This window comes from Phycisphaeraceae bacterium (assembly GCA_019636655.1).
Taxonomy (GTDB): Bacteria; Planctomycetota; Phycisphaerae; order Phycisphaerales; family UBA1924; genus JAHBXB01.
Genome location: JAHBXB010000003.1, coordinates 1 through 57671, shown reverse-complemented (window position 1 = coordinate 57671; position 57671 = coordinate 1). Strand labels below are relative to the sequence as shown.

Below are 57671 nucleotides of genomic sequence, written 5' to 3'. Positions count from 1 at the left end.
GCGGCGAGGCCTTCCCACCCGGCCGCGGGGTCTCGCGGGAATCGCCCTCGAAGTTCAAAGACGATGGACGCCGCGGCGGTATCGTCCCCTGACAGGTGCATCTCCTCCGCGGCAAGGGCGAGCGCTACGGCGGCAAGACGCGGCTGGATATCGCCGAACCGGGCCGGAACGTGCAGCAGTTCGATCACGCCGCGCCGGCGGTCATCGATGTCCGGCTCCTTGAGCAGCGACCGGCCGATCCCGGCTCGGCACCACGCCTCGATCCATGCCGCGCGCGCCGGCCTGACATCGGCCCCCAGCCAGACTCCGTTCATTCGCTCGGTGAGGAGCACTCGGGCCTCGCGGCGCTCGCCCGCATCCGCGGACACCGCCTTGACAATTTCGGCGACGAATCGCACCCCAGCGTGTTCGCCGGCGGCGCGAATCGCCGGGGCCACCGACACGGGCGATCCCTTCATCGCCTCAGTCGCGGCGGCCTGGTACAGCATCGCGAGAGCCGTCACAACGCGGTCCCCGGATTCAAACCGGGACCACCGCGGATCGTCGCGAAGAGCGGCCGTGCGTTCGTCGGGCAGGAAGATCGGCGCCAGCGCGGGAACCAGGTCCGTGCCGTCGTCGGCGAGGGCCGCTCGATCAAGAGTGCCGCCGATCCAATCCGCGCGGAGTTCGTCTGCGGCAGGCTTTCGGGCGTCGATCCATGACAGCCAGGGCCACACGGCCTCGGCCGTTTCACCCTTGGAGAGCCTGCACCGGAGTGTTCCCTCGGCAACCACCGCCGCGGTCGGCCCCTTCCCCGCTTGATAGGCGAGGTATAACTGCTCGAACAAGGGCGCCGCGGCGGGGATATCGCCCCGCTCAAGCCTGGTACGGGCCCGAAATGCGGCATCCGCGATCGGCAGGAACGGCACGGCCGCGGTGGACATCGCTCCAGAGACGCTGCGGACGCGATCCCAACCCGCCAGCACCGGAACGCCGGCGGCCGACATTCCCTCGGGGCGGATCAGCACGCCCTCGACGCCGACCTGCTCAACGACAGCCCGACGCGCCGCAGGTTCGCCGCGGATCTCAACCTGGGCGCCGACAGCGGGGCACAGCGCCAGCATGAGCGAGAGGGCCGATGCTCGGCTGAGGCGTCTCATTTCCGTCGCGGACCCTCGATGAACGTGTACGTCCCGCCGGACCGCTCGGCGATGTCCTTCATCGTAAGCTCGGAATCCCTGCTGACGAAGGCGATGCAGTGGATCGGGATCCGCCTGCTCCCCCGGTTAAGCCACGCCAGTTGCTGGGCGACCGAGGCGTCAAAGAGCCCATCGGTCATGAAGTAGATCGCTTCCGGCCGCGGTTTCATTTCAAAGATCATCTCGAACGCGGGCCCGGGGTTGGTCCCCCCCTGGGCGGAGAGGTCTCCGATCTTGGCCAGCGCCCACCGCTTGCCCTCGTCCGAAGCAACGGTCCATTTCGCGCGCCCACCCAGCATGAACGCCTCGGAGGAAAACGGGCAGACCGCGAAACTCATGTGCTCCATCATGGAACTGATGGACTCTGCAAGCTCCTCTTTCAGGAACGCCAGTTTCCCGGCGTCCGACATCGAACCGGAAACATCGCAGACGTACGCGAACCGCGAGCCCTTCGCCTCAACACCGAAGAACTTGGCCGAGCCACCGCCCGCCCCGCCGCCGCCAAGCCCGTCGCCGTCACCGATGGCATCGCCCCCGCCGCGGAGCCCGGCGATGTCGCCAAGGTTGCCGCCAAGGCCGGCGCCCGGCTCGGCCGAATCCGAAAGGCCCCCAAGGGCCGGCCCTGCCGGGAGGTCGTCGCCGGACTTGATCTCGCCGATACTGGGCGTCCCGACCTCGATCGTGCTCCCGGGGAGTTGGCCCAGTTCTGCGCCGGTCTCCATCGTGATCGTGACATCCCCGCCGGTGCGCCCCCCCAGGCTGCCACCCCGGGCGACCTCGAAGAGCAGAATGGCGGAAATAAGGACAAAGCAAAGGTGCACCAGCACGGACGCCACGGTCCCGACCACCGAGCCACGGAACAGGAATCGAGTCAGCGAGAAGTTCTTTGTTGGCTGCGGAACACCCGGCTCCTCGGCCGCTGTGCCGATCGCGTGAGGGGGACCAGCCTGCCTGGGGGCGGCTGGTCTGGCGCCGAGGGATGCTGGCTGCGAACTGGGCATGGCGTCCTTGTAGATCGGTCGGACCGGCCGCCGGTCTCAACGGCATTGGCATTCCGAAAGGCCGCACGGCAACCCGCCACGGGAGGCGTGCGCGCGATCCTCTCAACTCCCCAGCCACCTCACCACTGTTCGCACCGGCCACTGACCGGGTTCGATATCACGGCTATCAAGTTCGGACCGCGTATGGAACACTCTACTCTATCGGTTGCCTCCGGTTGCATGCGGGGGCTAGGCTGGGCAAACAAGCGATCATGCAACCGGAGCGCCAATGGCCCAATCCCACACCCCCACCTTCCGCCGCGTCCTCCTCAAGCTGAGCGGAGAGGCCTTCTGCCCTCCCGGGGGACAGGGGATCGATCCCGCTGAACTGGAGTTGATCGCTTCCGAAGTCAAGGCGGCCTGGGAGACAGGCACCCAGCTTGCCGTCGTGGTCGGGGGCGGCAACTTTGTCCGCGGGGCGAAGTTCGCAAAGGCCGCCCACATCCACCAGGCGACCGCGGACTACATGGGGATGCTCGCGACAGTCATGAACGGGCTGGCCCTGAAGGAGGCCCTGCTGCACATCGGGGTTGCATCGAGGGTCATGTCCGCTATCGACATTCGCGCGGTGGCCGAGCCGTTCATCCGCGGCCGGGCCCTGCGGCACCTCGAAAAGAACCGCGTCGTGATCCTGGTCGCCGGTACCGGCAATCCCTTCTGCACCACGGATACCTGCGCCGCCCTCCGGGCCACCGAGCTCGAATGCCAGTTGCTGATGAAGGCGACCAAGGTGGACGGCGTCTACACCGCCGATCCCAAGACGACTCCATCGGCCCGTCGGTACGACCGTCTGACGTTCGACGAGGCGATTGAGCGCCGGCTCGGAGTGATGGACATGCAGGCGATCGCGATGTGCCGCGAGAACCACATCCCGGTCCTGGTGTTCGACTTCAAGGCGTGCGGGAACATCCGCCGCGCGATCACCGAGGGGACGCCCGACGCCCCGGCCGTCGGGACGCTCGTCACCAACTGATCGGGGAGGTATACGGGGCGGGAGTTCGCCCATATCCTTTGCTGCGTCGCGACCGTCAGGCTTTGACCCTCCAGAGAAGCACACCATGTCCGATCCCGACACTATTCTGCTGGAAACCGAAGAATCGATGACCAAGGCGGTCGACTACCTCAAGAAAGAGCTCAAAGGGATGCGGACCGGGCGGGCGTCCGCGGCGCTGGTCGAGTACATCAAAGTCGACTACTACGGGACGATGACCGACATGAAGGCGATCGCGGCGATCTCGGTGCCTGAGCCGACCCAGCTCCTGCTCCGGCCCTTTGATGCCGGGGCGATCAACGAGATGAAGCGGGCGATCGAGGCCTCGGGGCTGGGGCTCACGCCGATGGTCGACGGCAAGCAGATCCGCCTGAACGTGCCGCCGCTCTCCGGTGATCGCCGCAAGCAGCTCATCGCCCACTGCAAGAAACTCGGCGAAGAGACGAAGATCTCTATCCGCAACGCCAGGCGCGATGCCAACAAGCACGCGGAAGCCCTCGGGAAGAACCCGGCCAAGCACGTCCCCGAAGACGAGATTGAGACCCTGAAGAAGGAAATCCAGGACCTTCTGAAGAAGTACGAGACGGCGACCGACGACGCGATCAACTCCAAGACGAAGGAAATCGAGACGGTCTAGCGGCCGCTGCGGTCACGCGTAACCCAGGTCGTCCAAGTCCGATTCATCCAGCCCGAAGTGGTGACCGATCTCGTGGAGCAGCGTGATCCTCGCCTCCTCGTAGACGTCGTCGTCCAGGTCACCGCTCTGCCCCGCCAGCACCGCCCGCTCCCAGACGCGCCAGTCCCCGTCTTGGTCGTCAGTGCTCAGGGCAAGGGCAGTGATCCCCTCTCGGAAGATGTGGATCTGGTCCGGCAGCCGCCCTCCCTCGATGTCGATTGACCGCTCCGTCCGTGCGGTGCCGGTGTGCAATCCGCACAGGTCGTCGCCACGATCGTCCGGCCCAATCGTCCCCTCCCGTCTCAGCACATCGATCATCTCGGGCGTGGGGTGATCGAGAGCGACAATCGAGACCTCCTGCAGCATCCCCTGAAACTGCGGGGGAAGGGAGTCGATGGCGTCCTCCAGGATGCGGTCGAAATGTTCGCGGGCGTGTTCGTGCATGGCAATGGACTGGTCAGATCGTGGCCGCCCCGCCCGGCGGCTCGGGCGCCCGCGGCTTGCCGCTGGCCAGCACGTCATGAATCGATGGTCCCGGCCGGATGATGGCCCTTCCCATGCGGACACAATCGACCAGAGCCCCGGCGAGACCGAGCGTCAGCAGCGAAGACCCCAGAACGATGAGAATGATGGCGAAGAGCCGCATCGTCTCGGCCACCGCGCCGGACCACGAGAGCGACAGGTATGCAACGACGTCGCCGCCCCCAGCCAGGAGCGCCGCGGCCGCGAGGGCGAACAGGGTCTGACGATCCACGCGGCCCGACCTCAACACCAGCGAACGGGCGACAAGGGCCCTCGCGTTCGGACGCAGACCCAGCGAGATCGCCGCGATCAGAACAGCCATCACGATGCGCCACACCAAACGGGACGGATCCGGCTGCCAGTTCGTCAGGTAACGGCCCGTCCTCGCGGAATCGACCTCGCACAGGGTAATGACAACCCACGCCAACGGGATGTACAGCGCCACGGCGAACGCGGCGGCCGCGATGTGCCGCCTCGCCAGCCCTCGGTGCGGACGAACGAAAGCGATCGCACCGATCCCGGAAAGGACCACGCACAACCCCATGAGCCCGGTGAGTTCGCTTGACTGGATCTCCAGGGCAGGCCGATCGATCGCACCGGCCAACAGCTGGCTCGCATGCGGGATCCAGCCGAGCAACGCAGCCAGCAGGGCCGATGCCGACCACATCACAAGGCCGATCGTCATCGCACGCGGCCAGGCGATCGGTTGCAGCTCAGTCGCGTGCGGGTCCACAACGGCCAGAATCGTCGCCCGTACCCCCGTCCCGCATTCGGGGCAGACCGAGCGGATCGATACCCCGCGCAGGTTGTACCCGCAGACGACACACGGCAAATCACCCCCAAGCTGGCTGCCCAGACTGGCTGCCAGGGGGCTGCCCGATCGCGGCTCAGATTCCCGGTCCGGGACCTCCATGCCCCTTAGAGTAACGGGACAGGGAACACGAAGTGGCCAGGAGCGAACAATCCAGCGTGCATACCTCCCCCCCAAACGTGAATGGAACCGGTTCGCGGGCCGGACTTGATGCCGCGGCCGGTCTTGTGGAGCGTCTGCGGGCCAACATCGCCCGGGTTTTTCTTGGGAACCCGCGTGCGGTTGACCGGCTGTTGTGCTGCCTGCTCGCACGCGGGCACGTGCTGATCGAGGATGTGCCCGGGGTCGGCAAGACACTTCTGGCCCATGCCCTGGCCCGGAGCATCAACTGCGGGTTCTCGCGGATCCAGTTGACCCCCGACATGCTGCCCGCCGACATCGTTGGCACGACCGTTCTCAGCCGGCAGACGCAGGCGTTCGAGTTCGTCCGCGGCCCCCTGTTCGCCAATATCGTGCTTGCGGACGAGATCAACCGGACTCCGCCGCGGACCCAGACCGCGCTTCTTGAGGCCATGAACGAAGGCTCGGTCACGGTCGACGGACGCACCCACCGGCTCGAGCCCCCGTTCATGGTGGTCGCCACTCAGAACCCCTCAGGATTCGACGGCACCTACCCGCTGCCTGAGAACCAGCTCGACCGGTTCCTCATGAGGCTCAGCCTCGGGTATCCCACCGCCGACGAGGAGGCGCGAGTGCTGGATCTGCGCCCCGCTGACCATGCGCTCGCCGGCCTCCTGCCCATCATGGACAGCCAGTCGGTCCTGGCGCTCCAAGTCGAAGTCGACCACGCGCGGCTGGATCGATCGCTGGCGGACTACATCGTGTCGCTCGCGGCCGAGACGCGGCGAAGCCCCGAACTCTCGCTTGGCATGTCCCCCAGGGGGTCGCTGGCCTTGGCGCAAGCAGCCCGTGCGACTGCGGTCCTCCACGGGCGCGATTATGTCATTCCGGACGACATCGTCGACAACATCATCCCCGTCTGCTCCCACCGCGTCATCGCGAGGGACACCATCTCCGGCTCGACCGATGATGGTCAGGTCTCGGCCGTGCTGCGCGAGATCACCGACGCCCTGCCCGTGCCGGGGTAGGCCGGCGGGGGCGGCAAGCCTTGACGGCGGCGACGACCGCAGCGGCGCGTCCGGGATCGATCGGGTTGGACCAGAGCCCGCCGCGCTTGATCGAAGATCCAACGATCAGCGCATCGGCATAGTCGAGCAGCGGCGCAACGGTCTCGGGCGTCACGCCGGAGCCGACGATGACAGGAATCGACGAGCCCTGACGGGCCTCCGCAACGTCTTCCAATGCGGTCGGCTCACCGGTGGAGGCGCCCGTCACGATCACGCCGTCGGCCCCGAAGAACTCGGCGGCCTTCGCGGTCTCGCCGATCGACACATCGCCGGTGATCGCGTGGGACGCGTGCTTCTTCTTGATATCGCAGAAGATCCGCACGTCGTCGGCGCCGATCGTGCGACGGTATCGAAGGAGCGGCCCCGCGACCGCTCGTTCATGTAGCCCTTCATCGGCGACGTGGGCGAACACGAAGTTCTCCGCACGGATGAACGAACCGCCGATCGCCAGGGCGATCGCCAGGGCCTCGCGATGCCCACCGCTGAGGACCTGGACGCCGATTGGCAGCCCCCGTCGACCGCTCGGTGCGCGGCGGGATGTCCCCCGGGCCCAGGCCTCTCGCACCCGCAGCCCGACGGCCGTCATCGCCGCGACGATCTCGGGCCCGTGGTCGGCGTGGACATACGGCCGATCGTGCATGTTCTCGATGATCAGTCCGTCGAATCCGGCCGCGGCCAAGAGCGAGGCCTCGTCGGCGGCGTTGGCCGCGAGGCGATCGATGGACAAGCCCGAACCGGGAGAGCCCGGCAGAGCCTGAACATGGACCATCCCAATCACCGGCTTGGCCGCGTTGAAGATGTCGTGCATGCGATCAGACTTCAAGCAGCAGCCGCTCGGGTTGTTCGATCGCGTTCTTGACCGTGACAAGGAACTGCACGGCCTCGGAACCGTCGATCAGCCGGTGGTCGTAGGAGAGCGCGAGGTACATCATCGGGCGGATCGCCACCTCGCCCGGCTTGGAGGGGTGCTCCACGGCGCGGCTCTTGATCGCGTGCATCCCGAGAATGCCGGACTGTGGCGGATTGAGGATCGGCGTCGACATCAGCGAACCGTAGATCCCGCCATTGGTGATGGTGAACGTCCCCCCCTGCAGGTCATCGAGCGAGAGCTTGCCGTCGCGGGCGCGGGTCGCAAGGTCCTTCACCCCCGACTCGATAGCCGCAAACGAGAGCGACTCGCACCCCCGCAGCACCGGCACGACGAGTCCCTTGGGAGTCCCGACCGCCACGGCGATGTCGCAGTAATCGTGGTACTCAACCTCCGCACCGCCGTCACCCTGAACGATGGACGCGTTGACCGCGGGGAACGCACGCAGCGCCTGCACCACCGCCTTGACAAAGAAGGGCATGAACCCCAGCCCGATGCCGTGCTTCTTCTCGAAGGCCTCTTTGTACTTCTTCCGGAGGTCCATCACGGCCGTCATGTCCACCTCGTTGAAGGTGGTGAGCATCGCCGCGGTGTGCTGGGCCTCGACAAGCCGCGCGGCGATCCGCTGCCGGAGCGGACTCATCCGCTCGCGGCGGGCCGACTTGGTGCCGGCGCCAGCCGTGGATGCCGGCGAGGGGGTGCCCGACGCCGCGCGGGCGTCGATGGGCGGTGCAGCAGCCGGGCTCGATTCCTTTGAGTCAATTGCCGCCATGACGTCCTGCTCGCGAATCCGACCGCCGGCGCCGGTGCCCTTGACCTTCGCCAGGTCCACGGCGTGCTGCTCGGCCACCTTACGGGCCAAGGGCGTCGCCCGAACCTCGGAGGCTGTCGCGACGGCCGGCTGTTGGGCGGGGGGAGCCGCGGGGGCCGGGGCGGGTTTCGCCGACGCCTCGACGGGGGCCGCGGCTGACTTCCCGTTCGCGGCCGGGGGCCGATCACTCTCGTCGATGCGCCCAACCACTGCGCCGACCGGAACCGTTTCGCCGACGCTTGCCAGCGGGGTCAGAGCTCCCGCGACCGGGGCTCGCACCTCCATGGTGATCTTGTCGGTCTCCAGCTCCATGACCGGATCGTCGCGGTTCACGTACTCACCGGGCTTCTTCAGCCAACTGGCGACAACGCCGGTGCGGACGGACTCGCCCATCTCGGGGATGATGATGTTGGTCGGCATGTGGTCTTGGGGGTCAGTGACCGACTGGAACGTGGTGCTCGTCGTCGGCGGAGTAATGGTCAGACTGTGAACGACCGAATGGCCCGCTGAGGATCACGCGCGGGAAGCCGTCTTCTTGGGTGCGGGTCCTACGGCGGCGGCCATGCCGTTGGCAGGATTCGGCTTGGTCCCCGGGGCCGGGAGAGGACCGATCGCTTCGGAGATCAGGTCCTCCTGCTGCTCCTTGTGCTTGTGCTTGGAGCCCACGGCGGGAGAGGCGCTCTCCTCTCGCCCGATGTACCCGAGATCGATCCCAAGGCGGGTGCGGAACACATCAAACATGGCGTGGAACGCCCCGATATTGCGTGGCTCCTCCTGGACCCAGGCGTGCTCCACAGCGTTGGGGTAGGAGGCGAGGATGGTCTTCGCAAGATCGGTGTGGAACGGGTACAACTGGTCAACGCGGACAACCGCGGTATCTGTCCGGCCCAGCGCCGCACGCCGCGCGGTGAGTTCGTGGCCGACCTTGCCGGAGCAGAGCAGCACCCGCTTGACCCCTCGCCGATCGGCCTTGCCGTCGAACGCGGGGTCGTCCACCAGCTCATGGAACGAGCCGTTGAGCAGTTCGCTCAGCGGGCTCGCGTACGCCTGGTCGCGGAGCATGCTCTTGGGCGTCATGACGACAAGCGGCTTGCGGAAGGCTTGTTTGAGGTGGCGGCGGAACATGTGGAAGAGCTGCGCCGCGCTGGCCGGGTAGACCACTTCCATGTTGTCGTTCGAGCAGAGCAGCAGGAAGCGCTCGAGCCGGGCCGACGAGTGCTCGGGGCCCGCGCCCTCGTAGCCGTGGGGAAGCAGCAGCACCAGGCCGGACCACCGCTCCCACTTCAGCTCGGCGGCAGCGAGGTACTGGTCGATGATGATCTGGGCGCCGTTGCAGAAGTCGCCGAACTGCGCCTCCCAGCACACCAGCATCCTCGGATCCGCCAGCGAGTACCCGTAGTCGAATGCCATGACCGCGAACTCGGAGAGCGGGCTGTCATAGACGCAGAGCTTGCCCTGGGTCAGCAGGCCGTCCTCGCCGGGCTTCCCGGCGTCATCCGGCCTGCCGGCCATCGGCCGCATGCTGTTGAGCGGCGTGAACGTCGCTCCGGACTTGCAGTCCCGCAGCACGGCGTGCCGGTGGCTGAAGGTGCCACGCCGGCTGTCCTGCCCGCTCACCCGTACCCCGTGCCCGTCGAGCAGCAGTGTCCCGAACGCGAGCGACTCCGCATCCGCGTACGAGACCATCCCGGCCGTGGGGATCGCGGCCCGCTCGTCGAGGAGCTTCTTGAGTTTCGGGTTCAGGTTGAAGCCATCGGGGACCCGCCCGAGCGCGGCGCAGACCTCCTTGATCGCGTCCATGCCGACGGCCGTCTTGACCGGAGCAAACGAGTACAGGCGGCTCACGCCGGCCCACCTCTTGGAACCAGGATCGATCACGGGCGCGGTCGGCTTGAGCTTGGTCGCGGCCTGGGCTTGCTCGAGAACCATGTCGATCCGCTTGGTGTTGGTCTCGATGTCGACCTGGGTGATCACGCCATCCGCGAGCAGACGCTCGGTGTACTCCGTGAGCACGCCCCGCTTCTGCTTGATCAGATCGGCCAGTATGGGCTGGGTAAACGAGGGCTCGTCGGTCTCGTTGTGGCCGTAGCGCCGGAAGCACCACATGTCGATGAAGACATCCTTGCGGAACCGCTGGCGGTACTCCGCGGCGATCTGGGCGCACGCTACGACCGCCTCCGGGTCCTCGCCGTTCACGTGGAAGACGGGCGCCTCGATGCTCAGCGCCAGGTCGGTGCAGTACCGGCTGGACCTGGCATCCTCGGGCCCGGTTGTGAACCCGATCAGGTTGTTCAAGACCGCGTGAATCGTTCCGCCCGTCGTGTAGCCCTCGAGCTGGGAGAAGTTCAGCACCTCCGCCACCACACCCTGGGCGATGACCGCGGCGTCGCCGTGGATGAGCAGCGGGATGACCCGCCGTCGCTCGGTATCGACCCGCAGGCGCTGCTTGGCCCGGCACCGCCCCTCGACCACGCCGTTGACGCTCTCGAGGTGGCTCGGGTTGCTCGCCATCGCGAGGTGGACGACCTTGCCGGTGCGCAGATGCCGCTCGCCGGAATAGCCACGGTGGTACTTCACATCGCCGCCGCCGTCGATGTCGCCCGAGTCGAAGTTGTCCTCAAACTCGGTAAAGATCTGCTCGTAGGTCTTGCCGAGCGTGTTGTTCAGCACGTTCAGACGGCCGCGGTGGGGCATCCCCATCACGACCTCCTCGACGCCCAGTTCGCCGCCCGCCTCGATCGCCCGGTCGAGCAGGACGATGAGCGACTCGCCGCCCTCCAGGCTGAACCGCTTCTCCGTGGGGTACCGCTTGCCGAGGAACTTCTCGAACATCTCGGCGCGGGTGAGTTGTTCGAGGATGTGCACCCGCTCGCCACGGGTCAGCGGGATCGTGCCGCCATCGCGCTCGAACCGCTCGATAAGCCACTGCCGCTCGGCCTGATCCGAGACGTGCATGAACTCGGCGCCGATGCTCCGGCAGTAGGTCTTCTCCAGGAAGGCGACCACGCCGCGGAGGGTCGACCCGGCCGGCAGCGGAAGCCCCGAGGCATCAACGGGCCGGTCAAGATCCTGCTCCCGCAGGTTGTGCTGGGCAAGTGAGATCCCGATGGGCCGCTCTCTGGTCCGCCCAAAGGGATCGAGCCTGGCACAGATGTGCGCACGCCGGCGGTAGGCGTCGATCAGGTTGGTGACCGCGTTCTGAAAGTGGAGCGTCGCCTCGGGGCGAGTCCCCGCTAACTCCGGCCCGGCCGCGCCGCCGGACGACCGGGCCATCGCCAGGTCAAACCCCTGGAAAAACGACCGAAGGTCCGCAGGAACGGACTCCGGATCGGCCTTGTACTGTTCGTATTGGGCTTCGAGAAATGCGCCGTTCCAACCGTTGATCGCGGGCGAAACTGGTCGCGGAGAGGTCGATGGGGCCGCACTCATCCGAATCCCTCGTCAGGGTCGAGTCTGCCTGGAGGCATGGTCACGGGTGCCTGGCGGCACCGTATCGCGATGATAGACCCATCGATCGGCATGTTCCGGACGCGGCGAGAGCGGTGTTCGTCTGCTCCGATCCAAACCACCCTCCGCCCGGCAATTGACGGCTCAGCCGAACCGGCCCGTGATGTACTGTTCAGTTTCTGGAAGGGATGGAGTCTGGAAGACGTGATCGGTCGGTCCAAACTCGACCAGCCGGCCGAGATACATGAACGCCGTGTAGTCGCTCACCCGCGCCGCCTGCTGCATGTTGTGCGTCACGATCAGGACGGTGTAGCGGGTGCTGATCTCGTCGATCAGTTCTTCGATCCGGAGGGTCGCGATCGGATCGAGCGCGGAACACGGCTCGTCCATCAGCAGCACCTCTGGTTCAGCGGCGATAGCCCTCGCGATGCACAGCCGCTGCTGCTGACCGCCCGACATCCCGAGCGCCGACTGGTGCAGCCGATCCTTCGCTTCATCCCAGAGCGCCGCGGCCCGGAGGCTCCGCTCGCACGCCTCCTCCAATACCCGCTTCCGCCGTTCACCGTGGATCCGCAGCCCGTACACGACGTTCTCGAAGATGGACATCGGGAACGGATTCGACTTCTGAAACACCATCCCCATCCGCCGCCGGAGATCGATGACATCAACCCCCGGGCCGTAGATGCCGCGGCCGCGAACGATGATGTCCCCCTCGGTTCGAACACCGTCGACGAGGTCGTTCAGCCGATTGACCGACCGGAGCAAGGTGGACTTGCCGCAGCCCGATGGTCCGATGAGCGCGGTGACGCGGCCGCGCGGCACGACGAGCCGAACCGAGTGCAGCGCCTTGTGCTGCCCGTAGTAGAGCGAAAAATCGCGAACCTCGAGTACCGGATCAACCGCCAGCACCTCCGGGTGTATAGCGGGCGAATGCGGCTGATCCGCTCGGATCGCCTCGAGGACTGAATAGGTCCGCCGCGAGGTGGCGGCTGCCGCATTCGAAAGATCGATCGTTGGACGCTCAGGGCGAGCCGGACGCCCGGGCTGAGCCGGCGTCCCTTCCCGGGCCGGGGGCGTCGCCGTGGACTCCCGCGGCGGCCGAATCGAGGGTTCGCCGATCCTGCTCACATCATTCTCCTTCGAACTGACCGGGCGGTGACGTAGCGGATCGACACGTTGAGCACGAACAGCATGGCAACAAGGACCAAAATACCGGCCCACGCGAGCTTCTTCTGTTCAGGGTATGGCCCTGTCGCGTAGGTATAGATCTGCACCGTCAACGAGGGGAACGGCCTGCTCGGATCCAGGGTATCCAGCCGGGTCCCGAGTGCGGTAAACAGCAGCGGTGCGGTCTCGCCGGCCACCCGCGCGAGAGCAAGCATGATCCCTGTCACGAGACTGCCGGTTCCCGCCGGCAGCACCACCTTCGCGATGGTCTGCGCCTTGTTGGCGCCCAGGGCATACGACGCGGCGCGGTAGCTGTCGGGCACGAGCCGCAGCATCTCTTCCGTAGTGCGGGCGACGATCGGGACCATGATAAAGGCGAGCGCCGCCGCTCCCGCCCATCCGCTGTAGCTCCCCATCGGGACAACGACCAACTCGTACCCCAGGATGCCGACGACGATGCTGGGCACCCCCGTCAGCACATCCGAGATGAACCGCACCGGCGGGACCAGCCACCGGTCGCTCGCGTACTCCGACAGGTAGATCCCCGCGCCCATCCCCATCGGCACCCCGACGACGGCGGCCATGCCGACCAGCACAAGCGTCCCGAGAACCGCGCTCTTCATGCCGCCCGGGTCCGCGACATCGCCCGACGGCACCTTCGTGAAGAAATCGAGTGTCAGCGCGCCGCCCCCGATCGAGACAAGGTACCCGACGACCAGCCCGAGCGTCACCACGATCGCCAGCGCGCACGCCGCGCACGCCGCGAACATCGCGTTGCTCGCGTTCCGACGGACGAGTTCCTTGACGGTATGGGCCATGGGGAGTCAGTGCGCGGCGGCGGTCCGCGCGGAGCCGCCGACCACAAACCAGCGGGCAACGATGTTCAGGATCAGCGACATGATCAAGAGGATGATCGCGATTTCGAGCAGCGCCGAGCGGTGCAGATCGCTCGCCTCGGCGAACTCGTTGGCGATCAGGCTGGACATGGTCTGAGCCGGGGCAAACAAGGACGCCGAAATCCGGTTGCTGTTGCCGATCACCATCGTCACGGCCATCGTCTCACCGGCAGCGCGGGCCAGGCCGAGCATGACGGCGCCGAACAACCCGCTCCGGCTGTACCGGAGCATGCCGGCGCTCGACTGCCACCACGTGGCCCCCATGGCGACCGTTCCCTCGATCTGGGCCTTGGGAACGGCCCGAAGCACATCCCGGGAGACCGCCGTGATGATGGGAAGGATCATGATCCCGAGGATCAGGCCGCCGCAGAGCATGTCGCGCCCCGTCAGCGGGATCTCGCGCTCAACCACCGTATTTCCGATGGTCACTGACTCGAAGAACAGCCAGTGAAACCCGGGCACGCCGCCGAGCACGCGGCGGATCGCCGGCTCCAAGTGCTGCTGCAGGAATGGAGCGAGGACAAACAGGCCCCAGATGCCGTACGCGATGCTCGGTATCGCCGCGAGGAACTCGACGAGGAACGAGAGAATCCCCGCGATTCTCAGGCGCGGCGCCACCCTCACCAGGAACAAGGCGGCCCCCAGGCTCAGTGGCACCGCAACAGCGATCGCCAGCAGCGAGCTGACGGCCGTGCCGACGATCACCGGGAGGGCGCCGAACGAAGGACGGACCACCTCTGTCACGACCTCGCCGTCCTCGATGACGGGCCGGCCGGCTTCATCCCGCAAGGGCCGCTCGATCTCGTTCGGCCGCCACTCGCTGGACACGATGAACGACCACCCGAACCTTCGGATGCTGGGGACTGAGTTCACTGTCAGCACGGCGATCAGGGCCACGAGCATGACGATGATCGCGACGCCGCATCCGCGTGCGAACGCGGTGAGCGCCGCATCCGCGGCGCGTAGGCGTCGGCGGCGTGCCGCGTCGGCCGGCGCCCCCGCCGCAACGCCATGGCTTGCACGCGGGGTCACGTCCTGGTCCTTCGCGGATTCGGCGGGGCGGTCAGCACGCCGAGTTGTGCTGGCTCAGCGATCCGCGGCATGCAGCGGCTGGCCCTGAAAGGTAATCGCCTTGATCGCCTTGCCGACCCGGTCCTGCACCGGCTTGGCCAATGGCGCGTAGTCCAGGTCCACTGCAAGAGCCTGCCCGTCGTGGGTCGCCCACCACAAGAACGAGACCAGCGCCTCCGCCTCGGAGGCTGTCTTCACCGTGCGGAGGTCCTTGTAGACGATGATGTACGTAAACGCCGCGGCGGGGTACGCCGCCTCGATCGGCTGGTTCCAAAGATCGGCGGCCAGGACCGTCCCAGTCAACCCCTCGGCCACACCGGCCCCCGCGGCGGAGACGCTCTCGGGAGTGGCCCGAACAAACCGGCCAGCCGTGTTCTTGATGGAGCCAAATGCGATCTTGTTTGCCGTCGCATAGTTCAGCTCGATGTACCCGAGCGAACCCGGCGTCTGCTGCACGATCGCCGAGACCCCCTCGTTCCCCTTCCCGCCCTGGCCGATCGGCCAAGCGACCTGCTTGCCGGTTCCCACGCCGCCCTTGAATGTCTCACTCTGGGTCGCCAGGTAGTTCGTCCAGACAAAGGTGGTGCCGCTGCCGTCAGATCGCCACGCCGGCGTGATGGCCAAGTCCGGAAGCGTGATTCCCTTGTTGATCTCAGCGAGCCTGGGGTCGTTCCAGTTGGAGATCTTCCCCATGAAGACGTCCGCGAGAATCTCGCCCGTGAACTTCACCTCGCCGGTCACCCCGGGGAGGTTGTACGCGGGAACAACCGCGCCGGCGCACGTGGGGATCTGTACAACATCGTCAGCGCCGCCAAGAGCGGCGAGTTCCTTCTTGTTCAGCGGGGCATCCGAACCGGCGAACTGAACCGTCTTTTCCGTGATCGCCTTGACGCCACCACCCGATCCGATCGATTGGTAGTCGATCCGGACATCCGGGTGCGACTTCTGGAACTCGCTGACCCATCGTTGGTACAGCGGATTCGGAAATGTCGCGCCCGCGCCCTGGAGCCGCACATCGAGCCCCACGATCGCCGAGGCCGATGCGAGAATGGCGGCTGCGCCCGAGAGCAGTGAGATCATCGAAGTGCTCCTCATCCACGGCCGCCGAAGCGACCCATCCATTATACTAACACCTGCCCCGAGTCGGTACCGAGGGCCACGACAGCAGGGTCCCGGGGCGGAGGAAGATCCACCACCGACAGAATGTCAAGTTTGCGCTAAGAGCCGTGGACGACTCTACCGCGCCCGCCCCACGACAACGCTGGTGCCGGCCCTGGGAGCCACGGGCTTCTGCCCATCTTGGGTAAAGGTGACCTGCAGCACGGCCTCATCCACGGGCAGATGGTCAGACCCGACGTCGAGCAGGTTCAGTTCAAACGCGTACCCGGGTCCGACCATGAACCGGCGCTGCGCCCCAGCGGTCTTCTGCTCGTCGAATCGCCACGTCGCGAGGACACGGTCCTTCTGGTCCAGCATCCGAAACTCGAACTGCCCCGTCACCGCGATGGGTGGGATGTACCGGCGATCAAACAGGTAGACCGTCACCGGCGTGAGGTCGTAGTACCCGTTTCGATCCGAGTCTTCCGGGATCGTTGGGACTGTCATGACGATGCGGTCAACGATCAGCCCGGAGGGCTGCGGCGGGAGATCCCTTGGCGGGCGCGGCGGCTCGGGGCCGTCCGCCACGCATCCCGACAGGACGCCAGCGGCCACGATGCCGACGCTTCCCCATGCGCTCACGCGGCGTCTGGCTCGCATCAGCGTTCCCCCGATCCCGAAGCACTGTTGGGATCTGGTGGGGCGTAGGGGCTGTGGCGAGGCGCCGTCCGGATGGGCGGCGCACTCCCACCACCTGATGGCCTGGCCTCGATCGGCGGGAGCCACAACTCCTGGGCGCCGCTCTCGTCGCTTGGCCACGGCGTCGGCTCGCCGCGAGGATCCTGCACCTGAGGCGGGAGCGACTCGAGCACCCGCTCGGCCCCGGTGGTCTTCTTGATTTCGTCGAGCGTCATCTGGCGAAGGATCTCGCCGGCCCTTGGCGTGCCGGAGCGGATAACCCGCGGCGTCAGGATCACCAGCAGCTCGTTCTTCTCGTGGATGAAATTCGTCGACTTGAACACATCGCCGACGATCGGAATGTCCCCGAGCACGGGGATCTTCGTGCGACGCTCATCGTCCCGCGACTGGATCAGGCCTCCGATGACGATCGTCTCCCCGTCCCGAACGGACACGTTGGTCTCGACCTTACGTGTATCGATGACCGGCGCCTGGAACTCCTCGCTGATCTGCGTCGTCCGCGAACTCAAACGCGAGATCTCCGGCTGGACCTCCATGCTCACAAACCCGTCGGCGCTGATCGATGGCGTGACATTAAGGATGATGCCGATGTCGCGACGCTCCACATCCGCCCGGGTATTCCCGGTCTGGCTGAGCACCTCGACGCCATTGGCCAGCGCGACGTTCTCGCCCACCTGGATCCGGGCCCGCTCGTTGTTCTTGACCAGGATCTGCGGCCGGCTGAGCACCTCGAGCCGCCCCTGCACCTCCAAGGCACGGATCAACAGTTCAAAGTCAACCGACGACACCGCGAGATTGGGAACTCCCAGCGCAGACGCCACACCGGTCCCGGCCGCGAGCGACGCGATCTTGTAGCCCTCGCCGCCAAAGGGGCCGACCGAGAAGTCCACTCCCCACTGGCTCGCCGTATCGAGCGACACCTCCGCGAGCAGCACCTGGATCATCACCTGCGGCGGCGTCGAATCCAGCTCTCGCACGATCGCGTCGATCGCCTCGCGGTACCGGGGTGAGACCCCGACAATCAGGCGGTTGCTCTTCTCGTCACCCTGGACGGTGACCTCCCGCTCCAGAAGGCGGATCAGCGAGCCGGCCCGGTCGGAACCGAGCGTCTGCCGCAGCGTGTCGGCCTCACCCTTGAAGTAGTCCCGCAGGGTACGGGCGATGTCGACCGCGCGGGTGTTCCTCAGCGGGTAGACGAGTTGCTCGCGCTCGCTGGCTTCCACCGAATCGAGCTCGTTGACCACCTGCCTGACCTTTTCCAGGTACTCGACCGTGGCCGAAACGAGCAGGCTGTTGGTTCGGGCATCGATGGTGATGGCCAGTTGCTGGCGCTCATCCGACGACGGATAGAGGTTCGAGGCCACGACACCCGAGGGAGGGCCGAACGACGGCCCCTCCTGCTCGGGCTCCTGCTCCCGGCTCGGCACGAGCACAAGCGTGTTGCCCTGCTGCCGTAGGTTGAAAAGATCGCGGAGCACCTCCGCCATCGCCCTCGAATCCGCATTCTTGAGCCGGAAGATCTCGATCGTCCGCTCGCCCGCCGACGTGGTATCAAGGTCGGCGATCAGTTGCTCGATCAGCAGCATCAACCTCGTCGGCGCAACGATCACGACCGAGTTGGTCCGCGGTTCCGGCGTGAGCGTGATCTGTTCCTGGATCGCGCCCGATATCTCTGCCTCGGTCGGCGGCCTGCCGGTCTTGTCCTTGATGTTCGTCGCCTCGGCCTGCTGCATGAACCGCAGCAACTGAGCCTGCCGGGACCCGACAGCCCGTCCTCCGGCGATCGGGCGCCCGGCCAGGATGTTCTGGAGCAGGCGAGCGGCGTCGGCCGCATCAGCCCGTCTCAGCTCGATCCGCTTAATCTCCGTGACCGCGGCGACGGGTGTTGCCTCAAGCCTCGCCACGAGGTCCCGGACCGCGGCGACGTCCTCCGGAGTACCCCGGATTACGAGGGCGTTCAGCCTCGCATCGGCGGAGATCTTGACCGCATCAGCGCCCCGCTTGGCGTTCTGCTTGTCGACGTACAACTCACGCACGGCCGCGGCGAGATCGTCCGCACGGGCCGAGTGGGCCGAGACAACGTCAACGGTCTCCGACGCGGCGAGCGCCCGGGCATCGCTCACAAGGACCTTCACCAGATCCTTGACCATCTGCAGGTTCTCGTCCGTCGCCACCACGATCAGCGAGTGTGTCGACGCCTCCGCCGTAACGGAGAACGTATCGCTCGGTGACCGGACCTGCCCGCCGCGGGTTGCCGAATCGATCCGGTCGCGCATGAGCCGCTCGATCTTCGGCGCCAGTTCCACGACGTTGCCATCGGGCACCGGAACCACGCTTAGACCGACCGTCGGGGACATCGGCTGTCCGTCGAGTTGCTGCATCAACTTCTCGACGATGATGAAACTCCGCGGGCTCGTGCTGACAACCAGCGAGTTGGTCCGCGGATCGGGCGAGATCACAAGGTCGTCCTCTTTGCGGATCGTCCCGGCCGCCGCCTGCTGACGAAACACATCCCTGAGCACGCCGGACACGCGGTCGGCCGCCGCGAAGCGGAGCGGATAGATCCGGACCGAGTTCTCCGCCGCCGCCGCGGGCACGTCGAGCATCTTGGCGAGTTCGGCAACCGCCCTCACATTCGCCGTGCTTCCCAGGACGATCAGCGCGTTCAGCTGCTCTTCGGGCTGGATGACAAGGCTCGACATCGGGGCGAAGATGTCCGTTTCCAGACGGCCATCGGCGCCCGCCGGCGCCGCATCCGGTCCCTGCGGCCGACCGCCCTGGATAGCCACCCGGATCCTCGCCACCTGCCGCTGCAGCGCGGTCGCTTCCGGGGAGTCCTTCACGCCATCAACCAGCACCGAGCGGAGGTCCCTGGCGAGCTTGGTCGCGTCCGCGTGCCGGAGCGGGATCACCACAGGCTCGATCCACGATGCGGCCCGGTCGCTGTCGAGCTGCTTCACCATGATCTCAACGAGCGCCACGGCCTCCTCGCGGCCCGCCACCACCAGCGCGTTGGTCCTGTCATCGACGGACACCGCGACCTGACCCGCCAGTGCCCGCCCGACCTCGGTGGTGGGCTCGCCGCGGATGTTCGTCGCCGGCGTCTGCCTGAGCCGATCCCCCTGGGCAAAGAGCTCCCGAATGACACCCTGCAGCCGGGTCGCCGACGCATTCTGGAGAGGGAAGAAGCGAACAACCACCGCCTCGCCGACCGGGAGCCGATCAAGGAGCTTGACGAGGTCCGTGAGCGCGCCCACATTGCCCTGGGCCGATACGATGACGATCGAGTTGGTCTGCGTCTCGCCGATGATGCGGATCGGTTTGCTCAGGTCCAGGGCGAGATTCGGCTCCGCCACGCCGTCCCGGTGGATGCTCAGCCGACGCACCTGCTCAACAAGCGCCGCGGCGGGCGAACTCGCCGAATCCGGCGTCCCTCTGGCCTTGATCAGATTCTCCATGGCCGCTGCAATCGCGGGCGCCTGGCCCGTCTTTAACCGAACGATCGCCACATGCTGCTCGGCGAATGCGGGGGCGGCGTCGAGCGTCCGAACCAGCATGGCCACCGCCTGCCCATCCTGCGGGGAGGCGACAACCGCCAGGGCCCTCCGGCTGGCCAGAGGAACGATGGTGACCGGTTCGCCAACGACCCCGGGACGATCCTGGGGCTGCGGCCGCGTGAGCCCGAGATCCTCCAACTGCTTACGGATCTGCTCCGGCGAGTTGTTCTCGACGTCGATAATGAAGATGGTCTGCCCGAGCCCCGGCACCGCGTTCGCATTTCCCTTGTCGTCCTTGAATGCCGGCGCGGCGTCGAGTTCCTCGACAACGGCGCGGATCTGTTCGTAGACCTTCTCGCTGCTGGCGACAACAAGGGCGTTGGCCGTGCGGTCGACATCCAGCGCCAGCGCCTCGCCCCCCTCCTTCGCCACGGCCGCGAACGTGTTCCGGACGGTCAGCATAACCCGACCGGCGGGGATGTTGGCGAGCCTGAGCACCCGCACCGACGTCCGGCTCCGATCCCCCTCCTGCTGCAGCGAATCCGTGAGCACCTTGATGCGCGCAAACTGCGACTCGTCCGCCCGCACGATGAGCGTGTTGCTCCGGTCCTCACCCGTAATGACCACCGACCGCAACCCCCGCTGCGAAGCAGGTCCGGAGGGAAGGCTGTCGGTGTACATCTGCCTCAGCGCGTTGGCGATCTGCGTTGCCGGTCCGATGCGCAGGGGAATCACCCTCGCCTCGGGAAGGCTCGAGAACTCGGGCACATCGAGCTGGGTCGCTACCGCACGGATGCGCTCGACCAGCGGCGGTACCGCGGAGATGATGAGCGAGTTGGTCAGCCGCTCGGCGACGACGCTCACCGACTCCTCCGGCTGGATCAGCACGCTCGGCGCCTCCCGGCCCCCATTGAGCCGCGGGATCGCGCCAAGCACGCCGCCCTGGAATCTCTGCAGCGCGAGCCGCTGCCGCTCCACCTCGGCCCGCAGCGGGGCCGAAAACGCCTCGCTGAGCGTCTGCGCCAGGCTGACCGCGTCGGCATGCCGAAGCGAGATGATCTCAAGCCGCCGCGACTGGTCGTACGCCTCGTTGTCAAGCTTCTCGAGCAGAGCACGGACCGCGGGCCACTCGCCCTGGTCCGCCGCAATGACCAGGCTCTTGCTGAGCGGATTCGCGATGATCGTGACGTTCCTCGCCGCGGGCGAGGCGGCCTCCGGGGCGCTCTTCCCGAAGAACACGTCCAGGGCGGTCGCGGTGGCTCTGGCATCCGCGAACTTCAGGGGCACGAACTCCATCGTCCTGGTGTTCGCGCTCGGGACATCGAGCTGGTCGAGGATCTTGCGGATCTCCTCCTGCTGGTCCACCGTAGCGGAGATCAGGAGCGTGTTGTCCTTGCTCGACGACGAGATCACCGGCGCCGGGTCCGTCGGCCCGGCGGGGCGGGAGACGAGCGAACGGACAACCTGCGCCAGTTCGTACGCATCCGCGTTCTCGAGCTTGATGCGCCGAAACTCGACGGCGCTGCGTGCGGGCTGCGCATCGAGCTTCTCGATCTGCTCCATGACGATCTTGATCGCCTCCTGCGACCCGGTGAGGAGCAGCGAGTTCGTCCGACGGACCGGCGTCACCGCCACCTTCACCTGCGGCGGCAGCGCCCTCCTGATCGCTTCGGCCACGTCCTCGGCCTTTGCCGACCCCAGCGTCACGGTCACAAACTGTGAGTTATCCGGCGTCGGCGGCGCATCGAGCTGGGCAATGAGCGCCGACACCTTCTCGAACAGCTCGGACGGCGACGACACCACGACCGAGTTCGTGCTCGCCTGCGGCGTGACGATGACCAGCCCCTCGCGCGACGACATGGACCGCGGGAACTGCTGCTGCAACGCGGTCGCCAACTCCCTCGCATCAGCGTTCTTGAGCTGGAACAGCTCCCGCCGGGTGTTCTCCCCCTCGTCGGGCTGGTCCATCTGCGCCAGCACCTGCTTGACGATGCCCATCTCCTCGCCCGGCGCCGACACGACCAGGACATTGCCGTCGCGCGAACCGATCAGCGACACCCTCGCATCATTCTGTCCCTGGCTGCGCGATCGCTCCCTGAAGAATCGCTCGAGGCTTGCCGCGATCTGGTCCGCCCTGGCAAACTTCAGCGAGATGGTCTCGATGGCCTGGTCCGGCGCGGTCGCCGCGGAATCCAGTTGCTTCGCGTACTGCTCCGCCTGATCAAGCCGGTCCGCCCGCCCGATCAGCACGACGGCACGAGAACGGGGATCCACCTCGGCACGGACCGCATCGGGGTCCGGCCCCCGCCACCGCGGCCAACTCGGCGTCGTCGTCACGCTCTGGATCGCCTGCGCCACCGTGCGCGGATCGGCGTTCGCGACACGGATCGCGCGGATCGCCAGCGCCGCCTCCGCGGCCCGCGGCTGGTCGAGCGCCCGCACCACCCGCTCCACCGTCTCCAGCGCCTCTCCGCTCCCCATCGCCACCACGCTGTTGGACCGCTCATCCACCTCGACCATGAGCGAGTCCCGCTGCTGGCCCGCGGCCCCGTCGAGAAGCCGCATCGCGGCCTGCCAGACCATGCTGTCGATCGTCTGCCGAAGCTCCGAAGCGCGGGCGTTCGCCAGCGGGATCACCTTGATCTGCAGCTCCCGCGACGTCGCCGCGTCGAACTGCTTGACCAGCCCGTCAACCTGGGCAAAGTCCTCGTCCGACGCCGACACCACGAGCGTGCCGCTCCGCCGATCTCCCACGACCGCGACCTGGCGCTGCCTCGCCCGCTGCCCGGGCCGGCTCATCGCGCGGGCGCGTTCGTCGAAAAACTGCTGCAGCGACTGGGCCACCAGCGCCGCATCCGCACGATTCAGCGTGATGGACCGGATCGGAAGCCCCGCCGTCTCCGCCTTATCCATCTCCGCGATAACGCCCTTGGCCTGCTCGATCTGATCCGGCTCCGCCCGGATCACGAGCATGTTCGAGTCGTCCGCGGCTGTGATCTGGACACGCTCCTTCTTCGCGGGATCTCTCCCGATCAGGACGCTCTCGATCACCTGCCGCACGGCCGTCGGCCTCGCCACCTGGAGCGGCAGGATCGCCACCCGCGTCCCATCGTCGGCCATCGGTGTATCAAGGGAGACCAGCAGACGCTCGGCCTCCGCGAACTGTGCATCGGTGCCGGCGACCAGCAACGAGTTCGTCCTCGTGTCTGCCAGGAACACCGCCCTTGGCGTTTCCGCGGCGGAGCCCCCCTGCCTCGCTCCGTCGAACGCACGCTGCAGCGTTGTCGCGGTCACTTCCGCCGTCGCGTTCTTCAGTTCGAACCGCCGGATCGCTGCGCGCGAAGCAACCGGTGATTGATCGATGATCGAGATGAACCGATCCAGCAGGACCATCGCCTCCTGCGGCGCGGCGACGATCAGCGCACTCCCGCCCGGATCGGCGGTCATCCGCACCGACGCCGGATCGATGATCCCCGACACCGGCTTCCCGTCCGGCGTCTCCATCTTCAGGTCGAGCGATCGAAGCCGCCGCGCCTGCGACCCCCGCGGCTCTGCGCTCAGGAGGTCGCTCGCAGCGCGAAGAGCCCGCTGCGCGGTGACATTCGACAGCGAGTACACCTTGACGGTCAGGCTCGCCGACGGACCGGGCCTCGACACCGCCGCGATCAACTCCCGCAGCACCGCGAAGTCGGTTTCGTTCGAAGTGACGATCAACGCCCCGCCGGCGGGATCCGCCTCGGCGGACACCCTGCCCGAAAACCCGCCGGGATTCGCTGCACTTGAGCTCCCGATCTGCGACACCACCGAACCCACGAGCCGCGCCACGCTGGTCGCATCCACCCCCTCCGGCAGCGTGATGACCCGCACCTTCCCGGGCTCGCCCGGCATCTGCCGCTCGAGCTGCTGAGCCAGCGCAAGCACGCGGTTCGCCGTCCTCGACGCCCCAACCACGATGAGGGAGTTGGTCGCCGCATCAACCGCGATCGTCACGGTCCCTTCCGCCGGTTCGTCGTCCAGCTCGGAACCCTCGGCCAACGCCCATGGCATCACCGCAGGACCGGGCCCCGGGTGCCCGAGCGCCGCCGCGGCGAGCATCTGGGAGATTCCCGCGGCCGGATTCGCTGGCCACAGCAGGCTTCGTCCCTTGCCCGAGCCGCCCTCGACCGGCCTCTCAGAGCCGCCTCGTTTCAGGAGTTCTTCAGCGGAAATGACCTCGACCTTCATCCCCCCCCGCTGCTCCAGCAGCCGCTGCAAGGTCTCGGCGATGAGCCTGGCGTCGGCCTTGGACTTGTCGATCGGGATGAGCCGCAACTCGCGGCTCGAGTTGGCCGTCGCCTGCTCGATCTTCTCGATGACGGGCGTGATCGTCGCCATCTGGGCCTGGCTCGCCCGCACGATCAGCAGGTTGCTCTCGGCATCAACGCGGATGCTCGGCTTCGGCTCGTTCCCGGTCTCCTCCGCGAAGATGGCCTGCAGGTTCGCGGCGACGGCCGCCGCATCCGCGCTCTCGATCGAGATCACACGAACCGGTCTCGCGAGATCCGCACTCTCCGGCTCCACATCGAGATCCGCCACCACCTGCCCCGCCAGTTCGATGACCCCGGCCGGGCCGGTGATCACCACGGTGTTCAGACGCCGATCGGCAACCACTCGCACCGGAGCCAGCTCTCCTTTGGTCGTGCGCAGGTAGTCCAGTTTCTGCCACTGCGGCAACTGGTCGACAAGGCTCGGCCTGGCGAGCAACTGCTCCACCATCGGCGCCACCGACTCGGCCCGCGCGTGCTTGAGCGGGATTGTGCGGACGTCGATCGCGTCCTGCGTCGCTGGCTTGACATCGAGCGAACTGATCAGCGATTCGATCTGCTTCAGGTCCCCCTCAACACCGGACAGAACCAGCGACCGAGACTCATCACCGCTGCCCACCGGGGTCACCGACACGCGTCCGCCCGATGGCAGATCCATGGACGGCAACGCGGCATTGATCGCCGCGGCGGCCTGCTGCGCATTCGCGTGGCTGAGCGGGATCACCCGGACCACCGAGCGGCCTGTCGCAGCCGCCGGTGTGTCCAGTGACTTAATTAACTCACCCGCAACCTGCTGGATCGACTCCGGGGCCGAAATGATCATCGCGTTCGTCGTGGCGTCCGATGCCACATCGAGGAGCGCCGCGGGATCCGCGACCACTCCATCCTTCGCCTGCCATTCGCGAAGCCTCGCCGCGAGCAGCCGCGACAGCAGCGGCTGCAGCCGCTCGGCCCGCGCGTGCTGCAGCGAATACATCTTGAGCCCCGTCGGCGGCTGGGCCGGCGGGGCGTCCAGCTCCTTGAGGACCCGCTCGACCTCGGCGAATATCGGCGACGGCCCGCTGACAATCAGCGCCCGGCTGATCGGTTCGGTCGTGATGGTGATCGCCGCGCCAACCCCGGATGCGGCGCCGGTCGCCCCCTTCAACAGGCTGTTGCTCGCCGCGAGACTCCGCAGCGTCGACGCCACCGCATCCAACTGCGCCCGCTGGACCCGGTACGTGCGCAGCTCCACGTTCTCCGGCAGCTTCTGCTGGTCAAGCTGCTTCACCAGCTGCTCGAAGCCCGCCAGACGCGCCGACGGCGCATCGACGATCAGTGAGTTGGTCAGACGATCCGCCCGCACAACCACCTCCCGCGGCGGCTGCAGATCGGGCCGGGGCTGACGGGTCCGCGGATCCAGCGGCATCGGCGGCTGCGGGTACATCTGATCGAGCGTCCGCGCCAACTCTTCGGCCGGTGCCACTTTGAGCGGGAAGATCCGGATCTCGCGGCCAGAAGAGTCCAGCTTGGCGTCGTTGAGCTGGCCGACGATCCCTTCGATCTCCGGAAACAGGCCGGCGTGCGCCGAAACCAGCAGCGTGTTGGTCGCCGCGTCCGCCTGGATGTCCACCGGGAACTTCACCCGCTGCTCGGGCGGACGCTGCTGGTAGGTCTGGTTGAGGACCTGCGCCATCGCGGCGGCATCCGTGCTCGTCAGCCGCAGCACACGGAGCGGAGGCCGCTCCCCCGCCTGCTGGGCGTCGAGCGTACGAACGAGCTGCTCAACGATCGTCATCTGCTCCGGGCGTGCCGAGACCACCAGCGAGTTGGTCTGCTCGACAGATTCCAGCTCGGGCACGACGCCGCCATCGCCGGTGAACAGGCTGCTCGACTTGACGAGGTCGCGGAGCGTCGCCGCCAGTTCCTCGGCCTTGGCGTATCGAAGCTCCATCAGCCGTGTCTCGCGGTCAATCCGAGCCCCCGACTCCACGGTCTGGAGCACCTCGGCGAATGCCGCGATCGCCTCCCTCGATCCGACCACCGTCACCGTGCGGCTCGCCGCATCGAGCGACGCCGCGACCGGCTCCCGCTTCGCCACCGTCGTCTGGCCGAACAACTCGACGGCCCGGCTCAGCACCTCCGCCGGCCGCTGTGCGCTAAGCCGGAGCAGCCGCACCTCCCGGTCCAGGCTCGGCGCGGTATCAAGCCCCGAGACGATTGCCTCCAGTTGCCGCACATCCTCCGTCGGACCGCTGACAATTAACCCCTTTCCATCGGGGCTGGCCGCATACCGCAGCATGACCCGCTGCCGTCCGACCAGCAGCCGCTCGAGCACCCCCATCGCCGCCTGCGGCGTCACGTGGCTCAGGTGCACCACCGCGGCCCGCGTCTCGGGTGTCGCCGCCGGCTTCCCAACGCCGAGCGTCGGCTGGGCGCCAGGGTCCAACTCGCCGATGACCGCCGCGGCCTGCGCCAGCTGGGCCGACGTCCCGACCACTGCGAGCTTCCCCTGCTGGTCCATCGGCAGCAGCGTCGGACGCTCCGCAGCGTCCACCTTCGCAAACAGCGCCCCGAGGCTCTTCGCGGCCTCATCGGGCGACGTCCCCGCCAGCACAAACGTCATCACCTCGCGCGAGTCTCCCGCCCCCTCCGGCCGGTCGAGCATCGCGATCAACTGCTTGACGGTATCGAGCCTCGCCTTGGGTCCGACCGCAACGATCGAGTTGGTCCGATCGTCAGGCTGCAGGTTGAGGCCCGGCGTGGAATCGTCGTTGACCTTGCGCTGCTGCCCGTCCTTGTCGATGATGATCGTCGACCGCTTCTCCGACACCAGTCCCTTGAGCGCGTTGAACACCGCCGCCGCCTTCGCGTGCTCCAGAGTGAACAACTGCACCTGCATGTCCGACGGCGCCTCGGCATCGAGATCGTTGATGACCGATCGCAGCCGCCGGCACTGCGCCGCCGTGTCGACCAGGATCACCGCGTTCTGCTGCGGCAGGGGCGTGATCGCACCGATCGGGCTCACCAGCGACTTGAGCTGCTCGGCAAGCGGCGCGGCCTGCGCGTTGTGGAGCGGCACCACCACCGTCACGATCTGCGCCGCGGCGACATCACCGGGGACCTGGTCCAGGAACTTCGGACCAAGCGCCCGCATGTTCTCCAGCTTGGTCAGCAGCAGGAAGTTCTCCTCTCGCCGGAGCTGCACCCCGTGCATGAACAGCATCCGGTTGAGCACGTCGATCGCTTCCTCGAGCGAAAAGTCCGAGGCGCTGATGAACGTCACCGGAGTCTTCGGCAGCTCCGTCTCCCGGATCACCGGCAGCCCCGTCTGCCGGGCCACGAAGTCCATGATCTGCTCGTACGGCGTGTCCTTGAAGTTGAACCGCAGCGTCACGTCCTTCACGGCCGGCGCTTTGGGCGGTTCCGCCGTCTCGCCGGACTCGACCGCCGCTGTGGCGGGCTCCGCACGCGGCGGCTGCCCGTGAGACTCCACCCCCCGGTCCACCGGAGCCACCGGCGGCAACTCCGCCCGATCATGCCATCCCCATGCCGAGATAGGCAGGCCGACCGCCACCAGCAGGGCCGCCGGACCAGAGAAACGCGTTCGCTTGGGCTGTCGTTGCCGATCCACTGCTGCACCTCCGTGACGGGGAACACAGCGTCGCTCCGGACGCACCCCAACTGCAACCGCACACACCGGACAGTCTACCGAACCGCTGGCCTTCTGTCTGCGAGCGTCCGCCCCAGCTCCACCACGTACCTCGTTCCCTCGATCTCGATGGTCGCATCCTCGCCCGCCGCGTCGACAAACGTCGCATCCAGCACGCGCGAGCCCGGAGTGAGCGATGTCTGCTGCCCCGACTTGCCGTTGGCAAGCCACAACTCCCAGCCGTGCCGACCACGGACCACCGCCGTTACTTTCCAGTCCTCGTAGGCCGGCGACGCGGGCGCCACGGAGGCGACCGCCGGAGCCTCAGGCCCCCGCACCGCAGGCGGCTCGCGGAAGTTCGCATTGGCCAGGATCGGCCGATACCTCGCGAACTGCTCATCGGCGAGCGGCTCCCACACACGCCCGTCCCCGAACGCGATCTCGGTCGCCGGCGCGACATCGGGCATCATGAGCGTCGTCAACTGAACGCTGAGCTCAAACCGCTCCCTCGCCTTGTCCACCGGCCGAATCCCCCACCGATCGATCCGGTGCACCCATTTCTGATGGTCGAGCGTCGCAACGGCACGGATCACCGCATCCATGCTGCCGACCGCCTGCACCGTCGCCTCGACCGCATAGAAGTCCGCCTGGGCCCGCGCCGACTTGCTGCTCAACTCCCCCGCCTTCGATGCCGGGCTCTTGATCGCCACCGGCTCTCGCGTTGTCACCGTCGGCTGATCCAGCCGGCACTCGGCCGCGATCTCATTGAGCGCCGTTCGCATCGCCGCGGCCACGCCCTCCTCGCTCCGTGCCAGCGTCGTCGACGCGATCTCACCGAGCCGCTTGCGAAGGCCAGGCAGCCGGTCCGACTCCGCCTCCCGCTCCTCGATCTCCTTCCGGACCTGCCCGATCCGCGCCGAGAGCTCGTCGGTCGGAATCCGGTACAGCCTCTGGTACCCCTGCCAGCCCAGCAGCACCGCCGCCGCGGCGGCTCCACCCCATACAACTCTCCTGGTTGCCGGCTTCATGCCTCACCCCCCCGCCGCGGCCACGCCTTCCCCCGCGTTCGGGCCCCCTTGTCGGTCGCCCGAGGCTCGGCGCTCCGCGGCCGCGGGTTCGACGTCGTCAGCGACCAGTCAAACCGCTGCGGCGTATCCGGTCCCCTGGTCTGCAGTTCGTACTCGCTGTTCTTCACCAGCAGGTCCCGCAGCGCATCGGCAACCTCGCGCCGCTTCACCGTCCCCGCCACGTCGAACACCGCCTGCACCTCGTTGGCCCACGCCCCGGCCGCGTATCGCTTCTGCCGGCTCGGCAGCGTGAACGTCACCCGCACGTCGCCGTGGCAGTCCAGCCGGTCCAGCACGCCCGATCGAGGCTCGGGGAGCATGCTCGTGAGTTCTCCCACATGCGCCAGCCAATCGACCCGCGACCCGACCCATCGGTCCAGGTGCTCCACCCTCGCACGCGTCCGGATGCTCTCCCCGTACTCCGCTGCGAGCGACTGGAACTCGGATTCAAGCTCCGCAAGCCGCGCCCGCTGCCTCGACACGGCCAGGTTCGCGGTCGTCAGCAGGCCCCCGCCGACCACCACCGCCAGCAGCGCCGCCAGCAGCATCCGCTGCCGCCTGATCGCCGTCGTGTCGGGTGACTTCTTCGGGCTGGCAAAGTTCAGTGTGTCCCGCCCGATCGCCTCCTCCGCCAGCAGCCCCGCGAGGGGCGCCATGACGCTCCGCTCCGCGGGCGACATCCCCGATGGCGCACGGACAAACTCCGGGTAATCCGTCGCCTCGCTCGGCAGCGCCAGCGACTCCCGGCACTGCGCCGCGACCCTCTTGGCCGCATCATCCGCACCCAGCACCGCCACAGCCTCGATCTCGCTGGATTCCGGAGCCCCGCGGTAGCTCATCCACGTCCGCTTGGCCTCCACAGCGACCCGCTGTGAGAAGGCTTCGACATCATCGTCCGAATCGGGCCGGTACAGGTCCGTCGCACGGGCAAAGACCAGTTGCCCATCCTCCACCACGATGAACTCGGTCGACCCGCTCCCAAGCGCGATCCCCAGCGTGGCGCCCCCGCGCCGCTGCGACGATTCCGCCAGCAACGCCGCCCCTCCCGCCGATCGCAGCGCCACCCTGCCAAGCCTCACCCCCGCCGACCTCGCAATCGCCCGCCTCCAGTCAAGCCGGTCCCCCTGCAGCGCCCCCGCCAGCACCACGCACCCGCCCGGGCCCGCCGGAACCGCGGAGATCCTCGCAAAGTCAATCGCCGCGTTCTCCGGCGACATCGTCAACTGCCGCACCATCTGCAGCCTGACCATGCCCGGTAAATCCGCTTCGCTCGTCCCCGGTGGGAACGCAACCCGCTTGAGCACCACCTCCCCGCGCGGCACCGCGAACACCACGCCCCCTGCGCGGGCCGCGCGGTACATCCCCGCGCTCCGAAGCGTCTCGCCCACCCACTTCCCGATCGCCACCGCATCCGTCGAGTCGATGCCCGCCGGAACATCCACCGCGAGCCACGCCCGGATCTCGACCTGCGGCCCGACGACATCGGCGAGCACGGCCGTCAAACGGTCGTTCTCGAGGTTAATCGAAACCTGCGGGCGATCCCTCCTGAGCATCAGCGCGATCCTCCTCGCGGCCCGGCAGACCAACGACCGACCCGCCCGTCCCTGGGCAAGCCCAACACCGCCGGCGCGGCCGGAGTGACCCCCGGCTGATCACCAGAATAGCCGATCTCTGGCGGCCGAGGCCCCATTGAACCCCGAACCGGCGCCGGCTCCTCGGTTGCATCGGCTGGTTCAGGCCCTGGGGATCGAACATCCCCAGGACTCTCCCGGGCCGCCAACACCCGGGCCACTCCCTCCAGGCTCACATCCCGCAGATAGGCAACCCGCGGCCGAGGCCCCGATACGTCAATAACCGCCTCCAGGACCACCCGATCCCGCAGCACCGCATCCGGGCCTGCTCCCTCCGCACCACTCCCGCTCTCCGGCTCGGCGATTCCACCCTCCACAACCACCCGCCACTGCAACGACCGCGTGGTCACATAGCCAGCCGCCGAAACGAACTGCTCCGGCGTCAGAACCCCCGCCGCCAGAGGCCACGCGATGTTCCCCCGTTCGGTCGCCCCCAGGCTGCTCCGCCTCTCGACGATCGCAGCCGCGGCCGCCGAATCAATCCCCGGAATGCTCGCCAGCACGGCCGCCGACGCCCGGTTGAGATCCACCCGACCGATCAGGTACGGATCGTCCGACGTGGTCAACGCATCAAGTGCACGGCCCACCACATCGGGCGCGAGCCCCGATTGAACGAGCAGCCGTGCCAGATCTTCCGGCGATTGGATCGACCTCCCCCCCTGCATCGCGGCCACAATCGGTGCCGCGGCCTCCGCCCCGGCTTGCTCCGCTACCCGCCGGCCGATCTCCTCGGTCCAATCCCGGTTCACGTTCACGCGAGCAGCGCCGATCGACTCACCCCGCCCGTTCGGCGATCGAGTTCCCTGCACGTTGGGGTCAAAGCTGAACACCGTGACATGCCCGACCCCCGCCGCGCCGCCGGCCCGACTCTCAGCAGCCTCTCCCCCTCGCGCCCTCGTTTCGCCTGCATCTCGCGGGAGAGACACCCCGGCACGCGCCGGGTCATGCAGGCTGTAGAACCCGCCCGGCTGGGAACCGCGCAACTCGATCACCCTCGGCGCCAGTGTGCTCCCGACGCCATCGACTGCCCCCAGCATCGCCTCAGTCGCCGAGTTCAGATCGATCCGCGCAGGCTCGGACTCCAGCGGCAGCGCCGACTCGTCCGTGGCCACCAGGCGGTACATCCCTCGGGGCATCTCCCGTCCAAGCGTCGCCGCGGATTCTGGCCCACCGAAGACCACCCACTCCCGCGTCACCCGCGGATCCTCCCCCGCCAGCAGATCCAGCCGCTGGGCGTCCAACTCGGCCATCACCGCCTGAACACCCGACCACGCGAGCGATCTCGATTCATCGATCCGCGTCTGCTGCGCCGCGCCCACCCCTTCCGCCTCTGCAAGATAGATCATCGTGGTGCCGATCATCGCCCCGATCGCCACCACGATCATCACGGCCAGCAGCGCGAACGCCGAGCGGCGCCGTTCCACGGATTCGCACGCTCGCACGCTCATGACCCCTCCTCGCTCGCCCCATCTGGTACGACCATGACGCGGAGACGATCCGGCGGCGTCACCGGCTCGGCCTCGGTCGTCGCACCGCCGAAGCCGGTTCCCCTCGCAAACCACACGCCCACCTCAACCGCCGCCGGCAGACGCCCCGCTAGGGCGCTGTCAAACTCGCTCACCCACTCCCGGCCGTCGTAGTACCGAAACCGCAGGCGTTCGAGCTGATCCGTAACCACCTCCACCGGCGGCGCGGTCACACCCTCCTCCGCCGACCACCGCCGCGCCGTGACCGCCCCGCTCCGGCTCTCCACCGCGTACTCCGACACCTGCAGGTCCGCATGCACGCGCCCCTGATCGGGCCACACACCGCGAGAGAGAACCCGAAGCGCCGACGACGACCCCTTGATCCCCGCGCCCTCCGCCGGATCCCACGCCATCGACCCGAAGAGATCCGACTCGATCTGCCCGAGCACCACACCCCCCGCCTGCATCTGCTCCACCATCCGGCGCATCTGCGAACGCCGGTTTGAGAGGTTCCACAGGAACGCCATGATCGAGCCCAGCAGCATCGCCGACAACACCACGGCGGCGAGCACCTCCACCAGCGTGAACGCCCTGGACGATCTCGCTCTCATCTCGTACCCCCTGCTGGCCACTCCGTCGCACGCCCATCGCCGGACCTGCCAAGCCGCACCAGCCGGTGACACGACGCGAGCCGACGCGCCGTGCCGCCGGTGTTCTTGATGGCCACCACGGAGACCCTCACGAGCCCCGCGAACGGGCTCGGCTCGGACTCGATCTGCAGCTCCCACTCCTGATCGGGCGGCGGCGCATCCGCGAACCCCGCCGCCCCTTCGCCCTCCCATGGCTTGACCGGACCATCCAGCGTCTCGATCGTTTCAACCCCCGCCTCGATCTTCGCCATCGCCGAGTTCGCCAGGTCCGCCGCGATCATCCGCTCCCGCGCCGCGATCAGCGTGTCACCCGATTGCCCGACAAGTGCCAGGATCGCCAGCCCCGCCGGGACCATGATCGCCAGTGCCAGCAGCACCTCCAGCAGCAGCGCACCGGTTCGCCCTCGCCCGCTCATGGCCGCCCCGCCTCTGCATCCGTCGGCGCTGGCGCGGTCCCGGCATCGTCCGAGCTCCCCGGTCCCGCCGCGACCGCGTCCACGCGGCTGACCCCGGTCCACGCATTGATTCCGATGCGTCCCCGCCGCCCCCCAGCCCCCGCAAGCACCACCGATTCCACCGATGGAATCAGCCGCCCGTCAGGCAGACAGATCGTCAGCACGATCTCTTCCGCTTCCAGCCCGGCCGGATCACGCTCCCGGCCCACCGTCACGCCCGAGGGCAGTTCTACCGGCTCGCCGATCACGCGCCCAACATTCGGCCCCTCCGCCTCTTCGGACCCAGCGGCCTCGCCCGCGACCTCGCTCAGCGAGATCAGCCCCGAGCCGTCACCCGAAACCCCTGCCCTGACCTCGATGATCACGCCTCGCCGCTGCGCCTCGGCCCGCCCCAGCATGACCGCCGTGCCCACCCGTTCCACGCCCTCCCGATACGCCGCTTCGCGCATCCGCGAAACCGTCATCGGCACCACCACCGCGCCCAGCCCCACCGCCAGCGCAATGGCGATGACCAGTTCGATGACCGTGAACGCGCGCCCGCCACCCCGCTGCCTGAACAACCGGGCTGGCTTCCGCACGCGATGCATCGGACCCCACGCGTTTACTGGCCGGTAGACCTCGGCGTTGGTCGGACAGGTCCAGACGACCCCGATCCGGAGTCGCTTCCCTCGGTCGCCTTCCACACGCTGATGTCGTCCTCGGTGCCATCCTGCTTGTCAGGTCCGTAGGACCACAGATCGAACATCCCCTCCGGCCCCTTCTCGCCGACAGCCTTGTACCCCCACTCCGACCCCCACGGATCCTTCGGCGTCGCCTCGTCGAGGTACGGCCGCCACGACCCCTGGTCCTCCTCGGACAGCGCCGACTTGTCCCAGAGCACCACCAGCCCCTCCTCGTCCGTCGGGAACCTGTTGAACGTCAGGTTGAACTGCTTGAGCGCATCCTTGAAACTCTTGAGCTGGATCTGCACGGTCCCCTTGGTCGCCTCCTGCTTCGTGCCCATGAGGTTCACCGTCACCAGCCCGGCGATCGCCAGGATGATCACGATGACGATCATGACCTCGAGCAGCGTGAAGCCCCGAGGAGCCCGCCGTATGACCCGCCGAACAACCAGGCGCGTTGATCCTTCCATGTCTCCAGGTTCCCTTTGTGGTCTGCGATCCGGCACGGGAATCTCCGCGATCCCGCGGCGAGGCGTGCAAGTCTAGTCCGGTGATGAATCGACCGATCCGCGGCCATCGCTCCATTCTCCCGCCGCTCAGCCGGACAAGTGCCGGCCCATCTGCGTCATCGGCAGAATCAGGGCCATCGCTACCAGCCCGATGATGACCGCCATGATCATCAGCATCGCCGGTTCGATGAGCTTGACCGCCACCGACAGCATCCGGTCCAGCCGGGCCTCCAGCGTGTCCGCCACGGTCACCAGCACCGTGTCGAGTGTGTTCGCCGATTCCCCCACCGAGATCATCTCCAGCACATCCTCGGGAAACAGCCCGCACTTCTGCAGCGGAGGCGCCAGCGGCTGCCCCTGCCGAACCGCCTCGGTCGCCTCATCGATCGCCTCCTCCAGCGCCGCCAGCCCCGCCGCGTCGCGGGCGATCTGCATCGCCGAAAGGACCGGAATCGAGTTCGCCAGCATCGTCCCAAGGATCCGGCAGAACCGGGCCACCGCGATCATCCGCGTCAGCGGCCCCAGCACCGGAAGCCTGAGCCTCGCCCGCTCCACCGCCGCCCGCACATCCTCGCGCCGCCACACCCTCCACGCCACCACCCCCACCGCGGCCAGCACCAGCAGCAGCACCAGCCCGTACGAATGAACCCCGTCGCTGATCGCCAGCACCGCGCGAGTCAGGAACCCCAGCGGCATCCGGTCGAACACCTGTCGGAACATCGGGATGAACACGCCGAAGATCAGCCCCATCGCCAGGATCCCCGCCGCCACCAGCACGCACGGGTAGATCAGGCTCCCGAGAATCCGGGCCCGCAGGTCCGCCTGGCTGTTGAGGAACTGGCCCAGTCGCGCCAGCACCGCCTCAAGGAACCCCCCCTTCTCACCCGCCCGGACCATCGCGACATGAATCGTCGCGAACGCCTCGGGGTGCTGCGACATCGCCTCCGCGAGGTCCGATCCGGAGGCGACCGCATCGGAGACTTCCGCGAACACCGCCGACAGCCGCGGAGCCGACTTCTGGTTCGCGAGAAGCCTCAGCGCCCTCAGCAGTGGCACACCCGCCCGCAAGAGGTCCGCAAGCTGGGCATACGCCACCGCCACCTGCCGCGTCGACGCCACCCGCCTCGTCCCCGGCGAATCAGTCTCCGCCTGCCTGGTCAGCAATACCGGCGTGAGGCTGCGCCCCTCCAGCTCCTGCAGCAGCGACTGCTCGCTCGCCGCGGCGAGCGAGCCCGCTACCCGCTCCCCCCCCGCGGTCATCGCAACGTACTTGAAGGTCGGCATCCGCCCGGAGTGTACAGGGACTTATCCAATCCGCGAACCCGGCTCGCCAGTTCGCTCAGCCGGGCGAAGCGCCCACACCGGCCGGCGCCGCCGCGGCCGCCTCGAGCAACTCATCGATCCGTTTCATCACCTCCGGGCTGTTGACCCGCGTTTTGGCGGCGATCCGGGCGACGACGTTCCCGTTCCGATCAACCAGGAACTTCGTGAAGTTCCACTCCGGGTCCCCACCGATCGGCGGCGCCTGGCCCGACAGGTGCCGGTACAACTCGTGCTGATCGTCCCCCTTCACCGAGATCTTCGAGAACATTGGGAACGTCACCGAATACTCCGCCTCGCAGAACGCCGCGATCTCTGCGTCCGTCCCCGGCTCCTGCTCCATGAAGTTGTTGGCCGGAAACCCCAGGACCACGAGCCCCTTCTCCTTCTTCGCCTCGTACAGCGCCTGCAGATCCTTGTACTGCGGCGTCAGGCCGCACTTGCTCGCGACGTTCACGATCAGGACCACCTTCCCCTTGTACTCCGCAAGATCCTGGGGCGTCCCGTCAAGTCGCTTCATCGTGTAGCCAAGCACATACGGGCTCTTCGCCGCCGCATCACCCGGCGGCGCACCGCCCGCGGGCGGTTCGCGGTTCACGAGCCCGCCGGAGGCCAGCATCGCCGAGATCATGGCCGGCACCCCCAGGACCACCGACCACCACTTCGTTGCCATGAGGAGCCTCCCGTCCGACCCGTCACCCGCACCCGGCACCAGTCTATCGCCGGCTCCTCCGATACGATCCGCCTGCATGGTCAACCTCACCCGCACCGTCCGTTTTTCCATTAACCCGGCCCCGGCGCCGGGCGGCTCGGCCGATTGGGGCGACGCCGCGAACACCTTCGCGGCCTTCCCGACGATGCGAGGCCTCGGTCGGCACTACGAACTCGATGTCTGCTGCCAGGGCGAGATAGACCCCTCCACCGGCTATTTTGTCAATATCAAAGTGGTGGATGCGGCCGTCAGGACCGCCGCGATCCCCTTGATCGAGCAGGCCTGCCGCGAGCGCCCGACCTCGCCCCCGGAAACCATCCTTCCAGATCTTCTCGCCCGCCTCAACGCCGCGATGCGAGGCAGCGTGCACTCCGTGCGATGGCGGCTCTCCCCCTACTATTGCGTCGAGATGCAGCAACACGACACCAATCGCGCGCTGATCCGCCAGCGGTTCGAGTTCGCTGCGTCCCATCGCCTGCACTGCGCGGGGCTCACCGACGAGCAGAACCGCGAACTCTTCGGCAAGTGCAACAACCCCGCCGGCCACGGCCACAACTACCTCGTCGAGCCATGTGTCGAGGTCTCTCTCGATGCCCCCGAACCCGCCTTCGGCCTCGCCGACATCGAGCGGCTCACCCAGGAGACGATCGTCCGTCGGTTCGACCACACGCACCTCAACGTCGACACCCCCGAGTTCCGCGAGGGCAGCGGGGTCAATCCCTCGGTCGAGAACATCGCCGCGGTCTGCTTCCGCCTCCTCGAACCCGCAATCTCCCGGGCCTCCTCCGGCAACGCGACCCTCCGGTCGATCACCGTGTGGGAAACCGAAAAGACCAGCTGCACCTTCCCGGCATGACCCAGGCCGCACTCCGCCGGCCGTAGAATGGAGCCCATGGGGATCGCTTCGTTACTCCTGGATCGTGGCCTGATCAGCCGCCCGCAACTCGACGAGGCGGTCGCGACCCAGCGGGCCAGCGGCGAGCGGATCGATCGCGTCCTGGTCCGCATGGGAATCGTCACCGCCGACCAGGTCCTCCAGGCCATCGGCGACCAGTTCCACATGCCCGTCGTCGACCTGCGACAACTCGCGATCGACGAAACGGTGCTGAGCGCCCTCCCCGCCAAGCTGGTCTACAAGCAGAACTGCGTCCCCATCGCCCGCACCGCCGACTCGCTCACCGTCGCGACCAGCGATCCCTTCGAACTCTCGATGTTCGATGAGCTCAAGCTCCTCACCGGGTGCTCCATCGAGGTCGTCCTCGCCGATGAAGAGGAGCTCCGCACCTTCATCCGCGATCACTACGGCGTCGCCGGCGACACCCTCGACGAGATGGCGGCCGGCCTGACCGAGCTCAACGGCTCCGCCGCCGATTCCATCGACGCCGACGAACTCGAGCGGGCCCAGGAGGCATCCGTCGTCCGCCTCGTCAACGACATCCTCATGGAAGCCGTCAGCGAGCGGGCCACCGACGTCCACATCGAGCCCTACGAGCGAGAACTCGCCGTCCGCTACCGCATCGACGGCGTCCTGCAGAAGGCCAACCTCCCCTCCACCATCCACCGCTTCGGCACCGCGATCGTCAGCCGCCTGAAGATCATGGCCAGCCTCAACATCGCCGAGAAGCGCCGCCCGCAGGACGGCCGGATCACCCTCCGCCACAAGGGCCAGGACTTCGACCTCCGCGTCAGCGTCATCCCCATGCTCTTCGGCGAGGGGGTCGTCCTGCGCGTCCTCAACAAGTCCGCGGTCGCCATGACACTCGACCAGCTCGGGATGCCCCGCGAGGTCCTCGAATCCTGGGACACCCTCATCGGCCGCCCCCACGGCATCCTGCTCGTCACCGGCCCCACCGGCTCGGGCAAGAGCACCACCCTCTACGCCTCCCTGAACCGCATCGTCACCGACGAGATCAAGGCCATCACCGTCGAGGACCCCGTCGAGTACCACATCGCCGGCGTCAACCAGATCCAGGTCAACCACAAGGTCGGCCTAGATTTCGCTTCGGGCCTTCGCTCCATCCTCCGCCACGACCCGGACGTCGTGATGATCGGCGAGATCCGCGACAAGGAAACCGCCGAGACCGCCATCCAGGCCTCCCTCACCGGCCACCTCGTCTTCTCCACGCTCCACACCAACGACGCCTGCAGCGCCACCACCCGCCTGCTCGACATGGGCGTCGAGCCCTTCCTCGTCTCCTCCTCGCTCGAGGGCGTGCTGGCCCAGCGCCTCGTTCGCCGTGTCTGCCCAGACTGCTCCGAGACCTACCGCCCCGACGAGGCCGCCATCCCACGCGACCTCGAGATCCGCCCGACCGATACCTTCGTCCGCGGCACCGGCAACGGCTGCCGCGCCTGCCGCGGAACCGGCTACCGCGGCCGCGTCGGCGTCTACGAACTGCTCGGCATGATCGACCCCCTCCGCGAGATGGTCATGCAGCGCGTCAACGCCCCGCGGATCGCCGCCGCGGCCACCGACGCCAAATGCCTCTTCACCCTCCGGCACGACGGCCTCAACAAGGCCCGCGCCGGCGTCACCACGCTCGAAGAGGTCGTCCGCTCCCTCACCACCTGACCACCCGCCCGCGCTAGTAGTTCGGCGTCGGCGCCCGGTACTGGTTCAGGTCGATCGACCGGAACCAGTCCACGGTCTTCTTCAGCCCCTCGCGCAGCTGGACCTTCGGCTCCCAGCCCAGTTTCGACCTGGCCAGCGTGATGTCCGGCTGCCGCTGCGTCGGGTCGTCCGCCGGCAGCGGCTTGTGCACCAACTTGCTCTTCGCGCCGGTCATCTCGATCACCTGCTCCGCGAGTTCCTTGATGGTGAACTCCCCGGGGTTCCCGATGTTCACCGGCCCGACAAACGCATCCGGGCCGTTCATCATCCGCATGATGACCTCCACCAGGTCGTCCACGTAGCAGAACGACCGCGTCTGCGACCCGTCGCCGAAGATCGTGATGTCCTCGCCCGCCAGCGCCTGCCGGATGAAGTTGGAGACCACCCTCCCGTCGTACGGGTGCATCCGCGGCCCGTAGGTGTTGAAGATCCGCACCACGCGGATGTTCACCTTGTTCGCACGGTGGTAGTCGAAGAACAGCGTCTCCGCGGCCCGCTTCCCCTCGTCGTAGCACGCCCGCGGCCCGATCGGGTTCACCGCCCCGCGGTACGACTCCGGCTGCGGGTGCACCTCCGGGTCGCCGTAGATCTCGCTGGTTGAGGCCTGCAGCACCTTCGCCCGGCACCGCTTCGCCAGGCCCAGCATGTTGATCGCCCCCAGCACCGACGTCTTCATCGTCTTGATCGGGTTGTACTGGTAATGCCCCGGCGCCGCCGGGCACGCCAGGTTGTAGATCTCGTCCACCTCCAGAACGATCGGCTGCGTCACGTCGTGCCGGATGAACTCGAAGTTCGGCTTCCCCAGCAGGTGCGTGATGTTGATCTTCTGCGACGTGAAGAAGTTGTCGAGGCAGATGACGTCGTGGCCCTGCGCCACCAGCCGGTCGCACAGGTGTGAACCGAGAAACCCGGCGCCGCCGGTCACGAGGATTCGCCTGAGGCTTGGCACGCTGCATCTCCGAGAATCGCGGCCGGCCGCCGCGTCACCACCCCTTCCGCCCACAAGACGGAGTCAAGCCTACTCGCCCTGCGCGCCCGCCGCCGCCGCCGGCTTGGGCGGGATCCGGATCACCACGCCAAGCGGGAGCCGGTTCGGGCTGGACAGCCGATCCCGGTTCGCCTCGTAGATCACCTCCCACAGCGACGACTGCCCGTACACCGATTTGGCGATCCCCGAAAGCGTGTCCTTCGCGGCGATCGTGTACTGCCGCTCCCCTTCCGGCGCCGGCTCGGGCTTCTTCGGCGTCGCCGCGACCGGCACGTTCGCGGGCGGTTTCGCCGGCGCACCCGACGCGGCCACCGCCGGCTCGGCCGGAACCCGCAGCACGGTCCGGCCGGGAATGAGTTTGTCGGGGCTCACCAGGGGGTTCTGCCTTGCGATCTCCTCGGCGCGCCGGCGATCGCCGAGCACCCGCGCCGCGATCCGCTCCCACGACACATCCCCTGACTGCACCACGTAGGCCCGGGTCGCCACATACGGCTGCGGGTTCACCTCGGTCCGCACCGGCAAGGACGACACCGCGACCGGCCGCGCCGGCTCCGGCTTGGCCGCCAGCGGCCCCGGATCACGCCGCGTGTCTCCCCCCGCCGTCGCCGCCTCCGTCACTTCGCTCTCGATCCCCGCGGGCCGGTCGCCGAACGACACGGGCGGCGGCGGCGGCTCGTAGAGCCAGAACACCATGATCCAGATCAGCACCAGCGCCGCGATGGCGAGGAACAGTCTCCAGGGTGTCGCCGACATGGTGTTCTCCGTCCGTGGCTATCTTCGCTCCTGCAATGCCCGGGGCGCCTGTGCATCCTTGCTCCCGTTCATCGAGGCCGACTCCGTCACCGACCCGGGCGCCCCGTGCGGAGAGCCCGGCCCCAGGTGATCATACTTCTTCACCCACACAATCGGCGCCGCGATGCCGAAGGATGAATACGTCCCCGCCACCACGCCCACCAGCATGGCGAACGCGAACGACCGGACCCCCTCCCCGCCGAACACATAAATGATCGTGGCCGACAGCGCCACCGTGCCCGAGGTGATCACCGTACGGCTCAGCGTCCGGTTGATCGCGTCGTTGACCATCTCGCGGCCGGCGTGGGGCAGCTTGCCCTTCACCTCGCGGATCCGGTCCATGATGATGATCGTGTCGTTCAGCGAATACCCGAGGATCGTCAGCACCGCGGCCACCAGCGTCAGGTCGAACTTGAACGGCATCAGCCCGAGCGATTTCGCCACGTCGGGCATCTTCTCGTACAGGATACTCGCCGCGGCCACCGCCCCCACCGCGATGACGCAGTCGTGGATTGTCGCGATGATCGCCGCGAGCGAGTACCGCAGCGAGTTGAACCGCACCCACACATAGATGACGATCAGCAGCGTGCTCAGGCCGATCGAGAAGATCGCCTGCGCCCGGAACGTCCGCGCGATCGCCGCGCTGAAGTTCTGCACGCTCGCGAGCGTCGTCTCCTCCGTCAGGGCCACGTTGACGATCGACCATTCCCCCGACGCCAGGTCACGGCGCCACTGCGGCAGTTCGCGGAACGGAACGTTCGGGTCGTGCACCACGACCACCGCCGAGCCGACCGCCTCCGGCCCGCCCGACAGGATGATCACCCGCGTCTGCCGCAGCAGCGTGTCCTTGAACTCCGGCCGCTGCCGCGCGAGCGCAAACCGCCGCTGGATCGACTCGATCGGCGCCGGCGGCTCGATCCCGTCGAGCAGGATCGCCACGCCGCCGTAGAACCCCGAGACGTCGTTGGTCACCTCGGGCCGGTCGATCACCCGCCCGAGCACCGGGTCGAGCACCGGGTACACCGGCGCCTTGCTCACGTCCTCGCCCGCCCCGGCGAACATCAGCCGCTTCTGCGACTCGATCTGGTCCTCGAACGCCTTGACCACGGCCGACTGCACCGCGCCCGAGTCCGTCAGCACCGTCTTGATCGTGAAATCGCTCGACGTCACCCCGTCCGAACGCGGGTTCACCACGATGATCGACGCGTTGCCCAGCTCCTTGAGCGGGGACCCGGCCGGCGCCTCCGCAGCGATCTTGCTCAGCCGCTCCTCCACCTGCGCCCGCTTCATCGTCACCTGCTCGCCGGTCTGCGGGTCGCGCTTGAGCGTGATGGTCACCGCCGTCCCGCCGCGGAACTCGGTGTCGAGCAGGTGCGTCCCCTCGGTCGCCACCAGGCCGATGCTCAGCAGCGTCGTGATCACCGAGAACGCGATGAAATAGAACCGCAGCCCCAGCCAGTCGATGTTCGGCGTCAGCACCCGGTGGATCGCCGGCACGACCATCGGCAGCATCCGCAGCCGGCGGAGCCCGAAGTAGTCCACGAACAGCGTGAACAGCATCCGCGTCGCGAACAGCTGCATGAACAGCGTCGTCACCACGCCGATGCCCAGCGTGATCGCGAACCCCTTGATCTCCGGCGTCCCGACGAAGCCCAGTACGATGCACGGGATCAGGTTGGTGAGGTTGCCGTCGACGATCGACGACAGCGCCCGGTGGTACCCCAGCCGCACCGCCGTCCGCGCGTCCGCCCCGTGCATCAGCTCCTCGCGCATGCGCTCGTAGATCAGCACGTTCGCGTCGACCGCGATGCCGAACGTCAGCGCCACGCCCGCGATCCCCGGCAGCGTGAACGGCGCGTGCTGCAGCGCCATCGCCCCCACCAGCAGCAGGCCGTTCAGGAACAGCGCGACCACCGACAGGGCCCCGCACATGAAGTAGTAGAACACCATGAACGCCGACACCGCGACGAACGAGATCGCCAGCGCGACCGAGCCCCTCCGCAGGTTGTCCGCGCCCAGCGACGGCCCCAGCTTCGACTCGCTGATCGGGTCCGGGATCAGCTTCGCCTGGAGCGAGCCCGCCGACAGCACCTGCACGATGTAGTCGATCTCCCGCGGCGAGAACGACCCGGAGATCTGCCCCCGCACCGAGATCCGGTCCCGCAGCACCGGCGCCGTGTACACCTCGTCGTCCAGCAGCACGGCCATGTTGTTGCCGACGTTGTTCTCCGTCAGCCGGCCCAGCTTGCTCCCCCCCACCGCGTCCATCTCGAAGTCGATCGCCGGGCGACCGATCTGGTCCTGCCCCGGGTACGCGTTCGCCACGCGCCACTGCCCGGAGGCCTCCGTCAACTGGCTGCCCTCCGTGCGGTAGCACAGGATGTAGTAGTCGCCCTCGTACGGCTCAACGATGAAGTTTCGGCTGGCGAAGAACCCCCGGGGGTTGTCCCGCACCGCCCGCAGCTCGTTCGCATCCGAGTACCACCCCTCCAGCTTGTTGAGCTTGTACCACCCGACCTGCTCGTTCCCCGCGTTCCGCGGCCCGGCGGCCGACACGCTCTCCCGCAGCGAGCTCTCGTCCGGCACCTGCCCCGGCTTCACGGTGATGCGGAAGTTGAGCACGCCCGCCCCGCGGAGCAGCCGCTTCAGATCCTCCGGATCATCCAGCGTCGACCGCTCCGCCTCGTACGTCTCCCACGCCGCGATGCACTCGTCGATCCGCCCCGCCGCCGCGTGGTGCTGCTCCTTGAGCCGCTCGATCGCCTGCTCCCGCGGGCTCGGCAGCACGATGTACTTCGTCCCCACGTCGTGCAGCCGCACCGCCGCCTTCGACCGCCGCAGCGCGCTGAGCATCTCCCGGTCCGAGACCGCCGCCGTCAGCAGCTCCTGCTTCGACCGGTCGAACTCCAGCTCGGCCGGCGCGGCGGCCGCCGCCAGCGCGTTGAGCTGCTTCTCCGCCGTCACCAGCGACGCCTCCGCGGTGTCGATCAACGCCTGCTGCCGGTTCTCCGGCGCGGCGGACTTGAGCTCGGCGATCTGCGCCTGCAGGTCGCGCACCCGCTGCCTCGGCTCCTCGTAGGCCCGCCGGGCCGTGAGCATCGCGTCGTACTTCCTGGCCGTCTCGGCCAGCAGCCTCGCGACGTCCTCGTTCCCCTGCGCCAGCCCCTTGATCCGCTTCTCCCGTCCCTCGGGCGTGTCGGAGAGCACCAGTTGCAGGTCATCGTCCGTCACGTACCCCGCGGTCGCCCTGGCGAGCGCCTCATCAAACTTCGCCCGCAGCTCCTTGCTCCGCGCGCTGGGCAGCGGCATCGTGATCTCGATGCGGTCCGACCCCTGCGCCGACATCGAGATCTCGAGGTTGCCCGCCGGGTCCACCCGCTTCTTGAGCACCTCCATGACCCGCGCCAGCGTGTCCGGAGGATCCCCCGGCTTGATGTCCACCTGGTACACCAGGCTCACGCCACCGGCAAGGTCCTTGCCGAACGACACCTTGCCGATCCGGAACCCCTTCGGTGGCGCATCGCCGGCGATGGCCCAGATGGCAATGAGCACCGAGACAAGTACCCAGAACGCGCCTTGAACGGGTTTCCGCATTGGACTCAGGATCCCTAAGAAGACCAGTGACCCCCGACCTCACCCGCCGCACCGGCGCCCAGCGGACGCCCCGGGCACCGCGGATCGCCCGACCGGGCGACCCAACCAATCCTTACACGCCGGCCCCCTGCTGCTGCCCGACCTTGACCTCCAGCGCCGGCTGCTCGGGCGTACCGCTGTTCGCCGACTTGAGCACCTGCTGGATCGCCGCCCTCGAGAAGCGGATCCGCGTGTTGCTGTTCTCATCAACCTTCAGGATCACTTCGTCGGACTTCAGCTCAACGATCGTCCCGATGATCCCGCCGATCGTCTGCACCCGGTCGTGACGCGACAGCGACGACATCATCGCCTCGCGCTTGCGCTTCTCCTTCCGCTGGCCCATCACCGACGAGATGATGATGAACCCGAGGAACGCGAGCATCAGCACCGGCAGCAGACCAAAACCCCCGAACCCACCCGGCGTCTGCCCCTGCCCGCCGCCCGCCGCCCCGGTCGTGCCCGCACCCGGAGTGGTTACGCCCGGGCCTGTTGCCGCGCCCGGCGACGCCGGATTCCCGGGAGCGACCAACTCGCCACCACCCGCCTGCGCCAGAGTCCACACCGTCTGAGATCCGAGTTCCGCCGCCTCGAACATGTTCAACCTTTCTTACTGCTCTTACTGCCAGAGCCAACGGCCTTCCGGCGGCCATCACGCCTGTTCGCCGACGCCGCCCACCGGCGCGGACAGCGCCGACGGAAGCCCCTCGCGTGCCACGGGCCACCGCTTCACAAACCGACTCCAGTCATCCTCGCGGATTGTTCGCCTCAGGTCAGCCATGAAGCGCTGGAAGTGCCTCAGGTTATGCAGCGTGACAAGAATCGGTCCGAGCATCTCCTCCGCGAGGAACAGATGCCGAATATAGGCGCGGGAAAAGTGACTTTCGCTCCCCCCGTCGCCCCCCGCCCCCGCGCACGCCGGGCAATCACACCCCGCCTCGATCGGCCCCCCGTCCTCCGCGTGCACCGAGTTCCGCAGCCGGATCGCCCCCGTCGAGGTAAACGCGCTCGCGTTCCGGCCGTTCCGCGTCGGCAGCACGCAGTCGAACATGTCCACCCCCGCGCACACCGCCGCGAGCAGGTCCCGCTCGTACCCCACGCCCATCAGATACCGCGGCTTGCTCTCCGGCAGCAGCGGCGCGGTGTGCCGCACCACCCCAGCGATCTGCTCGAACTCCTCACCGACCGCGACCCCGCCGATCGCGTACCCCGGCAGTTCGATGCCGCACACCCGAGACACCGACCACGCACGCTGCTCCAGATCCGTCCCGCCCTGAACGATCCCGAAGAGCGCCTGGTCCGCCGCTCGCGGCCCTCCCATGTGCGCGTCCCGGCACCGCTCCAGCCATCGCACCGTCCGCTCGTTGGCCTCCCTCAGCCGCTTCGCATGGTCGTACGACGCTCCTCTTGAATCGCGCCGAGCCGCCTCCCGCAGCCGCGTCTGGTTCACCGGCGCGGCCCCGGGATCCACGCTCGGCGGGCAGTCGTCGAACGCCATGATGATGTCCGCCCCGAGCAGGTTCTGCACCTCGATCGCCCGCTCGGGCGACAGGTGAACCCGCGATCCATCCACCACCGAGCGGAACGTCACCCCGTCGTCGGTCACCGTGTTGAGGTCCGCCATCGAATACGCCTGGTACCCGCCCGAATCCGTCAGGATCGGCCCGGACCAGTTCATGAACCGGTGCAGCCCCCCCTGCCCGGCGACGATCCGCTCCCCCGGCCGCAGCATCAGGTGGTACGTGTTCGCGAGCACGATCTGTGCCCCGATCTCCCGCACCAGCGACGGCAGCACGCCCTTGATGGTCGCCCGCGTGCCGACCGGCATGAACGCCGGCACCTCGAAACTCCCGTTGGGCGTCACCACCCGGCCCGTCCTGGCCTGGCACCGGCGCGACCGCGCTTCGATCTGCAGCGTCAGGCTCATGGGTTCCTGTCGTCCCGGCTCTCCGCCCGGCGGGGAGAACTCGCGCCGATCATCCCAACCCCTCGCGCGCCGACCGCAGCGCCCGCCGCTCCCCGTCGCTCAGGCTCGCCAGCCCGTGCTGGCTCGCCTTGGCCATGATGCGGTCGATCTCCGGATCGTCGAACACCGCCCTCGCCACCCCGGGCTTCCGGGCCGCGGCCGGCGCCGATCTCCCGAAGATGTCGAAGAACTCGTTGAGCAGGTGCGGGTGCCGGATGAAGTACGCCCCCGCAATCGCCCCGCCCACGTGCGCCGCATCGCCCCCCGCGTTGTTCCCTCCCATGAACAGGTTCACCACCGCCAGCGCCGTGAACGCGTACACCGCCGTCCGCAGCTCCATCGGCAGGATGAACAGCACATCCACGATCTCCCGCGGGTACAGATACGCCGCGGCCAGCAGCACGCCGAACACCCCCGCCGACGCCCCCACCAGCGGCGTGTACGGATCCGAGAACAGCACCCCCGGCAGGTTGATGTTGAGGTACCCCAGCAGGTTCAGGAACAGGTACACCAGCGCGCCGCAGATGCCGCACATCAGGTAGAACGCCAGGTACCGCTTCCCCCCCAGCCGCTGCTCGACCATCCCGCCGACAAAGTACAGCCCCAGCATGTTGAACGCGATGTGCATCCAGTTGGCATGCAGGAACTGGAACGTGATGAACCGCCACACCTCGTACTGAATGAACGCCTTCCCCGTCGAGAAGTGCCCGATCGCCGTGAGGATCGGCAGCCGCAGCACCTCCTGCCGCCCCACCGGCTCGTACGCGGCGGGCTTGCCATCCGGCCCCATCCTGACCTTCCCCGCCGAGTCCACCCGCGGCACGTATACCGGGTGGTAGAACATATGCCCCGGCCCATCGGGAACCTTGAACGTGACCTTCTCGTCCACCCACGACAGCCGCATCTGCTCCTGCGTCGTCCCCTCCGGGAACGCCCATGAACCAGCGACCGACCAGTCCTTGCCGTGCAGCAGCGTGCCACCCACGACAAAGACCAGGATGTTGATCACGATCAGCCACGTGTTCACCGACACGGGCTTGAGGCTCCACACGCGATCGCTCGGGCGCACAGCGCCGCCGCCGCCGCTCCTCGCCCTGTAGTAGTCTCGATCCGCCAGCCCCATGAACGCTTCCTGATCCCGGACGACAAGCCGCCGGAAGGCCAAAGACTAGCCGCGTCGCTTCCGCTCCGTTGCCTGCTCGAGGGTGCGCCGCTCGCGCGACGTCAGTCTCCCCATCCCCTCGCGGGCGATCTTCTCCAGGATCCGGTCGATCTCCGCCTGCTCCGCCGCCTCACGGGCCGCCTCGCGCACGGCCCGTTTCTCAGCTCGGGCATCCCGCCTCGGTGGGACAGCCGCCGCCCGCGCCGCGGTTGCGTACGAGGGTGCGAACTCGCCCGCGTCCCTCATGAACTGCAGGTTCCGCCGCTCGTTCACGCACATGAACCCCGCGAAAATCGCCACCCCGAGAAGGATCGAGTTCCCCGGCGTCGTTAGCGCGTACAGCCCGACGATCACGGCCACCACCAGCCCGAGGTTGACCGAGATCGACATCGACCGCTCGTACCCGACGTACTTCCACAGCACCTCCTGCAGCAGCCTCGCCCCGTCCAGCGGGTACATCGGCAGCAGCACGTTGAACATCAGCAGCATCAGGTTCATCTGGTAGAGCCAGAAGACCAGCCGCTCCGTGTGCGTCGTGATGCCCGCCACCACGATCGCCCGGTACGGGTCGAACGGGTTCGACAGCAGCGCATGCCAGTCGACGCCCACACCCACCACCATCGCGCCGAACACCGGGAGCAGCAGCACGTTGACCGCCGGCCCCCCAGCCGTCGTGATCAGGTGCGCCTTCCAGTGGTTCGGCGGCGACGTCGAAGCCAGCCCGCCGAGCGGCCACATCAGGATCCGGTCCGCCTCCCCGCCCGCCCACCGGCAGGCAAAGCAATGGCCGAACTCGTGGAGCAGCACCACGATAAACAGCGCCGCGATCGCGTACGCCTGGTACCCGAAACTGATCCAGTCGCTCCGCATGGACTGAATCAACTGCACCGCGGCGAACAAGATGAACAGCAGGTGCACCCGCACGCGGATCCGGAACGCTGTGAACAGCGGCACGGCCCACGAAAAGAAACTGTCCTCCCCCACCGCCAGGCGGCGCAGCGCGCGGCTGAACCCCCCGCCCCGCCCCACATTCTCGTTGTACCTCCGATCCTGGAATCCCATGGCCGCTCCGCGTCCTGCTTGCACACCCTTTCTACCATCGCCGCCGCCGGCCGTTCCCTCGAGCCCTACGGCCTCAGCCTGCCCAGCCGGTGCGCCCTGAGCAGGGCCACGATCGACTTGGCGTCCACCAGTTCCCCCGAGTCCACCATCGCCAGTGCCTCCTCCGGCGACTTGAGGACCACCTCGATCTGCTCATCCTCCTCGAGCCGCTGCCCCACCTCGGTCAGGCGCCGCGCGATGAAGGCGTGCATCCTCTCATCGGTCATCCCCGAGGTCGTATAAAAGGATCCGAGCCCCTCCATCTCGGCCGCCTCGTACCCCGTCTCCTCGATCAGTTCCCGCCGGGCGCATTCCGCCGGCGGCTCCGGCGGCTCGAGCGTTCCCGCGCAGAACTCGTAGAGCGTCTCCCCGACCGCGAACCGGTAGTTGCGGATCATCACCAGCCGACCGTCCGCCAGTACCGGGACCACGACGACGGCGCCCGGATGCCGCACGACCTCGCGCGTCATCCGCCGGCCGGAACTCGTTGCGAGAGTCACCTGCTCAAGGTCGAACTTCCGCCCCTTGTGCAGCACCCGCCGGTCCACTTCCCTGGGCTTCTCCACCGCGCCCTCCTGTCAGCGGTTCCACGTCGCCGCACCGTACACCGCATCATCCCCCAGCATCTCGGCGATCCGCAGCAACTGGTTGTACTTCGCGTTCCGGTCCGACCTGCACGGCGCGCCGGTCTTGATCTGCCCGCAGTTGGTCGCCACCGCGATGTCCGCGATCGTCGAATCCTCGGTCTCGCCCGACCGGTGCGACAGCACCGCCGAGTAGCGGTTCCGCATCGCCAGGTTCACCGCATCGAACGTCTCCGACAGCGTCCCGATCTGGTTCACCTTCACCAGGATCGCGTTCCCGCACCCCTCCGACAGCCCCCGCGACAGGAACTTCCGGTTCGTCACGAACAGGTCGTCGCCCACGAGCTGCACCCGGTCCCCCAGCCTCGCGGTGAGCTTCTTCCACCCCGCCCAGTCGTTCTCCGCCAGCCCGTCCTCGATCGACCGGATCGGGTACTTCTTGCACCACGACGCCCACAACTCGATCATGTCGTCGCTCGACAGCACCTCGCCGGAACTCTTGAACATCTTGTAGCCCGGCTTCTTCGCCTTCTTGTCCGCGGCGGCCTCGTTCCAGCACTCGCTCGTGGCGGGGTCGAGGGCGACGAAGATCTGCTCCCCCCATTTGTACTTCGCCCGCCCCACCGCCTCCTCGATGATCTTCAGCGCCTCCTCGTTGCTCTTGAGGTTCGGCGCAAACCCGCCCTCGTCACCCACCGCCGTCGACAACCCCTTGTCGTGGAGCACCTTCTTCAGCGCGTGGTAGATCTCCACGCCCGCTCGCATCGCCTCGCCGAAATCGTCGAAGCCCCACGGCTGGATCATGAACTCCTGGAAATCCACCGTGTTGTCCGCGTGCTTCCCCCCGTTCAGGATGTTCAGCATCGGCACCGGCATCACCTTCGCCGCCGACCCGCCCAGGTACCGGAACAGCGGCAACCCCGACGCCTCCGCGGCGGCCTTCGCCACCGCGATCGACACCCCCAGCACCGCGTTCGCCCCGAGCGACGCCTTCGTCGCCGAGCCGTCGAGTTCGATCATCGCCGCGTCCACGCCCTCTTGGTCCCGCGCGTCCATCCCGACCACCGCCGCGGCGATGCGCTCGTTGACATTGGCGACCGCCTTGCGCACCCCCTTCCCGCCGTACTTGCCCTTGTCCCCGTCGCGGAGTTCCACCGCCTCGTGCTCCCCCGTGGAAGCGCCCGACGGCACCGCGGCCCGCCCCATCGCGCCACCCGCGAGTTCAACGTCGACCTCAACCGTCGGGTTGCCGCGGGAATCAAGGATCTGACGGGCGTGGATTCGATCAATCTCGAAGAGCATGGACTTGGGGCCCCTTTGTGAAGACGTGCGGTCCCGGGCATGGCCCCCACAGGCCCCGCCGGGCGTCGCATGATACCCAATGCGGGCCCGGCCTCGCCCCCGCTGGGAACTCCATCGCGGTATCGGGTACGCTATTGGAATCGCGGCCGCGCCCGCGATCGAGGCCCCGCCCGCCATGCCGACCACACCACAAGGCTTTGCACAGCGACTCGCGATGCTCCGGGCGGACATCGCGCAGCAGGGCCGGCGCGTCCAGACCCTCATCGAAGCGGCCTTCGACGCCGTCTTCGCGAAAGACGCCGAGGCCGCCGACCAGATCCTCCAGGCCGACAACATCATCGACCGCGTCGACGTCGCGATCGAGCAAGCCTCCGTCGACCTGCTCAAGGATGCGACCGCCGCCGGCGCCGCCCTCCCGCCGGACCAGCTCCGCATGGTCCTGACCATCGTCAAGGTCAACAACGAACTCGAGCGCATCGCCGACCTTGGCCTCCGCATCGCCAAGCAGATCAGGACACTCCAGAGCTCCGCCGCGGCCGTGCCCCAGGCGTTCCGGGTCCTCGCCAACAGCGTCGTCGGCATCCTCCGCGACGTGATCACCTCTCTCGACCGCGGCGACAAGAAACTCGCCCGCGTCGCCCTCGCCAGCGAGGACGCCGTAGAAGCCTTCAAGCGCACCGTTCTCCGCGAGGTGTCCTCGCAGGTCGCCACCGGCCAGGTCTCCGTCGACCTGGCCGTCGCGCTGCAGGAGATCGCCACCTGCGCCGAGGCGATGGCCGACCACTCGACCAATATCGCCGAGCAGGTCATCTACGTCACCAGCGGCGCCATCGTCCGCCACATGGACGGCCGCTGGGAAGACGTCCCCACGCAGGACTAGCCGACTACGCCCGCCGCGCCCCCGCCGGCGCCCTCTCGGTGCACACCTCTTCGAGCGCCCGGCACGCATACTCAACCTCCTCCCCAGTCAGGAAAGGCCCCAGGCTCAGCCGCACCGCGCCCTCGCCGCGTGGCGGATCGGTGCCCAGCATCCGGTGCGCCAGCGGCGCACAGTGGAGCCCCGCCCGTGTGAGGATGCCGAACCGCTCCTCGAGCAGGTCCGCGATCCGCACCGGAGACAGCGACTCGTGCACGAACGAGAACACCCCGACGCGACCGCGTGCGTCACGAGGCCCAAGCAGCGAGAGCCCCTCGAACCGGCCCTGGGAGACGCCCTCGAGAATCGGCTCCATGAGACGCCGCTCGTGCTCGCGTACCGACTCGGCCCCGTGATCAAGCAGGTGCCGAACCCCCTCGGAAAGCCCGACAATCCCGACGGTGTTCGGCGACCCCGGCTCAAACCGGTCCGGCAGCATCCGCGGCTGAACGTCCTCTTCTGATCTGGTCCCGGTGCCGCCTTGCCGCACCGGTTCCAGCAGCAGTTCCATCCCGCGGCGGATGTACAGCCCACCCGTCCCGGTCGGACCGAGCAACCCCTTGTGCCCCGGAAAGGCCAGCAGGTCCGCCCCGATCTCGCCGACGTCGACAGGGACGTGGCCGAGCGACTGGGCCGCATCAACGAGAAAGGGAACCCCCGCAACGCGGCAGACCCGGCCGATCTCGGCAACAGGCTGCACGGCGCCGGTGACGTTGCTGGCGTGGTTCACCGCGACAAGAAGCGTGTCCTTCCGGATCGCCGCCGCGACCTGCCCCGGCGTGACGTGGTGCGTGCCCGGCTCGGGCATGATCCTTGTCTGCTCGACTCCGAGGCCGTCGAGCGAGTTGAGCACCCGCAGCACCGAGTTGTGGTCGAGCCAACTGGTGACGAGGTGGATCGGCCTCCCCGGCTCGGTCCGCCGGCGGTGCTCGACCATGCCGTGAATCGCGAGGTTCAGCGCATCGGTCGTGTTCAGCGTGAACACGATCCCCTCCGGGTTGGTCGCGCCGATGAGCGTGGCGATCCGCTCGCGGCACGTCTGCACGAGGTCCGCCGCGTCACGGGCCTCCCGGTACCGGCCCCTGGGCGAGGAGCCGTTGGAGCGTGCAAACGCATCCATCGCCTCGAAGACCCTGTCGGGCTTGGGGAAACTGGTCGCCGCGTTGTCGAAGTAGAGCCTGCGCATCGAGCCGTCTCTCCCCCATTGCTCGAGCCGTCCTGCCGTCACGCTAGCCGACCTTCGGCGCCTTGTAGAACGGCATCGGCACGATTGCCGCCTCCATCACCGCCTCCCGGCCGGTGTCCACGGCAAGTTCGGTTCCGGCCACCGCGAACTCCTTGTCCACATAGGCCATGGCGATCGGGTACCCGAGCGTCGGGCTCGGGCAGCCGCTGGTGACGACGCCCACCGCCTTGCTCCCGGCCTTGACGGCCATCCCCTGGCGGGCGCTGCGCTTCCCCTCGAGCCGCAGACCGACAAGCCGGCGCGCCGGTCCGCCGTTGTCGCGGATGCGCCGCAGCGCGTCCATGCCGATAAACTTTTCGCCCCGCTCGTCGGAGTCCTTGTCGAGCGCGATCGCGAAATCGAGGCCCGATGAGAGCGCGTCGAACTCCTCGCCGAGTTCGTGGCCGTACAGGGGCATCCCCGCCTCCAGCCGCAGGGTGTCCCGCGCGCCGAGGCCCGCCGGACGGATGATCGCGTCGGAGCGGTCCATCCCGGCATCCTTGAGCAGCATCTTCATCGCCATCCCGACGGCCATTGCGGGCAGGATGACCTCGACGCCGTCCTCGCCCGTGTACCCCGTCCGGCTGACCACGAGCTTGAGGACCAGCAGGTTCTTCACCGCGAACCGGTACCGCTTGAGCGACGGGATCTCGTTGCTGAACTTCGAGATCAGCGGCATCACCTTCGGGCCCTGCAGGGCCACCATCGCGGTGCCTGCGGTCTGGTCGTCGATCTTGACCGACATGTCCCCTGCGGTGCGCACCTGCTCGAAGTGGCCGAGCAGTTTCTCGCGATTGCTCGCGTTCACCACAACGAGGAAGTCGTCGTCGTCATTCCGGTACACGATGACGTCGTCGCGCACGCCGCCGTTCTCGTTGCACACCAGTGAGTACCGGCACTGGCCGACCTGCATGTCGCCGATCCGGCGCGTGCAGAGCCGCTCCAGCAGCCGCCGGGCGTGCCGGCCGGTCATCTTGACCCGGCCCATGTGCGACACGTCGAAGAGCCCGCCCGCAGACCGGACCTGGAGGTGCTCCTCGGTCAGCCCGCCGGGCGACCCGTTCACCCCCGCGTAGCTCAGCGGCATCTCCCAGCCGGCGAACTCGACCATCTTGGCCCCGTGATCAATGTGGAACTGGTGCAGCGGCGTGCGGAGCAAGTCGAATCCCTCGGCAAAAGCAGGCTGATGGAACGAACGGCGATCGGGCCATGATAGCCATTGCGACGGGCGCCGCGAGCCGTCGCAATGGCCATCTGAGCGTCATGCGCGACCCCTCGTCGCCGGCTCCCACGGCGCGTTGTCCAGCAGCCGGATGGGCCCCACCCGCGCAGCGACCAGCAGACGGATCGGCCGTGACTCGCCCGGACCGGGCGAGGGCGGGAGCAGGCTCTCTGCATCGCGCGCCACGGCATAGTCGGGCTGGATCCCCGCGGCGGCAAGGACTCCGACCATCATCCCTTCGGCCTCGTCCGCCTCGCGGGCACGCTGCGCCTCGCAGAGGGCGGCGCTGATTGCCAGAGCACGCCGACGATCGTCCTCCGAGAGGAATCGGTTCCTGCTGCTCATGGCCAGACCGCCGGGTTCTCGCAGCGTCGGCGCCTGGATGATCTGCACATCCAGACGTTCCTGCGCCACCATCGCGCGGACGACCTGCAACTGCTGCCAGTCCTTCTCGCCGAAGACGGCGAGGCTCGGCCGCGTCAGGTCGAACAGCCGCAGCACGACCTGGCAGACTCCGGCGAAGTGGCCGGGGCGCACGCGGTCCTCGAGTCCTGGGGTTGTCGCAACCGGCGGCAGCGCGGGGACCAGCGGCGGCGACTCGGGCGGGTAGACGACATCGGCGCTGGGAACGAACACCGCATCGGCGCCGGCCTCCTTGCAGGCGGCGAGGTCGGCGTCGAGTGTGCGGGGGTACTTCGAGAGGTCCTCGGACGGGCCGAACTGGGTCGGGTTGACGAAGATCGTCGCGACGACCGGTCCATCGCCGCGGCGGCGGGCCTCGCGGAGCAGGCTCAGGTGGCCCTCGTGGAGGGCGCCCATGGTCGGGACGAGCCGGCAGCCGGCGAGTCGTGGCAGGTCGTTGGCGTCCGTCAGCACGTCCATGGGGCAAGGTTCAGCATGTGGCGTGCCCGGGTCAACTGGCGGCGGTCAGTTGCCCGCCTTGTGGCTCATCTCCTTGATCCAGGCGCGGACAGGGTCCTCCTCCGGGAGTTCCTGCAGGGAGAGCGAGGTACGGTAGAGCCCCTCGCCGTAGTACTCGCATCCGTTGACGGAGCCGAAGAGCGGGACGGGCCGGTCGTCGATCAGGTGCACGGCGACCAGGAGGAGCCGCTCCTCGTAGCACATCTTGCGTGAGAGGAAGACGAGTTCCGAGCGGCTGATCTCGATGCCGTGACCGATCCAGGGCATGCCCGGGCGGCGCCGTCCGTCGAGTTCGGCCAGGTCGAGTTCGGCGCTGAAGCGGACGCTGCCGCGGGTGGAGCCCTGGACCGGGCGGCCGTTTGCCTCGGCGCGCTGGCCGTAGTCGTCAGCACGAACACATGTGCCGGGTGCCGTCATGGATGCCTCCGGGCCGCCCAGGGCCCGGTCCTGACATCGAGCGATCGGGGACGGGCGTGCATTGATCGGGGCGGCTGAGTGCAACGGGTCGCGGCACAGGCGGCACCGCTCGCACGAACGGGCAAGCCTTCCAGCGTCCGGGAACCGTGGCAGGGCGGGAGGGCGGCGTCGCTTACACTTGTGCGGCCGATGAGCGACGCCCCGATCATTGTGATCCTCTCCACTCATACCCCTCGGCACCTGCGCCGGACGCTGCTTGGCGTGGCATCGCAGTCGAGGCGACCGGACGGGGTCGTGGTGTCGTGCGACACGGACGAACGCGAGTTGCTGGAGACGATCGGCGCGGCGTCGAGCGAGTTCGGGGTTCCAATCGTGCGGGTGTGGCGTCCGTTCACGGGGCGCGGGCGGTCGAGCCAGGTTCGCAACAACGGGGTGCGGGCGGCGCTGGCGCGATGGCCGGAGTTGCCCGACGAGGCGCGGCTGGTGCTCCTGGATGGGGACTGCTGCCCGGCGTCGGACGCGGTGTTGCTGCACGCATCCCTGGCGAAGCGACGGCGGGCGGACCTGGTCATCGGGTACCGGGTCGACCTCACACCGGAGCAGACAGACGGGTTCGACGAGGCCCGGCTGCGGCAGGGGCTGCTGCCTGTCGAGGTAACGGCGGCCCAGGGCGGGATGCTGGCGCGGCGGCAGCGGCGGTACGCACGCGAGCAGTGGCTGCGGCGATTCGGGCTCGGGAAGGCGCACAAGCCGAAGTTGCTGAGCGCGAACTTCTCGGTGTCGCTGGGTGCGTACCGGATGCTCAACGGGTTTGACGAGGGGTACGAGGACTACGGGCAGGAGGACGACGACTTCGGCCGGCGGTTTCACCGGTCGGGCGGACGGGCGGCGGTCGGGGTTGACCGGATCATCGTGCTTCATCTGTACCACCCCACGAGGGCGCCGGGACGATGGCACGAGGCGCCCAACGCCGAGCGGTTCAGGCGGGGGGGGCCGGTGAGTTGTGAACTTGGGCTTTCGCGGCCGGCGGCGCAGGGGGCGCTGCGGGTCGAGTTGCTGGAGCCGGGGATGGCGGCGGTGGACCTAGCGGCGGGTAAACCAGGCCCACAGGCGGCGGAGCAGGCTGCGGCGTCGCCGGCCTCCCGGTAGAGAAACACCGGCGAGGTCCTCGACATCGAGGAGCGTGGCGCAGTCGTCGGCGCCCGAGAGGCCTTCCATCTCGGCGTAGCTGCGCGGGGGGCGGGCGTAGAGGTCGGCGCCGCAGGAGGGGCATTCGAAATCGTGGCTGTCGCTGGCGACCGGAAGGTCCCGGCCGCGGTAGCCGCAGGAGGGGCAGAGCCGCTCGTGCAACCGAGAGAGTGTTGAGGCGTCGGCGCGTGACATCCCACGCTTAGCATACCCGCGCACCGACTTGCGCCAAGAGTTCTTGCGTCGACTGGAGCATCCTTCATGCCGAGCGTCCACACCCGCCAGTGGGCGAACCGATTGCGGGGGTACGCGGGGCTGTCTGTTGGTCCGGGAATGCCGCCGTCCGGAGAGTTTCGGGATGAGGCGGGGCATCGGCGCGAGGTGGATGGGCCGTTCCTCGCGTGGCGGGCCGGGCGCAGGGGTGCGGCGGTTGAGTCGGGCGGGCCGGCGGCGAGGTTGTGGTCGATGCTCCTGGATCATGGGGCGGATCCGGGGAGGGTGGTGGCGGCGCTTGGATCGGGGGAGCAAGGGCAGGGGCCGTTGCTCGGGGAGCCATCGGGTCCGATCGAGGTTTGGACAGAGGAGGAACTGAGTTCGCTGCATGCGGCGTGGCATCTGGCGCGGCTGCGCGGGCGCGAGGAGTGGCGGCGGCGGTGCCTGGCAGCCGCGGCGTGGCACGTGGAGAACATCCAGCCGGACAACGGGACGAACCATCCATGGGGGATCCATGTGTTCATCGAGGCTGGGGAGGCGGACGCATCGGTGGCGGGCGCGATGGAGTATCACGCCGAGTTCATGCTGCACTCGTCGCTGGTCTCGGCGGGGAAGCCGGATGTGCTGTCGGCGTACATCCTGGAGGATGCGGCGGAATGCCTCGAGGGCTCGCGGCACTAGGGGCCGGCGGCGCAGGGGACTGGGGAGGGGAGGCGAGGGGATGAGTGGGCTGTGGGCGCGGCGGGGGTGAGTTGGGGGAGCGGGATTCGGGGAAGTGGGGCGGGATGATCGGAGATAGGTTGGGGTAGGGGTGCAGTGGCGGACGGAGCGGGGGCCGGGACTGGTCGTGACGGAGGGGCGGGGAGGGGAGCGGAAACGTGAGACTGAATGGGCTCGGAGGGGGAGGAGGTCGAAGTTGGGGTGGGCTGTGATGGAGTTGGAGATGGCCGCGGGGTGGAGGTGAAGCGTCGCGGGCCGGGGGTGAAGTTGGCGAGGCGAAGCAGGAGGGCGGCGGCGCGGCGGGCGGTTTCGCGGGAGCGGCGGCGGAGTTCCAGGCCGCGCTGGTC

44 protein-coding genes (1 of these 44 running past the window's edge) are annotated in these 57671 nt (G+C 68.0%); 8 read left to right on the top strand and 36 right to left on the bottom strand.

Annotation, left to right across the window (positions count from 1 at the left end; genetic code table 11):
* A protein-coding gene (locus tag KF745_10140; protein MBX3358778.1) for a hypothetical protein crosses the window boundary here: on the bottom strand, nucleotides 1–1139 show its 5' portion. The gene continues 37 nt to the left of window position 1, outside the view; 1139 of the gene's 1176 nt are visible here — the first part of the coding sequence; its start codon is at nucleotides 1137–1139; its stop codon lies beyond the left edge, outside the window.
* Nucleotides 1136–2179, bottom strand: a complete 1044-nt coding sequence (locus KF745_10135) for a hypothetical protein (protein ID MBX3358777.1) — start codon at nucleotides 2177–2179, stop codon at nucleotides 1136–1138. Before KF745_10135 ends, KF745_10140 begins: the two co-directional genes overlap by 4 nt.
* Nucleotides 2180–2447: 268 nt before the next feature.
* On the opposite strand from KF745_10135, the gene pyrH reads away from it, so the two are divergent.
* Nucleotides 2448–3191, top strand: coding sequence for a UMP kinase (gene pyrH / locus KF745_10130; protein MBX3358776.1), 744 nt, complete (start codon nucleotides 2448–2450; stop codon nucleotides 3189–3191).
* An 85-nt stretch (nucleotides 3192–3276) separates the two neighbouring features.
* A complete protein-coding gene (frr, locus tag KF745_10125; protein ID MBX3358775.1) occupies nucleotides 3277–3846 on the top strand; it encodes a ribosome recycling factor in 570 nt (189 codons plus the stop codon).
* A 12-nt stretch (nucleotides 3847–3858) separates the two neighbouring features.
* On the opposite strand, the gene KF745_10120 is transcribed toward frr, so the two are convergent.
* The gene (locus KF745_10120) at nucleotides 3859–4329 is read right to left on the bottom strand and encodes a metallopeptidase family protein (protein ID MBX3358774.1); all 471 of its coding nucleotides are present in this window, start codon (nucleotides 4327–4329) and stop codon (nucleotides 3859–3861) included.
* 13 nt (nucleotides 4330–4342) lie between these two features.
* On the bottom strand, nucleotides 4343–5320 hold the full coding sequence (locus KF745_10115) for a hypothetical protein (GenBank protein MBX3358773.1): 978 nt from the start codon (nucleotides 5318–5320) through the stop codon (nucleotides 4343–4345).
* Between the two features lie 56 nt (nucleotides 5321–5376).
* Between KF745_10115 and KF745_10110 the strand changes: the two genes are divergently transcribed.
* The gene (locus KF745_10110; GenBank protein MBX3358772.1) at nucleotides 5377–6366 is read left to right on the top strand and encodes a MoxR family ATPase; all 990 of its coding nucleotides are present in this window, start codon (nucleotides 5377–5379) and stop codon (nucleotides 6364–6366) included.
* Here the strand turns inward: KF745_10110 and KF745_10105 are convergent.
* From KF745_10105 to KF745_10020, 18 genes are all read right to left on the bottom strand, one after another.
* Nucleotides 6338–7213: a BtpA/SgcQ family protein gene (locus tag KF745_10105; GenBank protein MBX3358771.1), complete on the bottom strand. Its 876-nt coding sequence runs from the start codon at nucleotides 7211–7213 to the stop codon at nucleotides 6338–6340. The genes KF745_10110 and KF745_10105 overlap by 29 nt on opposite strands.
* Nucleotides 7214–7217: 4 nt before the next feature.
* Complete coding sequence (gene odhB, locus KF745_10100; protein ID MBX3358770.1) at nucleotides 7218–8504, bottom strand: 2-oxoglutarate dehydrogenase complex dihydrolipoyllysine-residue succinyltransferase; 1287 nt, start codon at nucleotides 8502–8504, stop codon at nucleotides 7218–7220.
* 93 nt (nucleotides 8505–8597) lie between these two features.
* Entirely contained in the window at nucleotides 8598–11513 is a 2916-nt protein-coding gene (locus KF745_10095) for a 2-oxoglutarate dehydrogenase E1 component (protein ID MBX3358769.1), read from the bottom strand.
* 162 nt (nucleotides 11514–11675) lie between these two features.
* Nucleotides 11676–12437 carry a phosphate ABC transporter ATP-binding protein gene (gene pstB / locus KF745_10090; GenBank protein MBX3358768.1) on the bottom strand — a complete coding sequence of 254 codons (762 nt, stop codon included), beginning with the start codon at nucleotides 12435–12437 and terminating at the stop codon, nucleotides 11676–11678.
* Between the two features lie 218 nt (nucleotides 12438–12655).
* On the bottom strand, nucleotides 12656–13516 hold the full coding sequence (gene pstA / locus KF745_10085) for a phosphate ABC transporter permease PstA (protein ID MBX3358767.1): 861 nt from the start codon (nucleotides 13514–13516) through the stop codon (nucleotides 12656–12658).
* Nucleotides 13517–13522: 6 nt separating this feature from the next.
* Entirely contained in the window at nucleotides 13523–14626 is a 1104-nt protein-coding gene (gene pstC / locus KF745_10080) for a phosphate ABC transporter permease subunit PstC (protein ID MBX3358766.1), read from the bottom strand.
* Between the two features lie 54 nt (nucleotides 14627–14680).
* On the bottom strand, nucleotides 14681–15745 hold the full coding sequence (pstS, locus tag KF745_10075) for a phosphate ABC transporter substrate-binding protein PstS (GenBank protein ID MBX3358765.1): 1065 nt from the start codon (nucleotides 15743–15745) through the stop codon (nucleotides 14681–14683).
* A gap of 156 nt (nucleotides 15746–15901) precedes the next feature.
* Nucleotides 15902–16423, bottom strand: a complete 522-nt coding sequence (locus tag KF745_10070) for a hypothetical protein (protein ID MBX3358764.1) — start codon at nucleotides 16421–16423, stop codon at nucleotides 15902–15904.
* Nucleotides 16423–27876 carry a hypothetical protein gene (locus KF745_10065; GenBank protein MBX3358763.1) on the bottom strand — a complete coding sequence of 3818 codons (11454 nt, stop codon included), beginning with the start codon at nucleotides 27874–27876 and terminating at the stop codon, nucleotides 16423–16425. Before KF745_10065 ends, KF745_10070 begins: the two co-directional genes overlap by 1 nt.
* A 74-nt stretch (nucleotides 27877–27950) precedes the next feature.
* Nucleotides 27951–28922 (bottom strand): hypothetical protein, encoded by a 972-nt coding sequence (locus KF745_10060; GenBank protein MBX3358762.1) that lies wholly within the window; start codon nucleotides 28920–28922, stop codon nucleotides 27951–27953.
* The gene (gene pilM, locus KF745_10055) at nucleotides 28919–30514 is read right to left on the bottom strand and encodes a pilus assembly protein PilM (GenBank protein MBX3358761.1); all 1596 of its coding nucleotides are present in this window, start codon (nucleotides 30512–30514) and stop codon (nucleotides 28919–28921) included. The genes KF745_10060 and pilM overlap by 4 nt, the downstream gene beginning before the upstream one ends.
* Nucleotides 30514–32040, bottom strand: a complete 1527-nt coding sequence (locus KF745_10050) for a helix-hairpin-helix domain-containing protein (GenBank protein ID MBX3358760.1) — start codon at nucleotides 32038–32040, stop codon at nucleotides 30514–30516. The genes pilM and KF745_10050 overlap by 1 nt, the downstream gene beginning before the upstream one ends.
* Nucleotides 32037–32669, bottom strand: coding sequence for a prepilin-type N-terminal cleavage/methylation domain-containing protein (locus KF745_10045; GenBank protein MBX3358759.1), 633 nt, complete (start codon nucleotides 32667–32669; stop codon nucleotides 32037–32039). Before KF745_10045 ends, KF745_10050 begins: the two co-directional genes overlap by 4 nt.
* A complete protein-coding gene (locus KF745_10040) occupies nucleotides 32666–33124 on the bottom strand; it encodes a hypothetical protein (GenBank protein MBX3358758.1) in 459 nt (152 codons plus the stop codon). Before KF745_10040 ends, KF745_10045 begins: the two co-directional genes overlap by 4 nt.
* A complete protein-coding gene (locus KF745_10035; protein MBX3358757.1) occupies nucleotides 33121–33741 on the bottom strand; it encodes a type II secretion system protein in 621 nt (206 codons plus the stop codon). The genes KF745_10040 and KF745_10035 overlap by 4 nt, the downstream gene beginning before the upstream one ends.
* Before the next feature lie 23 nt (nucleotides 33742–33764).
* Entirely contained in the window at nucleotides 33765–34295 is a 531-nt protein-coding gene (gspG, locus tag KF745_10030; GenBank protein MBX3358756.1) for a type II secretion system major pseudopilin GspG, read from the bottom strand.
* A 126-nt stretch (nucleotides 34296–34421) separates the two neighbouring features.
* A complete protein-coding gene (locus KF745_10025; GenBank protein ID MBX3358755.1) occupies nucleotides 34422–35618 on the bottom strand; it encodes a type II secretion system F family protein in 1197 nt (398 codons plus the stop codon).
* A gap of 55 nt (nucleotides 35619–35673) precedes the next feature.
* Nucleotides 35674–36273: a glutathione peroxidase gene (locus tag KF745_10020; GenBank protein MBX3358754.1), complete on the bottom strand. Its 600-nt coding sequence runs from the start codon at nucleotides 36271–36273 to the stop codon at nucleotides 35674–35676.
* Between the two features lie 130 nt (nucleotides 36274–36403).
* Here KF745_10020 and KF745_10015 point away from each other — a divergent pair, with 130 nt between their 5' ends.
* Together KF745_10015 and tadA are read left to right on the top strand one after the other, a co-directional pair.
* On the top strand, nucleotides 36404–37222 hold the full coding sequence (locus KF745_10015; protein MBX3358753.1) for a 6-carboxytetrahydropterin synthase: 819 nt from the start codon (nucleotides 36404–36406) through the stop codon (nucleotides 37220–37222).
* 36 nt (nucleotides 37223–37258) lie between these two features.
* The gene (gene tadA / locus KF745_10010; GenBank protein MBX3358752.1) at nucleotides 37259–38938 is read left to right on the top strand and encodes a Flp pilus assembly complex ATPase component TadA; all 1680 of its coding nucleotides are present in this window, start codon (nucleotides 37259–37261) and stop codon (nucleotides 38936–38938) included.
* 13 nt (nucleotides 38939–38951) lie between these two features.
* Here the strand turns inward: tadA and KF745_10005 are convergent, their stop codons facing one another.
* From KF745_10005 to eno, 9 genes are all read right to left on the bottom strand, one after another.
* A complete protein-coding gene (locus tag KF745_10005) occupies nucleotides 38952–39926 on the bottom strand; it encodes an SDR family oxidoreductase (GenBank protein ID MBX3358751.1) in 975 nt (324 codons plus the stop codon).
* Nucleotides 39927–39995: 69 nt separating this feature from the next.
* Nucleotides 39996–40718, bottom strand: a complete 723-nt coding sequence (locus KF745_10000; GenBank protein MBX3358750.1) for a LysM peptidoglycan-binding domain-containing protein — start codon at nucleotides 40716–40718, stop codon at nucleotides 39996–39998.
* A gap of 18 nt (nucleotides 40719–40736) precedes the next feature.
* A complete protein-coding gene (gene secD, locus KF745_09995; protein ID MBX3358749.1) occupies nucleotides 40737–44351 on the bottom strand; it encodes a protein translocase subunit SecD in 3615 nt (1204 codons plus the stop codon).
* Nucleotides 44352–44463: 112 nt separating this feature from the next.
* A complete protein-coding gene (gene yajC, locus KF745_09990) occupies nucleotides 44464–44985 on the bottom strand; it encodes a preprotein translocase subunit YajC (protein ID MBX3358748.1) in 522 nt (173 codons plus the stop codon).
* A 54-nt stretch (nucleotides 44986–45039) separates the two neighbouring features.
* The gene (locus KF745_09985) at nucleotides 45040–46314 is read right to left on the bottom strand and encodes a queuine tRNA-ribosyltransferase (GenBank protein ID MBX3358747.1); all 1275 of its coding nucleotides are present in this window, start codon (nucleotides 46312–46314) and stop codon (nucleotides 45040–45042) included.
* A gap of 49 nt (nucleotides 46315–46363) precedes the next feature.
* A complete protein-coding gene (locus KF745_09980; GenBank protein ID MBX3358746.1) occupies nucleotides 46364–47476 on the bottom strand; it encodes a rhomboid family intramembrane serine protease in 1113 nt (370 codons plus the stop codon).
* A gap of 45 nt (nucleotides 47477–47521) precedes the next feature.
* A complete protein-coding gene (locus tag KF745_09975; protein ID MBX3358745.1) occupies nucleotides 47522–48577 on the bottom strand; it encodes a hypothetical protein in 1056 nt (351 codons plus the stop codon).
* A gap of 65 nt (nucleotides 48578–48642) precedes the next feature.
* Nucleotides 48643–49182, bottom strand: coding sequence for an NUDIX hydrolase (locus KF745_09970; protein MBX3358744.1), 540 nt, complete (start codon nucleotides 49180–49182; stop codon nucleotides 48643–48645).
* A gap of 12 nt (nucleotides 49183–49194) precedes the next feature.
* Nucleotides 49195–50502 (bottom strand): phosphopyruvate hydratase, encoded by a 1308-nt coding sequence (gene eno / locus KF745_09965; GenBank protein ID MBX3358743.1) that lies wholly within the window; start codon nucleotides 50500–50502, stop codon nucleotides 49195–49197.
* Nucleotides 50503–50677: 175 nt separating this feature from the next.
* Between eno and KF745_09960 the strand changes: the two genes are divergently transcribed.
* A complete protein-coding gene (locus KF745_09960; GenBank protein MBX3358742.1) occupies nucleotides 50678–51382 on the top strand; it encodes a hypothetical protein in 705 nt (234 codons plus the stop codon).
* Nucleotides 51383–51386: 4 nt separating this feature from the next.
* On the opposite strand, the gene KF745_09955 is transcribed toward KF745_09960, so the two are convergent.
* The 4 genes from KF745_09955 to KF745_09940 form a co-directional block, all read right to left on the bottom strand.
* A complete protein-coding gene (locus tag KF745_09955; GenBank protein ID MBX3358741.1) occupies nucleotides 51387–52604 on the bottom strand; it encodes an aminotransferase class V-fold PLP-dependent enzyme in 1218 nt (405 codons plus the stop codon).
* Between the two features lie 43 nt (nucleotides 52605–52647).
* The gene (gcvT, locus tag KF745_09950; protein ID MBX3358740.1) at nucleotides 52648–53802 is read right to left on the bottom strand and encodes a glycine cleavage system aminomethyltransferase GcvT; all 1155 of its coding nucleotides are present in this window, start codon (nucleotides 53800–53802) and stop codon (nucleotides 52648–52650) included.
* A 102-nt stretch (nucleotides 53803–53904) separates the two neighbouring features.
* Complete coding sequence (gene panC, locus KF745_09945) at nucleotides 53905–54747, bottom strand: pantoate--beta-alanine ligase (protein MBX3358739.1); 843 nt, start codon at nucleotides 54745–54747, stop codon at nucleotides 53905–53907.
* A 45-nt stretch (nucleotides 54748–54792) separates the two neighbouring features.
* Nucleotides 54793–55203, bottom strand: a complete 411-nt coding sequence (locus tag KF745_09940; GenBank protein ID MBX3358738.1) for a hypothetical protein — start codon at nucleotides 55201–55203, stop codon at nucleotides 54793–54795.
* Between the two features lie 189 nt (nucleotides 55204–55392).
* Between KF745_09940 and KF745_09935 the strand changes: the two genes are divergently transcribed.
* Entirely contained in the window at nucleotides 55393–56352 is a 960-nt protein-coding gene (locus tag KF745_09935) for a hypothetical protein (GenBank protein MBX3358737.1), read from the top strand.
* Here KF745_09935 and KF745_09930 read toward each other — a convergent pair.
* A complete protein-coding gene (locus KF745_09930) occupies nucleotides 56287–56586 on the bottom strand; it encodes a hypothetical protein (protein MBX3358736.1) in 300 nt (99 codons plus the stop codon). The genes KF745_09935 and KF745_09930 overlap by 66 nt on opposite strands.
* A 66-nt stretch (nucleotides 56587–56652) precedes the next feature.
* Here KF745_09930 and KF745_09925 point away from each other — a divergent pair, with 66 nt between their 5' ends.
* Nucleotides 56653–57285: a hypothetical protein gene (locus KF745_09925; protein MBX3358735.1), complete on the top strand. Its 633-nt coding sequence runs from the start codon at nucleotides 56653–56655 to the stop codon at nucleotides 57283–57285.
* The last annotated feature ends 386 nt before the right edge of the window (nucleotides 57286–57671 follow it).

Bases quoted from the DNA above. Each gene is read 5' to 3' on its own strand.
- secD (MBX3358749.1), bottom strand. From the start codon at position 44,351: ATGCGGAAACCCGTTCAAGGCGCGTTCTGGGTACTTGTCTCGGTGCTC.
- KF745_09925 (MBX3358735.1), top strand. From the start codon at position 56,653: ATGCCGAGCGTCCACACCCGCCAGTGGGCGAACCGATTGCGGGGGTAC.
- KF745_10000 (MBX3358750.1), bottom strand. From the start codon at position 40,718: ATGTCGGCGACACCCTGGAGACTGTTCCTCGCCATCGCGGCGCTGGTG.
- KF745_09955 (MBX3358741.1), bottom strand. From the start codon at position 52,604: ATGCGCAGGCTCTACTTCGACAACGCGGCGACCAGTTTCCCCAAGCCC.
- pilM (MBX3358761.1), bottom strand. From the start codon at position 30,514: ATGCTCAGGAGGGATCGCCCGCAGGTTTCGATTAACCTCGAGAACGAC.
- KF745_10135 (MBX3358777.1), bottom strand. From the start codon at position 2,179: ATGCCCAGTTCGCAGCCAGCATCCCTCGGCGCCAGACCAGCCGCCCCC.
- KF745_10045 (MBX3358759.1), bottom strand. From the start codon at position 32,669: ATGAGAGCGAGATCGTCCAGGGCGTTCACGCTGGTGGAGGTGCTCGCC.
- KF745_10015 (MBX3358753.1), top strand. From the start codon at position 36,404: ATGGTCAACCTCACCCGCACCGTCCGTTTTTCCATTAACCCGGCCCCG.
- KF745_09940 (MBX3358738.1), bottom strand. From the start codon at position 55,203: ATGACGGCACCCGGCACATGTGTTCGTGCTGACGACTACGGCCAGCGC.
- pstA (MBX3358767.1), bottom strand. From the start codon at position 13,516: ATGGCCCATACCGTCAAGGAACTCGTCCGTCGGAACGCGAGCAACGCG.
- KF745_10070 (MBX3358764.1), bottom strand. From the start codon at position 16,423: ATGCGAGCCAGACGCCGCGTGAGCGCATGGGGAAGCGTCGGCATCGTG.
- KF745_10050 (MBX3358760.1), bottom strand. From the start codon at position 32,040: ATGAGCGTGCGAGCGTGCGAATCCGTGGAACGGCGCCGCTCGGCGTTC.
- KF745_09980 (MBX3358746.1), bottom strand. From the start codon at position 47,476: ATGGGGCTGGCGGATCGAGACTACTACAGGGCGAGGAGCGGCGGCGGC.
- KF745_10025 (MBX3358755.1), bottom strand. From the start codon at position 35,618: ATGCCGACCTTCAAGTACGTTGCGATGACCGCGGGGGGGGAGCGGGTA.
- odhB (MBX3358770.1), bottom strand. From the start codon at position 8,504: ATGCCGACCAACATCATCATCCCCGAGATGGGCGAGTCCGTCCGCACC.
- panC (MBX3358739.1), bottom strand. From the start codon at position 54,747: ATGGACGTGCTGACGGACGCCAACGACCTGCCACGACTCGCCGGCTGC.
- KF745_09975 (MBX3358745.1), bottom strand. From the start codon at position 48,577: ATGGGATTCCAGGATCGGAGGTACAACGAGAATGTGGGGCGGGGCGGG.
- KF745_10040 (MBX3358758.1), bottom strand. From the start codon at position 33,124: ATGAGCGGGCGAGGGCGAACCGGTGCGCTGCTGCTGGAGGTGCTGCTG.
- KF745_10115 (MBX3358773.1), bottom strand. From the start codon at position 5,320: ATGGAGGTCCCGGACCGGGAATCTGAGCCGCGATCGGGCAGCCCCCTG.
- KF745_10105 (MBX3358771.1), bottom strand. From the start codon at position 7,213: ATGCACGACATCTTCAACGCGGCCAAGCCGGTGATTGGGATGGTCCAT.
- KF745_09935 (MBX3358737.1), top strand. From the start codon at position 55,393: ATGAGCGACGCCCCGATCATTGTGATCCTCTCCACTCATACCCCTCGG.
- pstS (MBX3358765.1), bottom strand. From the start codon at position 15,745: ATGATCTCACTGCTCTCGGGCGCAGCCGCCATTCTCGCATCGGCCTCG.
- gspG (MBX3358756.1), bottom strand. From the start codon at position 34,295: ATGGAAGGATCAACGCGCCTGGTTGTTCGGCGGGTCATACGGCGGGCT.
- eno (MBX3358743.1), bottom strand. From the start codon at position 50,502: ATGCTCTTCGAGATTGATCGAATCCACGCCCGTCAGATCCTTGATTCC.
- KF745_10020 (MBX3358754.1), bottom strand. From the start codon at position 36,273: ATGCTGGCCTCCGGCGGGCTCGTGAACCGCGAACCGCCCGCGGGCGGT.
- KF745_10120 (MBX3358774.1), bottom strand. From the start codon at position 4,329: ATGCACGAACACGCCCGCGAACATTTCGACCGCATCCTGGAGGACGCC.
- tadA (MBX3358752.1), top strand. From the start codon at position 37,259: ATGGGGATCGCTTCGTTACTCCTGGATCGTGGCCTGATCAGCCGCCCG.
- KF745_09985 (MBX3358747.1), bottom strand. From the start codon at position 46,314: ATGAGCCTGACGCTGCAGATCGAAGCGCGGTCGCGCCGGTGCCAGGCC.
- KF745_10060 (MBX3358762.1), bottom strand. From the start codon at position 28,922: ATGAAGCCGGCAACCAGGAGAGTTGTATGGGGTGGAGCCGCCGCGGCG.
- KF745_10095 (MBX3358769.1), bottom strand. From the start codon at position 11,513: ATGAGTGCGGCCCCATCGACCTCTCCGCGACCAGTTTCGCCCGCGATC.
- KF745_09930 (MBX3358736.1), bottom strand. From the start codon at position 56,586: ATGTCACGCGCCGACGCCTCAACACTCTCTCGGTTGCACGAGCGGCTC.
- yajC (MBX3358748.1), bottom strand. From the start codon at position 44,985: ATGTTCGAGGCGGCGGAACTCGGATCTCAGACGGTGTGGACTCTGGCG.
- frr (MBX3358775.1), top strand. From the start codon at position 3,277: ATGTCCGATCCCGACACTATTCTGCTGGAAACCGAAGAATCGATGACC.
- KF745_09960 (MBX3358742.1), top strand. From the start codon at position 50,678: ATGCCGACCACACCACAAGGCTTTGCACAGCGACTCGCGATGCTCCGG.
- pyrH (MBX3358776.1), top strand. From the start codon at position 2,448: ATGGCCCAATCCCACACCCCCACCTTCCGCCGCGTCCTCCTCAAGCTG.